We start from the raw sequence: 53,581 nt of genomic DNA on the forward strand, positions 1-53,581 counted from the left end.
CGGGTCGGCATGGGTGGTGGCTTTCGACGTTTCGAAGCACCCGCCCTGATCGATGGCAACATCGACAAGTACGGCACCGGGTTTCATCGTCGACAGCTGGGCGCGCGAGACAAGTTTTGGGGCCGCAGCGCCGGGGATCAGAACGGCACCGATGACCATATCGGCATCCTGGATCAGCTCGGCCGTGGCACCTGCCGTCGAATACTGGTTCTTGAAGGTGCCGCCAAAGACGTCGTCCAGATAGCGCAGCCGCGGCAAAGAGCGATCCAGAACGGTGACATCCGCGCCCATACCGGCGGCAATCTTCGCCGCATGGGTTCCTACGACGCCGCCGCCGATTACGACCACTTTGGCAGGGCCGACACCGGGTACGCCACCCATCAGCACACCGCGCCCGCCATTGGCCTTTTGCAGGGTCCACGACCCGACCTGAGGGGCCAGACGACCGGCGACTTCGGACATCGGTGCCAGCAGGGGCAGGCCGCCGTTCGCATCGGTCACAGTTTCATAGGCGATGGCAGTACAACCCGATTCCAGCAGGTCATGCGTCTGATCCGGGTCCGGAGCCAGGTGCAGATAGGTGAACAGCAGCTGCCCTTCGCGCAGCATCTTGCGTTCCACGGCCTGGGGTTCCTTGACCTTGACGATCATGTCGGCGGTGGCAAACACCTCTTCCGCAGTGTCGATGATACGTGCGCCAGCCGCGACATAGGCGTCGTTGTCAAATCCCGCGCCGATGCCTGCGCCGGATTCGATCAGGACTTCGTGACCACGTGCAACTGCTTCCTGAGCAGCATTGGGCGTCATCCCGACGCGGAATTCCTGAGGTTTGATTTCCTTGGGGCAACCGATTTTCATTGGGCTCTCCGTTCATAAGCTGCTTAAATTATGTGCATTTTGTCGCGCAATTTCTGTGAAAGAAAACGTGTCAATGCGTTTTTCTTTGGAAGAATTTCGCGCAATGTGTAAAAATATCGCAAAGGACTTGCGCAAATGAGCTTGGATACGACTGATCGAAAGATTCTGGCGGCACTGCAAAAAAACGGCAGGATGTCGAATTCGGAATTGTCTGAACAGGTCAACCTGTCTCCGTCGGCTTGCCACCGGCGTGTTCAGCGGCTGGAGGTTGAAGGCTACATTCGCAACTACGTGGCGCTGCTGGATGCGCGGAAGATGAACGTGCCGACAACGGTCTTTGTCGAGATCACGCTACAGGGTCAGGCCGAAGAGGTTCTGGATGCGTTTGAAAAGGCGGTAGCCCGGATACCGGATGTGCTGGAATGCCATCTGATGGCCGGTACGGCGGATTACATTCTGAAAGTTGTGGCGGAAAACACCGAAGATTTCGCCCGCATCCATCGGCAATACCTGTCGCGCCTGCCCGGGGTGGCGCAAATGCAAAGCTCGTTTGCCTTGCGTACCGTGTTCAAGACCACTGCCTTGCCCGTCTGATTGTCATAAAGACCCGGGATAGGTGAACAGAAAAAGGTGGGTCAGGTTGAACCCAAAATGCATCATCACAGGCACCCACAGGCGTCTGGTTGCATAGTATCCCAATCCGCAGGCCAGCCCGAGAATGGAAGCAAAAACCACCAGCGCCGTACCCCCGGCGACATGGGCCAGTCCGAACAGCAGGCTGGCTGCGATCACGCTGCAAGCGGCCCCGAAGCGTGAGGAGATGGCTGATTGCAGATAGCCACGAAAGAAGGCTTCTTCCGTCAGGCAGGTCAGAAACAGGTTGGACAGGGTAAATACCAGCCACCAGGGCGGGACCGAAAATTCCGGCTGCACCGCGCCAAAGGCAAGCCCCAACAGAAACAGCCCCGGCAAGAGCAGCAACCCTGCCAGCAAAGCCGTGCGTTTGATCTGCGTTTTGCCGCGCAGCATCCGGGGCCAGGCCAGAAGAACGGCAAAGAAGACCATCGGTTTGTCCAGGTTCAGATGCAGGGTGAAACTGGCGCTTCCCGCACCTGCCTGTACCTGATCCAGAATTTTCAAATTTTCGAATCCCGGCAGCAGATGGGCACCCATGACCAGGCACCACAGGATCAACAACAGGTGTCCGGCGACAGCAGGCCACCCTTTCAGATGGGGCAGCAACAAAGCTCCGACCAGACCAAAGGCCACCGCGGCGATCGCCATGGGTGACATCAATCCTGTCGCCGAGGCAATGCTAATGAACAAAGCCAGCAACGAAAAGCCGATGCCTGTCCGCCGGGTCAGCACCATCAATTGCGCTGATATCAGAACAAGCCAGGGCCAGATCGCTGGCATCACGGAAAGAAGGAATGTCACAATCGCCTCGTCTTTGTCATGCGCACCGTGATGCCGCACCAAAACGAGGCAATGCAAGCAGCCATGGCCAAGCGCCGTGCATTGCGTCAATTCAGACGCTTGTATCCCGCGGGCCAGATGTACAAATTCAGGGGAAAGACCGTATACCCGCGCTGGACCTGATTTGTAGGCGTGACAACAGCCGCAGGACTCGTGACCCTCGCATCAATTCATCTGGTGACATCAGACGGCAACACGGGCCCGATATGGTCCGAACCCGAAGACCGAGAAGGAGCTGACCTTGGACAACGAAAACACTGGCGCCCCCAAAGACTGGCTGGAAGCCGAGCTGGAGGACACGCTGGACGAAGATTTCGAGATAGAATTCAGTGAGCCGATGCTGTCGATGGAAGTCCGCAAAATCTATCGGGAACAGCATCCGGATATGTTGGATCGCAAGGTTTACTTCCGCAACCTGCTGCGCCTGCAAGCCGAACTGATCAAGGTTCAGGACTGGGTACAGCATACCGGAGCCAAGGTCTGTATCCTGTTTGAAGGCCGTGACAGTGCCGGTAAAGGGGGCGTGATCAAGCGGATCACCCAGCGTCTGAACCCGCGCGTCGCGCGCGTGGTGGCATTGCCGGCACCCAGCCGCCGTGAGCAAAGCCAGTGGTATTTCCAGCGCTACGTACCGCATCTGCCGGCGGCGGGTGAAATCGTTCTGTTCGACCGCTCCTGGTACAACCGGGCCGGCGTCGAGCGGGTGATGGGTTTTGCGTCCGAGGACCAGGTTGAACAATTCTTTCAGGACGTTCCGGAATTCGAACGGATGCTGGTGCGGTCAGGGATCATTCTGCTGAAATACTGGTTCTCGATCACGGATGAGGAACAGCAGTTGCGATTCCTCATGCGTATTCACGATCCGATGAAGCAATGGAAGCTGTCACCGATGGATCTGGAATCCCGCATCCGCTGGGAATCCTACACAAAGGCCAAAGAGGATATGCTTTTCCGAACCAATATTCCCGAGGCCCCGTGGTACATCGTCGAAGGCAATGACAAAAAACGCGAAAGGCTGAACTGTATCGAGCATCTTTTGACAAAAATCCCTTACGAGGACGTGCCTCAAGAAAAGGTCAATCTGCCCGATCGCAAGTACAACCCGGAATACGAACGCCGCGTTTTGCCGGATGAACTTTATGTACCAAAGATCTACTGAAGCAAAATCAGGCTCTGAGCCGGAATATGCGAGGCCGACACGGCCGGCCTCGCACAGGGTCAACTGATCAGGCTGCATCCATCATGCAGTCAAAGTGGAAGAAGTTGACCATTGTGATGTCACAGTCATCGACGTCGGCTGTTTCGGTACCCGCAGGCTCGGATTCCGTTTCCGGCGTGACGTCGACGGTCGGCATCATGTCGATATCATCGGTGTCCGCCACGTCCGTGTCGCCGTTCATATCGTCACCCCAGTTGAACTCGTCAAACTGCGCTTGCAGGTTTTCGAGGAAACTGGCGATTTCATCCAGGAAGGCCTGAACGTCAAAGCAGAACGTCTCGGCCTCACCGCCGTCAACCACGTCCACGTCCGGCGTTTCGGGCTCCGGTTCCTCGGTCTCGGTGACGTCGGTATCGGGTGTTTCGGGCTCCGGTTCTTCGGTTTCGGTGACGTCGGTGTCAGGTGTTTCGGGTTCCGGTTCTTCGGTTTCGGTGACGTCGGTGTCGGGTGTTTCGGGCTCCGGTTCCTCGGTCTCGGTGACGTCGGTGTCGGGTGTTTCGGGTTCCGGCTCTTCTGTCTCGGTGACGTCGGTGTCAGGTGTTTCAGGTTCCGGCTCTTCTGTCTCGGTGACGTCGGTGTCAGGTGTTTCAGGTTCCGGCTCTTCCGGAACGGCAACTTCGTCCGGCGTGGTTGGCGGAACGGGCGGTGTGTTCGTATTGCCGTTGTCCAGCATGACTGCCGCGTCGGTTGCGGCAAAGTTCTGGGTGACCATCACCGCATCAAAACCCTGCATATCGCCGGTTTCGATACCGATCCCGATATATTTGAAATCCGGGTTCAGAATATTGGCGCGGTGGCCCGGGCTGTTCATCAGGTTCTGGTGCAACTGAGCCACGTCATCGCTGATGCCGGGCTGCCCGCGTTCGGACTGCCATGCGATGTTTTCGCCGGTTCGCCAGTTGCCCTCAAGATCGAACCCGGCGTTTTGCATCCGCTGGGTCGCACTGGAACCGCCCGAACCGGTGTGGCTGAACGTGTCTGTGTCCAGCATCCAGGTGCTGTGATCTTCGGATGAATCGTTCAGCTGCGTCTCAAGCTGAAGCGGGTTGAGCCCGCGGGATGTGCGTTCCTGGTTGATCAGCTCCAGCATCTCGCGTTCAAATGTACTTGCAGTCGACATTTTTGCCTCCGTTTGTGTTTGTGTCCTTCCGGACGGGCTCACTTAGAGGTCGGGAAATCGATGGTGGTAGGGGGCGGTTCACTTCAGGCGAGTTTTGGCGGCGCGATGCTACCGGTGCGGGATTCGCTGCGCTGCAAAATGCCGGGCAAAATGTTGCTGGTGAGGAAATGGCGGCTTGCCGCACAGCCGGTGCCACGAGTCGGCGGATTGAAACCGATCCCCGAAACGACAAACCCCCGGGCGATGCCTCGGGGGTCGTCAAATAGTGTCATCCAAAGCTGGACGAGACCAAAGGTCTTAGAGCAAACCTTCGCGCTGTGCTTTCTTACGTGCCAGTTTACGGGCACGACGGATCGCTTCAGCCTTCTCGCGCGCTTTTTTCTCGGACGGTTTCTCGAAATGTTGCTTAAGCTTCATTTCACGAAACACGCCTTCGCGCTGCAGCTTTTTCTTCAGGGCACGAAGCGCCTGATCGACGTTGTTGTCGCGAACACTAACCTGCATGTGGTTGTCACCACCTTTCTAGATAGAGTTGCAAGGAAATTGCAGGAGTTGGCCGTATAGCAAAGCCGCTCTAACTTGTCTAGTACTGGGCCCGACAACCGGAGAACCGCCATGACGACCACATATGAAGATGCAAAACAGCGGCTTTTGGATGCGATGCTGATCCATGTTCCCTTCGATGGGTGGTCGGAATCCAGTTTCCGCGCCTCCATTTCCGACTGTGGTCTGGATGACGGTCTGGCACGCGCGATTTGTCCGCGCGGCGCGGTGGATCTGGCGCTGGCCTACCACGCGCGCGGGGATCAGGCGATGCTGGACCGCATCAGGTCCGAGGACCTGAGCGAACTGAAATTCCGCGACAGGATTGCAGCTGCGGTTCGGTTCCGGTTGCAGGCCGTCGAGGACAAAGAGCTGGTGCGCCGGGGCATGACGCTGTTTTCCCTGCCAACCCATGCGGCCGACGGTGCCAAGGCGGTTTGGCAGACCTGCGATCTGATCTGGGATGCGCTGGGCGACAGCTCGGATGATGTGAACTGGTACACGAAGCGAGCCACTTTGTCGGGGGTCTATTCTTCCACCCTGCTGTTCTGGCTGGGCGATGACAGCCCGGATCATCAGAACACGTGGGAGTTTCTGGATCGCCGGATCGCAAATGTCATGGAGTTTGAAAAACTCAAGGCGCAGTTGCGCGACAACCCGGTGTTGAAACCGTTCTTGGCGGTTCCGAACTGGCTGGCGGGTCAGGTGAAGGCTCCGGTAAAAATGCGGGCCGATCTTCCGGGAATGCTGAACCCCCGAAAGTAGCGCGTCTTGGTGCTGGGCCTTGGCCCTGATGCCTGCTAGGCATTGGGCAAAGGAGGTGCCTATGACCCAGATGATGCGCGCTGTTGAGATCACCGAACCGGGTGGTCCCGATGTTTTGCAACTGACCGAGCGACCGATTCCCGAACCGGGTGCGGGGCAGGTCGTTCTGAAAGTGGCCTATGCCGGTGTGAACCGTCCGGATGCGTTGCAGCGCGCGGGCGCTTACGATCCGCCGCCCGGCGCCAGCGACCTGCCGGGGCTTGAGGCTTCGGGCGAAGTGGTCTCGATCGGGGCCGGGGTCGAAGGACTGTCCGTCGGGGATCAGGTCTGCGCGTTGCTGCCGGGCGGCGGCTATGCCGAATATGTCGCCACCCCTGCTGCCCATTGCCTGCCGGTTCCTGCCGGCATGGGAATGAAAGAGGCAGCCTGCCTGCCCGAGACCTTTTTCACCGTCTGGTCCAACGTGTTTACGCGGGGCGGGCTGAAGGCCGGTGAACGATTTCTGGTCCATGGCGGCTCGAGCGGGATTGGCACGACGGCCATCCAGTTGGCCAATGCCTTTGGCGCCCGCGTTTTTGCCACCGCAGGGTCGGATGAAAAATGTCAGGCTTGCGTCAAGCTGGGTGCGGAAAGGGCGATCAACTACCGCGATGAGGATTTTGTGGCCGTCATGCGGGCCGAAGGTGGGGCAAACTTGATCCTCGACATGGTCGGAGGCGACTATATCCCGCGCAACGTCAAAGCTCTGGCCGAGGATGGGCGGCTGGTCCAGATCGCGTTTCTGCAAGGCCCGGTGGTCGAGCTGAACTTTGCGCTGATGATGGTCAAGCGCCTGACCCTGACCGGCAGCACCCTGCGCCCGCAAAGCGATCTGGCCAAGGCCCGGATTGCGCAGGACCTGCGCGAAGCTGTCTGGCCTCTGCTTGAGGCTGGCAAGGTTGCGCCTGTCATGGACAGCGAATTTGATCTGGCCGAGGCTGCGGCCGCCCATGCACGCATGGAAAGCTCGGGCCATATTGGCAAGATCGTCCTGAACGTGGCGGGCTGAACTCTGCGCGCGCGGGGCAGACCCGCGCGTTCACGCAACCGCGCGGCGGTACAGGTGCCATGTGGCATGGCCCAGAACCGGCATCACTATGATCAGGCCCAACAGCATCGGCAGGGCACCCACAAACAGAAGGGCCGCCACGATGAACCCCCAGGTCAAGATGACGCCGGGGTTGTGACGCAACACGCGAAACGACGTCACGACCGCCACCGGCAATCCGACTTGCCGGTCCAGAAGCAACGGAAAGCTGACGACGCTGATCGCCAGAGCGCAAAGAGCGAACACGAACCCAACGGCGAGTCCGACAACCATCATGGTCCAGCCTGCAACCGTAGTGACGGCCTGCTTGGCAAAAGTGCCAAGTGACGCGGGGGCTTCTGGCCCCATTGTATGCGTGTAAATGCTCTGCGCCACCATCAGCCAGATCAGCAGAAGCATCACCAGATAGAAGCCCAAAACCAGAATTGCGCCGAAAGCCGGAGAGCGGAATACACCGAACGCATCCAACCAATGCACCGTGCTGCCTTGTTCTCGTTTGCGGCTGATCTCATACAGCCCCACAGCTGCGACTGGACCGATCAAGGCAAAACCGGCGATCAGAGGCGCCAGAAGTGGCACCATGTTGACGTTCAGGGCAAAGCCGAACATCAAAAGTCCCGCGATCGGGTAGATCAGCACGATGAATATGGCATCCGCCCGTGTTTCGACAAAGTCGTGATACCCCGCCTTCAGGCAGGCGCGCAGATCTTGCATCGTCAATGTCTGCACCATCGGCAAATGCTTGGTATCTGCGCTTCCGAGTTTTGAAACGCTATCCGAGACATGATCACTGGCCGCCCCCAGATTCTGGGCTGCCCAACTGATCGGATTTCCGATTGTTTTAGCCATTTTCATCCCCTTTCCTGGCGAGATTTGCGCCGCGGAATGGATCCGGCATAAAGTTGTCCGTGGCCGGACCAGCCGACAACGCCTGATCGCAGTATAGCACAGTTTGGCGGAATCCTGATCAACACTCTGATATCGGACGATTGCTCCGCATCGCAGTCATGTTAGCTTGATGTCAGGCAAGAGGAGGTCAGGATGCAGACAACAGCGAAAACGGTGGTATTGCACGAATTCGGCGGGCCCGACGTTCTGCGGATCGAAGACAGGCCATTGGGCGACCCCGGACCGGGTGAAATACGTATCCGTCATCATGCCTGCGGTCTTAATTTCATCGATGTTTATCAACGCACTGGATTGTATCCCCTGGAACTCCCCCATGCGTTGGGGATGGAAGCGGCGGGTGTCGTCGAGGCCGTTGGGGAAGGGGTAACGCACCTGCAACCCGGTCAGCGGGCCGCGTATGCGGCAGCCCCACCCGGCGCGTATTGCGAGGCCCGCGTAATGCCTGCGGCACAGGTGTGCCCTTTGCCGGATGGCATCTCTTTCGACGCTGCTGCGGCAATGATGTTGAAGGGTTTGACAGTTGAATACCTGTTTCACCGAACCACTCCGCTGAAACGCGGGGATACGGTGCTGTTCCACGCAGCGGCGGGTGGGGTCGGACTGATCGCCTGCCAATGGGCGAAGTCAGAAGGGATTACTCTGATTGGCACGGCGGGAACCGACGAGAAATGCAGCCTCGCCCGGTTCAACGGGGCCGCGCATTGCATCAACTACCGCTCTGAGAATTTCGCCGAACGGGTGGCCGAGATCACCAAAGGCAAGGGTGTGGATGTGGTTATGGATTCCGTGGGGGCGGACACGTTCGAAGGATCGTTGAACTGCCTGAAACCCTTGGGAATGATGATTTCCTTCGGCAACGCCTCGGGGCCGGTGCCGCCATTCGATATTGGTGTTCTGGGCCAGAAAGGATCGCTCAAGATCACCCGCCCCACTTTGTTCACCCATATTGCGGACCACTCCGTCTGTCAGGCAATGGCGCGCCGCTTGTTCGGCAAGGTCGAGGGCAGAGAAGTCAAGATCCACATCGATCAGCGCTTTGCACTTGACCAGATCGCCGATGCACATCGCGCGTTAGAAGCGCGGCAGACGACCGGCAGCACAATTCTGGACCTGTGAACTGAGACCCGGCTTGAAAAGCCGGGTCCAATAAGCAGGTCAGAACCGGTAAGAGACACGAACCTGCAATGTGGTTGCGTCGACATCCACATTGTTTCCGTTGAAGTTATCGAATTCGTGGTACAGCAACTCTCCACCGACGCTCACGTTCGGTGCCACGATCTGTTCATAGCCTGCGCCGATGAACCACCCGTCATCACTGCCCAGGGTGTCGGTGCTCGCTTCGGCGTAGCCTGCCGTGCCGTACAGCAGACCTTGCGGGTTTACCTTGTAGCCGGCGCGCGCTTTCAGCCGCCAGACATCTTCGACAGTTGCGGCGCCGGACAGACCCACGTCAGTCCAGTCATAGTCAAATCCGCCGCCAACGACCCAGTCGCCCAGATCATAATCATAGCCCAGGATGATACCACCGATCACGCCATCGCCATCGACACCCGACAGGCTGGTGTCTACATCGGCATAACCCAGTTGCAGACCGCCATAAAACCCGGTCCAGTTGCCCGAGGATTGTGCCATTGCCGATCCCGCGACCACGGTTGCGACAGTAGTGATTAGAGCCAATTTCAAAGTCATCTCATTTCCTTTCGATTGTCACTCTGCTCCAGTGAAATTCGGTTCACTTATGCAGACAGTTACGATCCGCGAACGTCATCGGATCAGTGATACCTACGAACCCTTGCCCGAATTCTGCCTCTGAAACGTGAACAGACACGCCGGGGACCTTTGAAGTCGGGCACTTCTGATACTGATGAGATAGGTAGAGATGAGAGGTCTTCAAACGATATACGGCGGCGGAACATTCCGCCGCCGACACATCTGAAGATTTAGGCGGATTATTGCTTTTGCAATTCAGCAGGGGTTTTGTCCGCGATGTTTTCCCAGTTTGCGCTTGCGCTTTCGATAAAGCCCGGGATGTCGCCTTCCCAGCGTTCCTGGATGTCTTCCGACAAGTTCAGGTACAGTTTGTTGTCGACGATTTTCCAGTGGTTCGGGTCACCGTCGAATTTGAAGCCCATGGCTGTACCAAAAGCACAATAGCCGCCATAGGCAGGCAGGTAAGCTTCCGGGTTGGCTTCGAAGGCGGCTTTGTTCTCCTCGGACGAGAAACGGTACAGCGCATCGTCGTGCAGCGTGGTGATGCGGTAGTCACCCTTGGTCGCTTCACCGACGGTGAAATAGGCAACCGGGTCATAACCCTGCATGGCCAGACCGGTCGAGCTTGCGTTGATGTCCACTCCAGCGGCCAGAGCGGATGTTGCCAGTGCAACGGACAGAGCGACGCCACCGATCAGAGATTTAAACTTGTTCATTGTTCCACCTTTCGTGAAAGGAGCCTCGTCTGTGTGCCGATCGAAGGCTCCGGATTGTTGTCCTGTGTGGCCCGTAATTGACCGTCACGACAGCGATCTGGGAAGCAGACGGATCACGTTCAAAACAATGAATCGTGATTGTGCGTCAGAGAGGAACGTCTGTTCAAAAATGCAGGCCTGACATTACGCGTCCGGTTCAAAATCCAGAACAAACGCGATGACTTTGCACGCCGCCATTTCACAAGGCCTCAGCAGCGTGCCGCTGATGCGTGTCTGATACAGGTTCATGCTGATATAGTCGGTGCCGCCCAGTTCGTGCGCAACCAGCTTGTGGGATTTCCCCTTTGCCAAATGTTGGCGCACGACGACATAGCGCCGATCCCCCGATGTACCGGTAAAACTGCCTTCGGGCAGTGCGAAAAACGCGGAAACGAAAGCGTCCGGCGGTGTCACGACTTTCCGATTTTCGGTTCAGTTCCGGCCTTGATCCGTGCGACATTGGTGCTGTGACGCCAGTAGATCATAAGGGTCAGGATAATCCCAAGGATAAAGGAGTGTCCGTTTGTCAGAACCAGTACCCAGGTCGTTGAAAGCGCGGCCGCAGCCAGCGCGCCGACCGAAGATATCCGCCAGATCGCCGCCGCCACCAGCCAGCTGAGACAGCACGCAACTCCGACGCGCCAGTCCAGCGCCAGCCAGAGGCCCAGAAAGGTGGCCACGCCTTTTCCGCCCTTGAAACCCAGCCAGATGGGAAAGCAATGACCCAGAAAGGCAAAAAGGGCTGCGATCTGCGCGGCGTCTTCTCCTGCATAAGCACGGGCAATCAGAACCGCGACCGCGCCCTTGGCCGCGTCGAACAGCAAGGTCAGCGCCGCGGCGGCTTTGTTGCCGGTGCGCAGGACGTTGGTCGCGCCGATATTTCCGGACCCGATTTCGCGCAGATTTCCCAGCCCCATGACCTTTGCAAGCAGCAGGCCGAAGGGAATGGAGCCCAAGAGATATCCAACCACCGCCCACTGGAGCAGTTCGCTAGTCGAGTTGTCGATCGGGGGCATCAGGAACTCCGGAACACTTCTTTACCTGCAACATAGGTCGAAATGACCTTACCTTGCATCCGCTGGCCGTCAAATGGCGTGTTCTGAGATTTGGATTTTAAGGCAAAGCGATCAAGCACAAAAGGCACATCCGGGTCGAACAGAACCAGATCCGCCGGGGCGCCTTCCGACAATCGGCCGCTTTCCAGACCCAGCCGTTTGGCCGGGTTCAATGCCATCGCCCGGAACAGGGTCGGCAGGTCCAACTGGTCGGCATGATACAGGCGCAATGCCGCCGGCAAGAGCGTTTCCAGCGCCACCGCGCCCGAGGCGGCCTCTTCGAACGGCAGGCGTTTGCTTTCTTCGTCCTGCGGCGTGTGCATCGAACTGATCGTGTCGATCAGGCCGGTGCGCACCGCCTCGATCACCGCCTGCCGGTCATCCTCGGATCGCAGCGGCGGCTTGACCTTGAAGAAGGTGCGATAGTCGGCCACGTCCAGTTCGTTCAGCGTCAGGTGATGGATCGAGGTGCCGGCGGTTATGTCCAGCCCGTTGCGCTTGGCCCGTTCCAGCGCGGGCAGGGCGCGGGCGGTGGTGATCTGGTCGGCGTGATAGGCCGCGCCCGTCATTTCCAACAGCGCGATGTCACGGTCCAGTCCCATGCGCTCGGCCATGGGCGAGACCGCAGGCAAGCCGCGCAGGGCGGCGAATTTGCCGCTGGTGGCCGCGGCGCCATGGCTCAGGCCCGGATCCTGTGGGTGGGCAATCACCAGCGCTCCGCAGGATTTTGCATAGGTCAGGGCGCGGGAAAACACCTTGGTATTGGTGATGACGTGATCGCAATCGGTGAAGGCCACGGCGCCTGCGTCCTGCAAAAACCCGATTTCCGTCATCTCTCGCCCGTCGCGCCCTTTGGTCAGCGCGGCCATCGGCAGAACATTGACCGGCGCATCCGCCTGAGCACGCCGGGTCGCGAATTCCAGCGTTTCCGGCGTATCGACCGCGGGCAGTGTATCCGGGCGGGTGACAATGGTGGTGACACCACCGGCTGCGGCAGCGAGGCCTGCGGATTTGTAGCTTTCCTTGTGCCGTTCGCCCGGCTCACACACCTTGACGCCGATATCGACGATGCCGGGGGCGAGGCACTTGCCGCCGCAGTCGATGACCTGGGCGTCAGCAACGGGCACGTCCCCGTTGCCCTTGCCCTGAATGAGGCCGTCAGTAATGTGCAGCCAGCCGGGACTGTCCGTGCCGCTATCAGGGTCGATCAGGCGGGCATTGGTGAAGATCAAGGTGGTCATGGAATGGCCCTTTCAATCGCGGCTTTGGTGGCGGCCGGGTCTGACTGGTACTTGATCAGATGCTTGTCGCCGGTTTTGGTGACAACCTGGACGAAGCTGCCCATGATATTCACGGCGGTGATCTGGTTCAGCGGCATGCTGCGTCCGCCGGGACCGGTCAGTGCGGTGTCTGACAATTGCCAATTGGCGACCATCTCTTCCGAGGCCAGATACCAAGCGCGTATGCCAATGGCGGCAAGGCCAGCAGGCGCTCCGGTCCAGACGTAAGGATTGCCGATCAGCCACAAAACGATCATCGCACCGGCCATAGCAACAGCAGCCAGCCATGCATTTGTGCGGATATAGGCCCCTTTGTCCGGGGTGAAGATCACAGGATCAGCCATAAGATGCCTCCGATGACCAAAAGCGCGACCAGTGCCAGAATGGCCGATCCTACGCGGCGGGGGGTGTCACCCGCTGTGACGGTTTGCGGGGCGGAAAAGGGTTTGGCGCTTTCGGTTTCGATGATCCCCCCGATCCAGTTCGTGGCTTCTTCCGTGAACAGGCCGATCAGGCGCAGTCGCGGATCGGGGTTCAGCGTCGCCGGGTGTCCGTTGAAAGCCGCGCTGCGAAGGACCATGACCCAACCGTCGACAGAGGCCAGAGCGTTCCGGTCCAACTGATCCGCAGACACGCCGCAGCCCTCGGTCATGTAGCCGTACAGGCCGAGCTCTTCGAGGTCGGAGACCGGGAAAATATCGATTTGGCTGGGGTCCAGCCCGTCGACCCCAAGCACCTGATCGGCGGCACCCGGTTCGCGCAGGAATTTCGCCTCTTCCGGGCGCATGTCCAGCGTGAACAGGCGCAAAACGCCGCGTTCATGGGGGGCGACGGTCAGATCGCTCATGCGGCCTCGCGCAGGTTGCGGGCCAACAGATCCATCGCCGCCATGCGGACGGCGACACCCATTTCCACCTGTTCCTGAATGACGGATCGGTTGATATCATCGGCTAGCGTGCCGTCGATCTCGACCCCGCGGTTCATCGGGCCGGGATGCATCACGATCGCGTCTGGCTTGGCCTGCGCCAGCTTTGCGGCGTCCAGACCGTAGCGGTGGTAATATTCGCGTTCCGAGGGGATGAACCCGCCATCCATCCGCTCTTTCTGAAGGCGCAGCATCATGACGACGTCAACGTCCTTGAGGCCCTCGTTCATGTCGTCATAGATTTCGGCCCCGAACTCGGCGAACTGGCTGGGCACCAGCGTCGGCGGGCCAATCAGGCGGATGCGGTTTTCCATCTTGCCCAGCAGAATCAGGTTCGATCGGGCGACGCGGGAATGGGCGACATCGCCGCAAATGGCAATGTTCAGTCGGTGCAGGCGACCTTTGGCCCGACGGATGGTCAGGGCGTCCAGCAGGGCTTGCGTGGGGTGTTCATGTTTGCCGTCACCGGCGTTCAGAACGGCGCAATTGACCTTCTGCGCCAGCAGATCGACCGCGCCGGAATGCGGGTGCCGCACCACCAGAAGATCCGGGTGCATCGCGTTCAGCGTCATCGCGGTGTCGATCAGGGTTTCACCCTTTTTGATTGAGCTGGCCTGCATCGCCATGTTCATCACATCCGCACCCAGACGCTTGCCCGCCAGTTCGAAACTGGCCTGTGTGCGGGTCGAGTTTTCAAAGAACATGTTGATCTGGGTCAGCCCCGACAGCACGTCGGAATGCTTGGTCGACTGGCGGTTCATGTCGACATAGGTCTCGGCCAGATTCAGAATGTCGGTGATATCGGATTGCGACAGATGCTCGATGCCAAGAAGGTGACGATGGGCGAAACGCATGGGCGGGCTCCTGTCTGACAATCGCGCCGCTTATAGGAAGCCGGGCGGCGCAAGGCAACCTAAGGTTCCGTACCCTCAGGCAGTTTTTCGCAACCGCCGTCGGGCAGGCATTGCTCACCCGGTTTGCACCACTTGCCATAACCACAGTCGATGGCCTTGATCGGTACGCAGCCTTGATGCGCCGAGCATTTGAAACCGGGGCGGCATTGTGATCCGGTTTCCTCGCACAGGAACCACCCCGGACGAGAGCAGCCCCCGCCGGGCAGGCAGGCCGAACCGCGTGCGCAGGTTCTGCCATCAGCGCATGTGGTCGGTGGCGTCGTATCCAGTTCGGGTGCGCTTCGTTCACACTCGCCACGGCCATTGCAGAAACTGTCGCCGGGACAATCCAGCCGTGATGCGCATTTGTTCAGGCCAGCGGGCGCACATCTGAGTCCACCGGCAACGCAGCGTTCGAACGGACCGCAACTGCGCCCGCCGCCGCAATAGGTGCCGCCCAGTGGAATGCAATGGCCATCAAAACTGCATCTTTGCCCGCCTGAACAACATGTGCTGCCACATTTGAACTGACCCGCACGGCACTGCCCGTGTTTGTCATGAAATGTGGCCCATGCCGGATCATCGGTGACAACCAGCACTAATCCAATGATGAGGAATCGCAGAAATCTGAGCATCGCATGCCGATGGTCGGCGCGACAGAGCGACCGATCAAGCCCTATTCGCTTTCCCTCAGCCCTCAGGCGGGTAAGTTATCCCTATGGAATCGGGCTTGGACTATTATTCTGCGCAGGCGCTGCTGGAATGGCAGATCGAACTGGGTGTGACCGAGGCAATCGGTGATGCGCCGGTTGACCGGTACGCGTTGCCCGACACCACGGCCAAACCCAGGAAACCGGAAACGTCCGCCGCCGCCCCGGCAAAGCCAAGGGATGTGGACCCGGTAGAAATCGCTGGATCCGCAGCACGGGGCGCGGGATCGCTGGATCAGCTGCGCGCAGCGATGGACGCGTTCGAACATTGCGAGCTCAAGCGCGGTGCGCGGCAATTGGTCTTTGGCGACGGGACCCCCGGCGCGCGCGTGATGATCATCGGCGAGGCGCCGGGTCGCGATGAGGACCGCGAGGGCAAACCCTTTGTCGGCCGTGCGGGTCAGTTGCTGGACCGGATGCTGGCGGCAATTGATCTGGATCGTCGCGAAGACGTCTATATCACCAATGTGCTGCCATGGCGGCCCCCGCAGAACCGCGACCCCAAACCCGAAGAGATCGGGATGATGAAGCCGTTTCTGGAACGCCACGTGGCCCTGGCCAGACCCGAGGTTCTGGTTGTGATGGGGAATATCAGCTGTCAGGCGGTGCTGGGCAAACGCGGCATCACCCGCCTGCGCGGCAAATGGGATCAGGCAATGGATCTGCCGGTGATTCCGATGTTCCACCCGGCTTATCTGCTACGACAACCGCAGATGAAACGGCAGGCCTGGGCGGATCTGCTGGAACTGAAAGCGCGGCTGCGAGGTGCAACATGAAGGTTCTGGCATTCTCTGATCTGCACATGGCGCGCAACCGGGCAGCCGATCTTGTTTCCGCCAGCGCCGAGGCTGATCTTGTCATCGGTGCCGGTGATTATTGTAATTCGCGTCAGGGGCTGGACGAGGCGATGCAGATGCTGTCCGGCATTTCGACGCCGCTGGTCCTGATCCCTGGGAACGCGGAAAGTGCAGAAGAGCTGGGCAATGCGGCCCCGAACGGTGTCCATGTCCTGCATGGGTCTGGCATGACCATAGACGGCTTGCGCTTGTTTGGTCTTGGCTATGGCGTACCACCGACCCCGTTCGGAGACTGGTCCTGTGACCTGACAGAAGGTGAGGCGACCGAGATGCTCGACCGGTGTGAAACGGCGGATGTCCTGATCGTTCATTCTCCGCCCAAAGGGTATGGGGATCAGACATCGCAAGGCCTTTCGGTTGGATCGACTGCCATACGGGATGCGGTGGAACGCCTTCAGCCGGGATTTGCGTTCTTCGGTCATGTGCATGAAAGCTGGGGCTATCGCGGGTCCCTGGGGCGAACGCATTTGGCCAATCTGGGCCCGATGCCAAGTTGGTTCGAGGTGGATACGTGATCGATTTCCAGACCTTGCTGGTCTTTGTTCCAGCGGCACTGGCACTGAACCTGACGCCCGGTGCTGATATGATGTTCTGCTTTGGCCAAGGGCTGCGATCCGGGGCGTGGCCTTCGGTATCGGCAAGCGCCGGCGTGTCCGTGGGTTCGATGATTCACGTGCTGCTGGCAGGGCTTGGACTGGGCGCTGCGGTGTCGGCGCTGCCCTGGCTTTTTGAAGTGATCCGCTGGATGGGTGCCGCTTACCTGATGTATCTGGCTTGGGGTGCGGTCCGGCATGGCGCTTTGACTGGGGATACGCCTGTGCGGTCGACGCGCATGGCCTTTCGGGATGGGATGTTGGTCAACCTGACCAATCCCAAGGTCATTCTGTTCGTGCTGGCGTTCATACCGCAATTCGTCGACCCGACCGCGGGATCGGTTCTGGTGCAGTTCCTGATCTTCGGGCTGATCATCGCATTTGGCGGGTTCTTGGTGAACGGGCTGGTCGGGGTTTTTGCCGGCGGGGCAGGCAAGGTGCTGATCGGCAACCCGCGCGCCGCGCGTATTGTTGGTTGGATCACGGGGGGTATTTTTTCCGCCCTTGCGATCCGGCTTGTCATGATGGAAAGGGCCTGACGCAAGATGTCGCGCATTGACGAAACCAAGGAGTTCATCCCCGTCAGAATTGCCGTTCTGACCGTTTCGGACACCCGATCGATGGACGAAGATCGCTCGGGGCAGACATTGGTGGACCGGATCGAAAAAGCGGGCCATGTGGTTGCGAACCGCCAGATCATCCGGGATGAGCGCGACCAGATCGCCGATCAGTTGCGGGCATGGGTGGCTGATGAGCAGATCGATGTCGTGATCTCGACCGGTGGAACGGGTTTGACCGGGCGGGACGTGACGGTCGAAGCGCATCGGGACGTGTACGAAAAAGAGATCGACGCATTCGGTACTGTCTTTACCGTCATTTCGATGGAGAAAATCGGCACTTCGGCGGTGCAGTCCCGCGCAACCGGGGGGGTTGCGGGGGGAACATACCTTTTTGCATTGCCCGGCAGCCCGGGGGCCTGCAAGGATGCGTGGGATGGGATTTTGGAAAAACAGTTCGATTACCGGCATCGCCCCTGCAATTTTGTGGAAATAATGCCCAGATTGGACGAACATCTGCGACGGAAGTAGACTGGTCGTACGTTCAATTCCGTATAACCGCTTTGTGGCTTGGCATAATTCGTGATCCGGCTACATGTTGTGGACGGCAGCTTGGTGCAACCGGGGTAACTGTTTGATGCGATTTCTACGGCAGAGTCTTGTCGGTATCTTTCTGGCGTTCCTGACGCTTGCTCTGCTGTTTGTTGCCGCGCAGATCATCATGGGTGCCGTTCAGGACGTCCTGACGCGTGAGGACCAGGCGCCCGCGGCCCGCGAACGGGTCTTCGCGGTTGCCGTACGTCAGGCCGAGGCGGAAACCGTAATCCCATATCTAGAAGCATTCGGAGAGGTCCAGAGCCGGCGCAGGCTGGAATTGCGCGCGGCACTGGGTGGCCGCGTTGTCGCCTTGGCAGAGGATTTCGTGGATGGCGGAACGGTAACTGCCGGGGAAGTTCTGGTTGAACTGGATCCGGCGGATGCCCAATCCGCGCTGGATCGGGCCAAGTCCGATCTTTTGGACGCACAATTTGAAGAACGTGATGCCGAACGGTCTTTGCTGCTGGCGCAGGACGAATTGAAATCGGCCGAGGCGCAAGCCGAACTGCGGGAACGGGCGCTGCAACGGCAACGCGATCTGGAGTCCCGAGGGGTAGGCGCCGCCGCCAGCGTGGAAGAGGCGGAACTGGCGGCTGCTTCGGCACAACAGGCCGTTCTGGCGCGTCGTATCGCGCTTGCACAGGCTGAATCTCGCGTCGATCAGGCAACGACGTTGTTGGCGCGCGCGGTGATTGCCTTGGAGGCAGCGGAACGCGATCTTGACGATATGACCATTCGGGCCGGATTCAGCGGCACTCTGACCGATGTGACGCTTGTGGAAGGGCGGTTGGTGTCGGCGAATGAAAAACTGGCTGAACTGGTTGATCCAAACGCTCTTGAAGTGGCGTTCCGGGTGTCGACAGCACAATATGTACGTCTGTTGGACGAGAATGACAGGCTGATCAACGCACCGGTCACGGTTTCGCTTGAGGTGACGGGCACCGATCTGACCGCGACTGGTCATATCAGCCGCGACAGCGGTTCTGCGGGCGAGGGTCAGACCGGACGTTTGATCTATGCGCGTCTGCAAGAGGCGTCCGGTTTCAAGCCCGAAGATTTCGTCACCGTCTCGGTTCAGGAACAACCGCTTGCCAATGTGTTCCGCTTGCCGTCTTCGGCATTGGATGCATCGGGAACGGTTCTGGTGCTGGGTGCGGATGACCGTCTGGAAAGTTTGCCGGTGCAGCTTGTCCGCAGACAGGGTGACGAGGTTTTGCTGAGGGGCGACGGGTTGGAAGGGCGCGAGGTTGTGATCGGACGCACGCCGTTGCTTGGATCTGGCGTGCGGGTGCGCCCCTTGCGGCTTGAGGCCGGGGCAGACCCGGGCATGGTCGAACTGTCAGATGCGAAACGCGCTGAACTCGTGGCCCGGGTCGAGGCCAGCGAATTCATGCCTCAGGATGAGAAAACTCAGGTTCTCGGTCAGTTGCGCGAAGCGCGCGTCCCTTCATCTCTGGTGCGGCGCATTGAAACCAAGGCCGGGGGTTGAGCGTCATGATGCGCGAGATACCTGGCGCAGCGGGTGGCCTTCTCAGTTATTTCACACGGCACCGGACGGTCGCCAATTTGCTGCTGCTGGTGATGCTGGTTCTGGGTGCGGCAGCTATCCCGAACATGCGGGCGCAGTTCTTTCCGGATGTCATTCTGGAACGCGTTGATGTGACCGTCTCGTGGGAAGGTGCAGGCCCCGAGGACATGGATGCCGGTATCGTGCAGTTGTTGGAACCTGCGCTGCTGGCCGTTGAAGGGGTAACCAGTACCGAGGCCAGTTCCCACCCAGGTTGGACCCGCGTCAGACTGGAGTTTGAGCCGAACTGGGACATGTCCCGCGCGGTCGAAGACGTCCGGACCGCGATAGACGGTGTGACGGATCTGCCCGAAGGCTCGGAAGAACCTGAAATTCGACGCGGCGCTTGGCGGGATCGGGTAACGGATGTCGTTATCAGTGGCCCCACCGACACCAATCAACTGGCGAAGCTGACGGATGAGTTCATCAACCGTTTGTTTTCGGCAGGGGTTACGCGAACCGAAATCAGGGGCATTGCCGCGCCTCAGATCATTGTCGAGATCACAACGGCGCAATTGATCGCCAATGACATCACCATGGAAGAGATCGCGTCCGCGATTGCGGCCGAGGTCAGCACCGATCCCGCTGGTGAGGTTGAGGGCGCAGGTGCGCGTATCCGGGCCGGAACCGAAAAGAGGACCCCGGAGCAGATCGAAGACATCGCGCTGCGGACCTTTGCCAACGGGTCGAAGCTGAAGGTCGGTGATATTGCCAGGATTCGGGTCGAAGGTGTCACACGGTATCGCAGTTATTTCGTCGGCGACGATCCGGCCATGTCCATCCGGGTTGATCGGTCAAATCTGGGCGATGCGATAGACATCCAGCACACGGTCGAAGATGTTGCCCGTGAAATGCAGGCCAGCTTGCCCGAAGGTGTGAAGATTGAGCTGATCCGCACCCGCGCCCAGGCCATAACCGACCGATTGAACATCCTGGTCAACAACGGGTTGATGGGTCTTGGCCTTGTCGTCTGCCTGCTGTTCTTGTTCCTCAACGCGCGCATCGCCTTCTGGGTTGCGGCGGGTATCCCCGTGGCGATGTCGGCCGCAATCGCATTGATGTATCTGGGGGGCTTGTCGCTGAACATGGTCTCGCTGTTCGGCCTGATCATCACGCTGGGCATCGTGGTTGATGACGCCATCGTGGTGGGGGAACACGCGGATTTCCGCGCCCGGCGTTTGGGTGAGCCGCCTGTTGTGGCTGCGGAACGTGCGGCGCGGCGGATGGCCATGCCGGTTCTGGCTGCGACTGTCACGACGGTAATCGCGTTTTTCGGTCTGACCCTTGTGGGCGGACGTTTCGGAGAATTGATCCGCGACATTCCCTTTACGGTGATCGCCGTTTTGATCGCTTCGCTGGTCGAATGCTTTCTGATCCTTCCCAATCACATGGCACACGCCATCGCGCATTCGGCCAAGGAACACTGGTATGATCTGCCCAACCGGGTCGTCAATCGTGGTTTCCGTTGGGTTCGGGATCACCTGTTCCGTCCCTTGATCGCCTGGGTGATATGGGCGCGCTACGTCGTCGTGGCGCTGATGATCGCGGTATTAGCCAGCCAGGTGGCGCTGTTCATTCGCGGCGACGTCAATTGGCGTTTCTTCAATGCACCAGAGCGAAGTTCCGTGACCGGCGGCTTTATCATGCGCGAAGGTTCGACGCGATCGGATACGCTGGAAATGATGCGCCTTCTGCAACAGGCGGTCAATGACCTGGGCCAGATCTATGAAGAGCGTCATGGGCGCAATCCGATCGACTATGTCCTGGCCGAGGTTGGCGGCAATGCAGGCCGACAGCTGGCTGCTGCGGATGGCAAGGATGGCAGTTTGTTGGGGGGTATCTCGATCGAACTCATCGATGCCGATCTGCGCCCTTATTCGAGTTTCGAATTCGTCGGAGAGTTGCAGGAATTCGCGCCGCGCCATCCCAAGCTCGAAGTGATCAGCTTCCGGGGGTGGCGCTCTGGACCGGGTGGCGACGCCATCGACGTGCAGTTTTTTGGCTCGGACGTGAGCGTTCTCAAGGCGGCGTCCGAAGACTTGCAGGCCGAGCTGTCGAAATTTCCCGAAGTCTCGGCGCTGGAAGACAACCTGGCTTATGACAAGGAAGAGTTCATCCTGGACCTGACTGCACAGGGAGAGGCGCTGGGATTCCGGATTGAAACGCTTGGTCGCGCCCTGCGCAATCGCCTGAACGGTATCGAAGCGGCAACTTTCCCGGACGGGCCGCGCAGTGCCGAGATCCGTGTGGAACTGCCTGAAGGCGAACTGACGGCAGATTTCCTCGAGCGTACACTCATGCGGTCTCCTGACGGGGTTTACGTACCGCTGGCCGACATCGTTTCGGTCGAGCGTGAATCCGGTTTCTCGACGGTTCGGCGCGAAAACGGCCTGAGGGTTGTTTCGGTCTATGGCGACATCTCCGAGGATGATCCGGCCCGCGCGGCTGAAATCGAACGGGCGATGCAGGAAGAAATCCTGCCGAATATCGCTGCCGAACGGCAAGTCGAGTGGCGCATGTCGGGCCTGAGTGAACAGGAGAATGAATTCCTTGCCGAAGCCCGCACCGGTTTGATCCTGTGCCTGACAGGTATCTACCTTGTTCTGGCCTGGGTGTTCGCCAGCTGGACACGGCCAGTGGTTGTCATGGCAATCATACCCTTTGGCCTCGTTGGTGCGATCTGGGGCCACTACATCTGGGATGTGCCGCTCAGCATGTTCACGGTGGTCGGGTTGCTGGGCATGACGGGGATTATCATCAACGACTCGATCGTTCTGGTGACGACGATAGATGCGTATCAAAAAGACCGTGGTCTGGTTCCGTCCATTGTCGAAGGTACCGCAGACAGGTTGCGTCCCGTGATGCTGACCACTTTGACCACGGTTCTTGGACTTGCACCGTTGCTTTATGAAGGTTCGCAACAAGCGCAATTCCTCAAGCCGACCGTGATCACGCTGGTTTACGGGCTTGGGTTCGGGATGTTGCTGGTTCTGATTCTGGTGCCTGCCCTGCTGGCGATCCTCAATGACGTGGCGCGTCCGATGACAGCCATGCGCCGTGCCGCGCGGGCACCCGACCGGGTGGTTCGCGGGGCGCTGGCGGCAACCGGTGCCGCATTGGCTGTTTGGTTCGGCCTGACGATGATTTGGCCCGCGGTTTCAGGCGCGCCGCTTGGCGTGCTGCAAGGCCTCTATGCGGGTGGAGATGGCATTGCGGTGCTGCGAATGGGGTTGGGTGCATTCCTGGCCGGGGCGATTCTGATCGTGGTCCTGAGCGTGATCCTGTCAGGTTTGCTTTATGGGCGGCTGACAAGATCGGCCGATGCCTGATCCGCGCGGATCGCGTGTTCCAATAGGTCGATGACCCGCGCGCTCATCGGCAGGTCGCCCCGGCGTATCTGCTCGATGGCAAACCAGCGGGCATCCAGCGCGTCATCACCAGCCTGCGGTGTGCCGGACTGATAGCGGCAGGCAACGCCGACCAACAGGTAATGGGACAAAACCTGCCCCGCCTTGTCGTGACGCAGCAGATCCAGATTTCTCAGGTAATGAGACGGTTCCGCAATCACCGAGGTTTCTTCCCGCAACTCACGCTGCGCCGCCTGCAGAACGGTTTCACCCCACTCTACGTGGCCGCCGGGGAACCCCCACAGCCCCTTGTCCGGCTGTTTGCTGCGCTGAACCAGAAGAACCTTGTCCTGATGCAGAACAACCGCCAATGCACCGATCTTGGGGGATTGGCTCATGCATTCAGCCCGCGCTACAGCCCAGAATATCCACCGCGTGGTCAGACCCCAGAACGGTGATCCGGATCTCGGACCGGTCCAGCGCAAAAGGTGCACCTGATGCGTGTATGATTTCTGCTTCGGCCACCAATGTATCCCCCTGCCTTAGAGATACGGGTTGCGAGGCCCAAAGCGAAGGATTGCCGGGTTCGATCACGGCGACTTCTCGACCGCCCGCGGATGGCATCGTCATCCGCGCCTCGATCCGCATCCCATCTTTCGTGGGCGTCAGGTTGCAGGTGGTCTTGGTGACACGGGCTTCGCGCGCGGAATAGGGCCTTTGCGCCATCGCTGCGGCAATCGCCGGGTTGCGATCAGCTTCGGCGTCCAGCGTGTGGTCGAAATCCAGGCGTTCCGGTATGCAAACGTCTTTGCAGACCCCCAGATCCATCTTGCCTTTCAGACGGACCGGTTTTGCCGGGTTGCGCGGAGTGACCTTGATGGGCAGGACCAGCTGATTTTCATAGCCAATCGATTGCAGGCCATTCTGATCAAAGATTTCGGGCGAGGGCCAGATGATTTCCACCTGGCCGACATTTCTGGATCGCTTCCAGTCGAACTCGGGCGGGATGCCGGAATCTCCTGGCGCGCGCCAGTAGGTTTTCCAGCCATCCTTGAGCGTCAGTTTCAACGCGGACATATAGGTGCCGTTGGCCGTCCGACCACCATCCAGAACATCCAGCCGAACCACGTTGTCCAAATCTTGCGCGGCAACTGGAACGGACAGGCTCAGACACGCGAGCGCGGCGACGGCGGTGGGTTTGATCGGCATCTTCATACCCCATAAATGCGCGTCGATGGCGCGGATTCCAAGTCACGATCCGGTCACCGCGCTGAAATCTGTCGAAATACGGGTTGGTCTCTTGCAAACTGGGGTGCGGCAGGGCCATTGTTGACGTGAACGGACAAAGAGATGAAGGCCCATGGACCTGACCGGAAAACTGTTGATTGCGATGCCCGGAATGGGCGATCCGCGATTCGACCATTCGGTGGTGTATATGTGCAGCCATGGCGACGATGGCGCCATGGGATTGATCGTGAACAAGCCTTCGGATCTGCGAATCAAGACGTTGCTGGGGCAACTGAACATCGCCTGCAGTATCCCGGTGATCGGAGAGCGCCTTGTGCATTTCGGTGGCCCGGTCGAGATGTCGCGCGGATTTGTCCTGCACAGCGCCGATTACGAGGCCAATCTGCATTCGATGCATATTTCCGCGGATTTCAGCATGACGGCGACGCTGGATGTGCTTGAAGATCTGGCCTCTGGCAGCGGACCACTGAATTCGATGCTGACGCTGGGCTATTCCGGCTGGGGGCCAGGTCAGCTTGAGGACGAAATCGCGATGAACGGCTGGCTGACCACCGAAGCGACGACGAAACTTGTCTTCGACGTGCCTGATGACGACAAATGGGAAGCTGCCTTGGCGACGCTCGGGGTGGACCCTCTGACGTTGTCCGCCAGCGCAGGCCGGGCCTGATCAGCTGTCGCGTGGCGCAGCGGCGCGGCGCAGCCTGTCGTTGATTGCAGCCCCCAATCCGGTGTTCGGGATCGGAGATACGGCAATGGGTCGCCCGGTCTCGTTCAACCTGTGAAGGGCTGCAAAGAGGTTCGCGGCCGCCTCGGTCAGACGTCCTTCGACAGACAGGTTCAGGTCGCAATCCACCGCTCCAAAGCCCAGCAGAACCTCATCCCCGTGACGCGCAGTGGCGTTCAGGCGGACCGGGGCGTCGGGCGCATAATGCGACTGCAACTGTCCCGGAGCGGTCAGCAGATCGCCGGATTGGTGCAGGTGCAGGTGCAGGTTCAGCACGCTTTCGATCCGGTCCAACGCAACGCCGCCCGGACGCAGCAATGTGAGCTCTCCGGCCAGACCGACAATGGTGGATTCCAGCCCCACCGCACAGGGGCCGTCGTCCAGAACAGCCGCGATCCTTCCGCCAAGACCGGACCACACATGAGCCGCCGTCGTGGGGCTGATCTGACCCGAGGGATTAGCCGAAGGGGCCGCGACCGGTCCGTCAAAGTCGGCCAGCAGCGCACGCGCCGTCGGATGCGCAGGCACCCGCACGGCCAGAGTGTCCAGCCCGGCGGTCACCAGCGAGGAAACCCCGTGCCCTTCGCGCAACGGCAGAACCAGGGTCAGAGGACCGGGCCAGAAGGCCTGTGCCAGCTGCTCGGCCAGATCCGACCATTGCACAAAGCGCTGGGCCGCTTCGACCGAGGCGACATGGGCGATCAGCGGGTTGAAGCTGGGCCGTCCCTTGGCCTCGTAAATCGATGCGACGGCCTGTCCGTTGCGGGCATCGCCGCCAAGGCCATAGACCGTTTCGGTCGGAAAAGCGACCAGAAGACCCTGGCGCAAAAAATCGGCAGCCTGCGCGATGCCGCCGGGATCTGCCGTCAATTCCTGTGTGCCGGATGAGATCATATCTGATGACGCCGCGTTTTGGTTGCCTGGAACTTGAGGTAAGGTACGTAATCGGTTCAGGCCCACACGCTTACCGGCGCTTGCATTTGATTCCAAGCCCGCCGATGTATTCTGATCCGTTAGACCCCGAGAGAAATCATGCCATATCGCGCCCCAATCTCAGATTATCAATTTCTGCTGGACCATGTCGTCGGGTTCGACCAGGTCGCCGCCACCGAGATTTTCGAAGATGCCAGCGCCGATGTCGTCACGGCCATCCTGACCGAAGCGGCCAAGATGAGCGAAGAGGTTCTGGCCCCGTTGCAGCGTGCCGGTGATCTGGAACCGGCTCGGCTTGAGAATGGCGTGCTGCGCAGCTCTCCGGGTTATGCCGATGGCTGGAAGGCGATTGCTGAAGGCGGGTGGATCGGGATCAGCGCTGATCCCCAATTCGGCGGAATGGGCCTGCCGATGGCTGTCACCACTGCCGTGAACGAGATGATGAGCGCCGCTTGCCTTTCGCTGCAACTTGCTCCGCTGATGGCGCAGGGCCAGATCGAGGCGTTGGAACACCACGCCAGCGACGAATTGAAGTCGCTGTATCTGCCCAAAATGATTTCGGGTGAGTGGTCTGCGACCATGAACCTGACCGAAGCTCAGGCCGGATCGGATGTGGGTGCGCTGACCTCGAAGGCCGAGCCAAATGGTGATGGCACATACTCGGTGACCGGGCAGAAGATCTTCATCTCTTGGGGCGACAACGACTTTGCTGAAAATGTCTGCCATCTGGTTCTGGCCCGTCTGCCGGATGGTGTGCCGGGCACCAAGGGCATTTCCTTGTTTCTGGTGCCGAAATACATCCCCGATGCGGATGGCAATTCCGGCCTGGCCAACGACCTTAAGGTTGTTTCCGTCGAACACAAGATGGGCCTGCATGGCTCACCCACCTGCGTGATGCAATATGACGGCGCCAAAGGATGGCTTGTCGGTAAGGAACATGGCGGTATGGCGGCCATGTTCACCATGATGAACAACGCCCGCCTGGGCGTGGGTGGCCAGGGTGTGGGCGTTGCGGAAGGCGCCTATCAGCACGCTTTGGCCTATGCGCTGGAACGCAAGCAGGGCAGGACGCCTTCTGGTACGATAATCGATCATGCGGATGTGCGTCGCATGATCATGGATATGCGCGCCGATATCTTTGCCGCTCGGGCTATTCTTCTGGCCAATGCGACCGCGATTGACATGGCGAAAGCCACCGGCGACGCCGATTGGGCCGCGCGGGCCGCGTTGTTGACGCCAATCGGCAAGAACTTTGGGGCCCGGACCGGGATACGCGTGGCCGAAACCGGCGTACAGGTGCATGGCGGAATGGGCTTTGTCGAAGAAACAGGCGCGGCGCAATATTCCCGCGATGTTCGCGTGACCGCGATTTACGAGGGAACCGACGGCATTCAGGCCATGGACCTTGTTGCGCGCAAAATGATGGACGGGGGCGAGGCGGCGTCGAACCTTCTGGACGAGATCGAAGAACAGGCCGAGCGCGCGCGCGCGACGATGCCCGATCTGGCCGGTCCAGTGTGGGAAGCAACAGAAACCCTGCGCGAGGCAACCGAATGGTTGGTGGCACAGGACGACATGAACGACCGATTTGCAGGCGCAACGTCCTATCTTCAGGCGTTTGCCCGGGTTCTTGGCGGGCATTATCACCTGTCCGCGGCACTGGCCGATCCGGAAGGACCGCGGGCCAAACTGGCGCGCTACTACATCAACGCCTTGTTGCCCGAGCATTCCGGGCTTCTGACGCGGGTGCAAAGCGGTGCGGGTGACCTCTTTTCGCTCAGCCCGGATGAGTTGGCGGCGTGATGGACGGGGATCGCGTATCGGGGATCAGATATCCGTGGGCTGAACCGCCCGCGCCGGGCGAAGCCGTCGAAGTTGCCGAGGGTGTACTGTGGATGCGCCTGCCTCTTCCGATGGCGCTGGATCACGTCAATATCTACGCGCTGGACGATGGCGAAGGTTGGACGGTGATTGACACCGGGCTGTCGTCAAACAAGACGCGGCGTATCTGGGAAACCCTGATGGGCGGGCCTTTGAAAGGCAAACCGATCACCCGTGTTGTGGTGACGCATCATCATCCAGACCATGTCGGCAATGCCGGGTGGTTTCAGTCGGAACACGGGGCTGAGTTGGTCACAAGCCGTACCTCATGGCTGTTCGCGCGGATGCTGACGCTGGATGTGCAAGAGACATGGCCGCAGGAAACGCTTGATTTCTATCGCAGCGCCGGCATGGCACCCGAGGTTCTAAATGCGCGGATGAAGGATCGTCCGTTCAACTTTGCCGACACGGTTTACCCCATGCCGCTGGGCTTTGCCCGGATCAAGCAGGGCGACGTGATCCGAATGGGAGGGCGCGACTGGGATGTGCATATGGGCAATGGTCACGCGCCGGAACACGCCACCTTCTGGAGCCGTGACGACAATCTAGTGTTGAGCGGCGATCAGATTCTCAGCTCGATCAGTCCCAATCTGGGCGTCTATGCCACGGAACCGATGGCCGATCCGGTTTCAGCGTGGCTGGAAGCCTGCGAGCGGTTGCAGACGCTTGCCCGGCCCGATCATCTGGTTCTGGGCGGGCACAAGCTGCCGTTTTCGGGCCTGCCGCTGAGGATGAAACAGCTGATCGACAACCACCACGGCGCGTTGGGCCGCCTGTTGAAACATCTGGATCAACCCAGAGCGGCCGCAGATTGTTTTCTGCCCCTGTTCAAACGCACGATCCGCGAAGGCGAATATGGGCTTGCGCTGGTTGAGGCGGTTGCGCATGTGAATCATCTCTACCACATTGGTGCGGTAACCCGGACGCAACGCGCTGACGGGGCATGGCTGTACCAGCGCAAAGGGTAGAAGAATGCAGGACCAGATCGAAACCTCGGCCGAGGCTGCCGAAGCCGCCGCTTTGCCGCGGTGTCACGAGGTGCACGCGGATCCCAATGCCGAATCCGGAGCCAAGGACCTGCCCGAGGGGTTGAAGAAGCCAGTTGCCAACAAAAGCCCGGCGCAATGGGCTTACGAGCGTCTGATCATGTATATCCAGAACTTTGAAAAGACTCTGGACGGCGATCACGAAGTCGCGATGGGCTTTACCGGCGGCGATGCCGGCGTCATGCGGATCGAAGGGATGGGGTATTTCGACCCCGACATGATCACCTTTTACGGATCCGACGGAACCGGGGCCCGCACGCAATTGGTGCAGCATGTCAGCCAGTTGAACGTGATGCTGCGCGCCCTGCCCAAATCGGTCGAGGACAAACCCGCCAACCGCATCGGTTTCCGTCTGGCGGCGGATCTGGAAGACAGCTGACTTGCAATTCACGCTTGCGCGCCTTTGAATGACTGCATCAGTCCGGAGGCGCCCACGTGACAAGATTTTTTCAAGCAGTAACACATGCCTATGCAGGTGCCTGGGAACGGCGCCGGGTCTATGTGCCAATTTATGTCGCTGTGCGCTTGCTGCTGGTGGCGCTGATCGCGCCGGGTGTGGCTGTGGCTGTCAATCTGGCGGTCTCTCTGTCAAATCAGACCGCTCTGACCGATCAGGACATTGCGATGTTCCTGCTGTCTCCGGCAGGGTTCATTGCGGGTGTTGCGGTACTCAGTCTGTTTTTGCTGGCTGAGGTTATTGTGTTCGCGGTCATGGCCGGGTCCTTGCGTATGGGAGAAAATGACCCTTGGCGCGCAGGCAGTGCGGCACTGGCACTGAACCTGTCCCGCTTTCCGGCGCTGTTCGGATTTGCCGTTCGGTTCATCCTGCGCGTCCTGCTGCTTGCCCTGCCGTTTGTGGCCGTCGCGGGGTTGATCGCATGGTGGACGCTGACGGAATATGACATCAACTATTACCTGACATTCCACCCTCCGGCCTTTCAGGTGGCCGTGGTACTGATCGGGCTTGTCGTTCTTGCGTTGGCATGGGTGTTGATCCGCCGTCTGTCGGGATGGGCGCTGGCGTTGCATCTGGTCCTGTTCGAGGGGGCCTCACCACGCGGAGCATTTGCGAAAAGCGAACAAAAGATGGAAGGCAAGCGCGGGCGTTTGAAGATTGAGCTTGCCCTTTGGCTGGGACTGCGGCTTGTGATTGCAGCTTTGATTGCGGCGGTGGCCAGTCTGTTGTTTGCAGTTGTGCCCTTGCAGGAAGGCGGCAGCCTCAGACTGGCGTTGATCCTCAGCCTGATCATTGCGGGGCTTTGGTCCCTGGCGGGGTTGGTTCTGGCGGCGACGGCGCTGGGCGCATTGGCGGTCTTGCTGGACGGCTTCTTTGAAGCTGAGACCAAGGACGTTCCCCATCCCGAACCCCGAAGGATTCGCGTGCCGGTTCTTGTCACTGTCGCGACGGCCTTGGCCGCATTGGGCGTGGGCTTCTGGCTTGGGCAAAGCTTGCTGGAACGCGTGCAGGCGCCGGATCAAGCCGAGGTCATCGGCCATCGGGGCGCTGCGGCCTTGCGACCTGAAAACACAATGGCCTCGGTCCTGAAAGCGATCGAGGATGGAGCGGACTGGGTTGAGATAGACGTTCAGGAAACGGCGGATGATGTAGTTGTCGTGGCCCATGACAGCGATTTCATGAAGTTGGCCGGCGTCAACCTGAAGGTCTGGGATGCGACGATGCAGGATGTTGCTGATATCGACATCGGAAGCTGGTTCGGACCGGAATACGCCGCAGAGCGGACCCCGACCCTGCGAGAGGTTCTGGAAGCGGCCAAGGGCAAGTCGAAGGTTCTTATCGAGCTGAAATATTATGGTCACGACGTCGATCTGGAAAATCGGGTGATCGGCCTTGTCGAAGAGCTAGGGATGCAGAAAGACGTTGCCACCATGTCGCTGAAATACCCGGCCGTGCAAAAGATGGAAAAGTTGCGGCCCGACTGGCGCTCTGGTGTGCTGGCGGCCACGGCCATTGGGGATCTGTCGGGGCTGGAAGGTGAATTTGTCGCCGTCAATGCAGGCATGGTTACACCTGGGCTGATCCGCAAAGTGCAGGACGCTGGTAAGGATATCTATGTCTGGACGGTGAATGATCCGTTGCAGATGTCCAGGATGGCATCGATGGGTGTGGATGGTTTGATTACCGACCGCCCGGCCATGGCCAATGAGGTTTTGCGCGTCCGCGCTGAAATGGGGCCGGGCGAGCGGCTGTTGCTGTGGCTGGCAACCACCTTTGGATTGCAGGTCGATACAGAGGCAATGCGCGATGAAAGTCCTTAACATGGCGCTGTTTCTGTCTCTGCTGCCACTGTCGGCATGGGCACAGGATCTGATGCGCGGATTTGAGATGCCGGGCCACCGTGCCCTGATCGAGCAAAGCAAGGACGCCGAACTGACGCCGTTTGAAACCGATGGCTGTTCAGGCGGGTTGTCAGCCAGTTGGCGCTGGGTGGCAAAGCAATTCCCACAGGTTGGCGCGCTATATCAAGAGCACCCGCCGTGGGAGTACTGCTGCGTCATCCACGACCGGGCATATCACAATGCTGGCGGTGCAGAGACAGCCAACGAAAGCTATGAGGCACGTCTGGCAGCGGATGACGCCTTGCACGCCTGTGTGGTGCAGCACGGAGACAACCATGCCGAGGACTATGCCGACCAGTACGACATGTCGCCTGAACAGATTCGCAGCGTGCACGCGATCACTGCGGATGCAATGTACGGGGCGGTGCGATTCGGTGGCGGGCCGTGCAGCGGCCTGCCCTGGCGGTGGGGGTTCGGGTATCCCGGTTGTTCGGTTCTCAAGTAACAGCGTCCTGCGCGCGAATGACGTGGTGACAGGCGTTCTGTTTTCTATTATCCAACAGATCAAACACGCGAATTGGGAATCTGAGACTCATGGCTGAACACAAGCACGGCGAAATGGACATCACGGTCCAAACCAAGACATTCAACGGTTTCATCAAAGCCACCACGTGGTGTGTGGTCGCCATTGCCTTCCTTTGCCTGTTCTTGGCGGTTTTCGCCTCCTAATTGTTTCGGGGGCTGACTTGCTCAGGATATTGATTGCTTGCTTGCTGGCGGCGACAGTGGCGGGCTGCGCCAATTCGAACCGACCACAGGCGGATCGGAACGAAATCGTGTCCCGGTCCTACCGTGATCCGGGGCCAGCGACCCTGACGCTGTACACAATGATCAACACACGCACCGGATCGGGCGCGCATACGTCGCTGATGATCTCGGGCAGCGAGCGGGTGATCTTTGACCCTGCCGGTTCGTTCCGGGCGGATGTGGTTCCGGTGAAGGATGATGTGCTTTACGGCATTACCCCGGCGGTCGAACGAGCTTATCGCAGCTCGCACGCGCGTGAGACGCATTATGCCCGCATACAGACCATTCAGGTGAGCCCGCAACAGGCTGAAATCGCCTTGCAACTGGCAAAGCAATCCGGTCCGGTCGCTGGCGCGTTCTGCACCAACTCGACTGCCCAACTGTTGAAGCAGGTACCGGGGTTCGAGCAGATTGATGTGACGTTCTATCCGGTGAACCTGTCGGAACAGTTCGCGCAGATTCCGGGCGTCGTGACTGAAGAATATCGGGAAAATGACGATGCGGATCTGCAAAAAGGTTTGGCGGCAAACAATGCGCGTCTCAACCAGCTCGACGCTGTCTCAACTCAGTAGATAAAGCAGACCATAGAGCGTGGCGGCCCCGGAAAAGATGGCCGCTATCACGTTTTTGCTGATCACTCCCACCGCCAGGGCAACGGCTGCCGCCGACATTCGTGGCAGATCAGGTTGCCCTTCGGTGGCAGAGGGCCAAACGACCAGCGGTGCGATCAATGCAGGAAGGATGGCCACTGCTGTATATCGCAGGTGACGCAGCAGCCAAGGCGGCATCGGGCGATCACCCACAAAACCGATAAAGACAAAGCGCAGCGCATAGCTGCCGATGGCAAGCCCGATGATAATGGCCCAGATGGTGACGGAATTGGGCTGAGTCATAACTGCGTCTTTCTACGTTCGAGGATCAGTTCCGCCTGTGCTCCGGCAATCATTCCAGCGCATCCGGCGATCAACAGGCCCAGATTGAACGGGATTACGACGGTCAGCAAAGATACCGCAATGGCCACAAGGGCCGCGACCACATGTGCAAAGGTCCGCATCATCGGCCCTATCATGGCCAGAAAGGTGATCGGCAGGGCAAAATCCAGTGCCCAGCTTTCCGGTATTTGCGCACCCAGCACTGCGCCCAGATAAGTGCCCAGAATCCAGAGCGGTGTGATCGGCGTGACAGAGCCCACGAAATAAGCCATCCGTTGCGGCACTGACAGGTCGGGCTCTTTCTCGAACCGCACGATCGAGCAGGCATAAGATTGATCCACGGTCAGGTATGCCGCAAAGGCACGCTGCCACATGGGCGCGGAACCCAGGTAAGGTGTCAGTGATGCGGAATACATCGCCATACGCAGATTCACAGCCAGCGCCGAGACTATGATGATCACGGTCGGGGTGTTGTCCTGCAACAATTGCAACGCCGCGAATTGCGCGGCACCTGCAAAAACGGTCGATGTAAAGGCCATCGTCTGGACAAGCGTCAACCCGGCTTCGGTCGCAAAAACACCGAACAGCAGGCCAAAGGGCACGGCGACGAAGACAAACGGCGTCCCATCCCGAAAACCTTTCCAGAAGTATGACTTGGATGTGGCAGAGGCCATGGCTAAATCCTATGGTGATTCATGCAGCAGTAACTGTCTTGGGAAGGGGTTGCAATTGGCCACGGAATTCGATCTGTCGGACTATCTTATCGCCCCTGATCCGGCTGCGATGCGCCTGACCCGAGCGGTCGAGGGTGTGGATCAGAACGGTGAAATCAGCCAGATATCTGTGGTCGAGGAACGCCCGCTTACGATCTTTCTCAATTCGCAGGAAATCGTGACGGCGATGACGATTGGCGATTATCCCGAATATCTTGCGCTGGGCTTTCTGCGCAATCAGGGGATGCTGCTGTCGGATGATGAAATCACGCGCGTGGAATATGACGACGACCTTGAAACCGTGATCGTCCGAACCGCGCGCGAAACATCTTATGAAGACAAACTGAAGAAAAAGACCCGCACCAGTGGGTGTGCCGTGGGTACTGTGTTTGGCGACATGATGGAGGGCCTGGAAGACGTACAACTGCCACAGGTTCAGGTGCGAACTTCCTGGCTGTATGATCTAGCCTCGAAGATCAACCGCACTCCGTCGCTGTACCTCGAAGCCGGAGCGATTCACGGCACGGTCCTGTGCCGTGAAAACCGCCCGCTGGTCTATATGGAGGACGTGGGCCGCCACAACGCCGTCGACAAGATCGCAGGTTGGATGTTGTCCGAAGGCGAGGGTGCGGTGGACAAGATCCTTTACACTACAGGTCGCCTGACATCCGAGATGGTGATCAAAACGGCTATGATGGGTATTCCTGTATTAGCGTCTCGTTCGGGTTTCACCGCTTGGGGCGTCGAGATCGCGCGCGAGGTTGGGCTGACTTTGATTGGTCGGATGCGCGGACAGCGCTTTGTCTGCCTGTCGGGCGAGGACCGCCTGTTGCGCGACGTGGATCCGTCAACCGTTGCGGTCGAAGACAAGAAGCATCGTCGGAAGAGTGCGGGATGAGCGCGATGTATTTCTTTCTCTTGATCCCACCGTTTGTGATTTCTATCGGGTTGCTTTGGCTGATGCTCCGCGCCCATCGTCGCTATGAACTCTGTAAAAAAACGCTGGTCGATGGCATGGGAGTGCTTGATGAAGACACGCTCAGTGTTTTGGGCTGGAAAAGCCGCAGGTTCGTAAGTGGCTGGGAAACCCTTGCCGTATGGATGCCTGGATGGCAGTCCGTTGGGCTAGACTACCAACTGCAACAGCAAGACCTTCAGCGCGTGGCGATACAAGGGTTGCCAAAAGCAATTGCCCACATTCCAACAGTAGAACTATCAGCGCGGATGTATCGCTTGGTGTTCTGGTGCTTTGTAGCTCCTGGAACGTTCATAGTTCTAACTTTTGGATCGGTGCACATTGCGCAATGGCTTGACGCTTCTTTGTCAATTTCACCAAGAGTTTCTTATTTGGTTCTTTTGGTTGTCTTTCTCGTTTCTGTTCTTTTGCCTATGACCAAGCTCAAAAGATGGCCTGACATCGAGGACCAATCATGACCAAACCCCTCGGCATTATCCTCGCAGGTGGACAGGCGACCCGGATGGGCGGCGGTGACAAGGGCCTGTTGCAGATCAATGGGCAAAGCTTGCTCTCACATGTGATTGACCGTTTGTCCCCACAGGTCAGTGGGCTGGCTCTGAACGCCAACGGCGACCCCGAGCGGTTTTCGGACCTGAACCTGCCTGTGCTTCCTGACACAATCGAAGGGTTTGCGGGGCCTTTGGCCGGGGTTTTGGCCGGGCTCGACTGGGCGGCAGAGCGAGGCGCGGACAGCATTGTGACCGCCGCTGCAGACACGCCATTCTTCCCGCGCGATTTAGTGGTGCGGTTGCAAGATGCGGCAGCGGGGCAGGTGCACCCTCTGGTTCTGGCCACAACCCCGCGCACCGGGGACGAGGCGCTGAAATCCGGCGGTGGCAAGCGGGTTAACCGGCATCCGACCTTTGGCCTCTGGCCGGTAGCGCTGCGCGACGATCTGCGGGTGGCGCTGACGGACGGGCTGCGCAAGGTGGTGCTGTGGACCGATAAACATGATGGGCGCGAGGCTTTGTTCGACGCCGACCCGTTTGACCCGTTCTTCAACGTCAACACGCCGGAAGATCTGGTTCACGCCCGAACATTGTTGGAGCAGGCATGAGGGTCTTTGGCGTCACCGGCTGGAAGAATGCTGGCAAAACCGGACTGATGGAACGGCTGGTGGCCGAGATCACAGGCCGTGGCTTTACGGTGTCGACTGTCAAACATGCGCATCACAGTGTCGATGTGGATCAACCCGGCACCGACAGTCACCGCCACCGCATGGCAGGGGCCAGTGAAGTTCTGCTTGCCTCAGGTCAGCGCATTGCCATGATGCAAGAGCTGCGCGGCACGCCAGAGCCCCCTTTGGCCGATCTGTTGGCCCGGCTTTCACCGGTTGATCTGGTGCTGATTGAAGGTTTCAAGCGCGAAGACCATCCCAAGATCGAAGCTTTCCGCGCTGAGGCGGGCCATGCGCTGATGGCCCCAAAGAACACGACCATTCGGGCCGTGGCCAGCGACACTCCGCTGGATTTGGACCGCCCGGTCTATGATCTGGACGATACTGCCGGGATTGTTGACTTCATCCTGAAAGAGGTTGGTTTGTGAGCCTGTTCCAGACCTTTGCAATGGTGGATTGGTCTGGCGGAAACGACACCGGGCCGACCCCGCGCAAGGATGCGATCTGGGCCTGCATTGCACGAAACGGAAAAGCGTTTGACCCCGAATACCTGCGCAACAGGCGGATAGCCGAGCAGAGGTTGGATGCTCTGATCCGGGCCGAGCTTAAGGCCGGTCGCCGTCTGCTTCTTGGGTTCGATTTTCCTTTTGGATATCCTTGCGGCTTCGCACGGGCGATGACCGGAACGGACGATCCGCTGGTGTTGTGGGATTGGTTCGACCAACAAGTCGAGGATTCTCCGAAGGCCAACAACCGCTTTGATCTGGCGGGTCGGATCAACCTTCAGTTTGGCGGCCGTGGTCCGTTCTGGATGAATGGATTGCGCCGAGATATTAACGGCCTGCCGCGTACCAAATCGGACTATTCCAACCCGTTCCCGAACCGTCGTGTCGTTGAGACTTTGGCAAAAGGAAGCTTCACCTGCTGGCAGATGGCAGGGGCAGGCGCGGTTGGTGGCCAAGTCATGATGGGGCTGCCGATTCTGAACCGGCTTCGCCACCGGTTTGCCGGGCAAATCTCGGTCTGGCCGTTCGAGCCGCTGGATAAACCTGTTGCCTTCGTGGAAATCTGGCCGTCTTTGATCCTTGGCGCTGCACCGGATGGGCGGATCAAGGATGCCTGGCAGGTTGAACAGGTCGCCTTGACTCTGTCGCGTTTGACAGAGCAGGAGTTGGATGCGCAATTGAACGTCTCAGCGGCAGAGGAAGGTTGGATATTGGGTGTACCTCAGGACAAGCCGAACATAGCCCCGCCCCCGTTGCGGAACGATTGCTTCGCGTTGCCCGCCGGGGTCAACTGGACACCGGTGGATGAGGCGCTGGCCTGTTTGCGTGACAGGCTGCACCCGATTACCGCGTCTGAGACGATGGCGCTGACCCTGGCATGCGGGCGCGTTCTGACCGGGGATGTGGTCGCCCGACGCTCGAATCCGCCGCAACCGAATTCGGCCGTGGATGGGTACGGGTTTGCCGGTCCCGCCCCTGATGGCCCACAGATCATGCCATTGGTTGACGGGCGCGCGGCGGCAGGGATCCCGTTCGACGGTGACGTGCCTGAAGGCCGGGCCTTGCGCGTGCTGACGGGGGCGGCGCTGCCCGCCGGTGTCGACACGGTCATTCTGGAAGAGGATGTCACGGTCAAGGACGGCCACATAGCCTTCCACGGCCCGCTGAAAAAAGGCGCCAACACACGGCGCGCGGGAGAAGATGTGGCCGCAGGCGATATCGCCCTTCCTGCCGGGCGCAGGCTGACCCCTGCCGATCTTGCGCTGCTGTCTGCCGTGGGGATTGCCGAAGTCAACGTGCGCAAACCGCTTCGCGTGGCCGTGGTCTCTACGGGCGATGAATTGGTCGAAGCCGGAGAGAACGCTGGTCCGGGTCAGATTTTCGACGCCAATCGCCCGATGCTGCTGTCCTTGATCGATCGTATGGGGTTCGTACCCGTGGATATGGGGCGTGTTTCGGATGATCGGGACGCCTTGCGGGATCGATTGGATCAGGCCGCAGAGCAGGCGGATGTGATTTTGACCAGTGGCGGCGCGTCAGCGGGTGACGAAGACCATGTTTCGGCCCTTTTGCGTCAGGCCGGAGCGATGCAGCACTGGCGCATTGCGTTGAAACCCGGGCGGCCGCTGGCTTTGGGTTTGTGGTCTGGCGTGCCGGTGTTTGGCCTGCCCGGAAATCCGGTTGCCGCCATGGTCTGTACGTTGATCTTCGCGCGTCCGGCCTTGGGGCTGATGTCCGGCGAAGGCTGGGCTGAACCGCAAGGTTTCGAAGTGCCTGCCGCCTTTGAAAAGCGCAAGAAGCCCGGTCGCCGGGAATATCTGCGCGCCCGAATGCGGGACGGGCGGGCCGAGGTCTTCCACTCGGAAGGATCAGGCCGGATCAGTGGCCTCAGCTGGGCTGAAGGGTTGGTTGAAATCGAGGACGGTGCGCGCCATGTCAAACCGGGCGATATGGTCCGGTTCCTTCCTTATGGAAGTTTCGGGTTGTGACGGTCACGATTTCCAGAGGGTTCGCCGATCAGGAACGCGCGCAAGCGGCGGTACTGTTCTGGCAGGCATTTGCGGCAAAGCTGGGCAAAGTCATGGGGCCGGACGAAAAAGGACTGGCTTTCTTTGAAATCGCATTGAACCCGGATTTCGCGCTGGTTGCACGGGATGAAGCGGGCCGGATGCTGGGGCTGGCAGGTTTCAAGACACGCGACGGCTCTTTTGCGGGGGGCAATATGTCTGATCTGGCTCGGGTCTATGGCTGGTTCGGGGCGACCTGGCGCGCCTTGGTTCTGAGCGTGCTGGAGCGCGAACTGAAACCGGGCGTGTTCCAGATGGATGGTATTTTTGTCGCTGCCGAGGCGCGCGGCAAAGGAGTGGGCACGGCATTGCTGAATGCCATCAAGTCCGAGGCCCGCAACCGAGACATCTCAGAGGTTCAGCTTGATGTCATCGACACGAACCCCCGCGCCCGCAACCTTTACGAGCGCGAGGGATTCCAGCCCCGGGGTCAAGAAAAAACCGGACCGCTGAAGTATCTGTTCAATTTCAGCAGCGTGACCAAAATGTCGTGGATTGTCGGGGCGGATTAATCAAACGTGCCCGCCACGCGACCCAGCAACATGAATGCGCGGGCCGTTCGGGTTTCACCCAGTTCACTCAGTTCCGCATCGCTTGCCGTGGGTTCGAACTCGGCCATCATCTTGTCAAACCGGCGCAGGAAATGGTGCGCGGCGTCGCGGAAAATCGGATCCTGTTTCATCCGGGCTGCCGTCAGCGCAAGTGAGGATCTGTCGCGTACCCCCCCCAGCGCCGCCACGGCGCGCCCGCGTGTGCCCTGGGCGAACTGGCGCCAGATTTCTGGCCGGGCCTTGTCGGGCCGCAGGTCATCCATGTAGATGCCTTCCTGGCTGAGCAGCGTCAGAACATCCTGCGAAGCTTGCACAAGCTGTGCCGTCTTGCGGTCCTTCAATGCAACACGCAGCGCATTGAACCCCTCGGTGTCATCCTGCGTTTCGGGGAAGTTCAGGGCGCGGATGAAAACCTCGGTACTCAGCGGCGGTGTGATCTCTTCCGCAAGTGTGCCCAGCTCCAACGAGGTCTGGTCGCCCTGAGCGGAACTCTGCGCGGCCGTTGCAGAGCGCGCTGTGCGTTTGGTCGAGAACGTTGCCAAGGCGTCTTCGGTTTTCCGTGTGGCCGCAGCGATTTCATCCAGCTTTTTTGTCACCGCAGGTTCATAGGTGCTGGAGGCGCGCTGCTGCTGCGCCACATAGGCCTGCCGGATCGCGTCGATTGCCGTTTGCAACCGCGCACTTTCCTCTCGCATCACACGGCTGGCGCGCATCGCGGTGGCCGCAACCCAGATCATCGCCACGGGCATGAACACGGCCAGAAAGGCGACGACAAAGCCGCCGTTCTGCCCCTGACCGGGCAGCACGAGAAAGACGACCGACACCACCAGCCAGATCAGGCTGAGTACCAGTGCGGCAATCTCGATTTCGGTGACAGCCGGAGTCTTCGGGCGATCATAGATGCCCAGCGACGTCGGCTTTTCGGTTTCCGGGTCAGGTTTTGGCCCCGACATTACATGCGCTCCGGTCAGGCGTATTCGATACTCAGGATTTCGTAAGAGCGCACGCCTCCGGGGGTGCGCACTTCGACACTGTCCCCTTCATCTTTGCCGATCAGGGCGCGGGCGATGGGGGATTTGATGTTCAGCAGGCCGTTTTCGATATTGGCCTCGTATTCACCAACGATCTGCCAGGTCTTTTCTTCATCAGTATCTTCGTCGACCAATGTGACTTTTGCGCCAAACTTGACCGCACCCGACAATTTTGCCGGATCGATGACATCGGCCAGCGACAGAATACCTTCCAGTTCCTTGATGCGACCTTCGATGAAGCCCTGTTTTTCGCGGGCTGAATGATATTCGGCGTTTTCCTTCAGGTCCCCCAGCTCGCGCGCCGAGGCGATGGCTTCGATGATCGCCGGGCGTTCAACGGATTTGAGGTTCTTCAGCTCAGCCTCGAGCGCGGCATTGCCCGCAGGCGTCATCGGGATCTTTTCCATACTCTCTACGTCCACGCATAAATTGAGTCGCCCCGCCGCACAGGAGCGTCGGGGCGAATGTTAGATTGGCAGTTACCTGACCCAAATGCCACGTGAATTGCAAGAGGTGACAGCGTCAGCAGCGGTCAATTCGCGACTTCGCGCCGTTTTGATTTGGGGTGGGGCCTGTGCCGATGATCCGGATGCCGCGACCTGCGCCAACGCTGCGATGGGGTGCAAAGCCAAATCATCTCAATCATATTGCACCACTTCGAACTCGATCCCGTTGTCATCGCGAAAATAGAACCGGCGCCCTGGTTCGTAATCGGCATGGTTGTGGGGCTCGAATCCTGCCTTGCGAACCTTGTCTTCGGTGGCATCGATGTCTTCGACCAGAACACCCACGTGGTTCAGCCCGCCGATCACATCATAGCTGCTTTCATCCGACTGTTTCGGATCATCAGGTTTGTAAAGCGCCAGATACGTGTGGGCCGAGCCGACATGCACAGTGTATCCGCCGGCAATTGCGGGGCCTTCCCAACGGGTCTTCCAGCCAAAGACCTTTTGCATCCAATCGGCCGAGGCTTTCGGGTCGCGGACAGTGAAGTTGGTGTGTTCAAGCGTCGCCATCATGGGATCTCCTGTGTTTTTTGGCTTGTCCCGACTCAGCGTAATTTCTAAACCTAACTTTAGGTCAAGGAATTTTTTATGAGGGTTTGATGGCGGTATCAGAGGGGCTGGCGATTGGCGCATTAGCCCGGCGCACAGGTCTGGCCGTGTCGGCCATCCGGTATTACGAAGCGCAGGGTCTGATTTCGCCCTGGCGCAACGCGGGCGGACAGCGACGCTATCAGCGGGCCGATATTCGGCGACTGAGCTTTGTCATGATTGCGCAGCAGTTCGGCCTGACCCTGCCTGAAATCCGTCAGGTGCTGTCGGGCCTGCCAGGAAACCGCACGCCGACGCCCCAGGACTGGAAGGCAATCAGTGTACAGCTGAGGGCCCATCTGGATCAGCGAATCGACACCCTGATGCGGTTGCGCGACAATCTGGATGGCTGCATCGGATGCGGGTGTCTGAGCCTGCCGAAATGTGCGCTCTACAACCCCGATGACCGGGCAAAATCGCATGGTAGCGGTCCCAGGTACCTGATGGGGGATGCACCAGAGGGGTGATGTGTCGAATAGCGCCCTTGTTACGCCGTGTTTCGATTGACCAATGTCTTTCCGACCATGTAATCAGCCGTGAAACAAAATTGCGCAGATCATGCGGTGACAGCGCCAATTCGGAAAGTTAGCTAGGGAGCCCGCGATGGCCGAGATTGAACGCGAAGCGATGGAATACGATGTGGTGATCGTGGGTGCAGGACCTGCGGGCCTGTCGGCGGCCATCCGTCTGAAACAGCTGGATGCCGACCTGAACGTTGTCGTTCTGGAAAAGGGTTCCGAGGTTGGCGCGCATATCCTGTCGGGCGCGGTTCTTGATCCCTGTGGTCTGGACGCGCTGATCCCGGATTGGAAGGAAAAAGGCGCGCCGCTGAATGTGCCCGTGAAGGACGACAAGTTCTACATGCTGGGTGAAGCAGGCCAGGTCCGCATCCCGAACTTCCCGATGCCGCCGCTGATGCACAACCACGGCAACTACATCGTTTCGATGGGCAATGTGTGCCGCTGGATGGCGGAACAGGCCGAAGAACTGGGTGTCGAGATCTTTCCGGGCATGGCGTGCTCGGAAATGGTCTATGGCGACAATGGCGAAGTCAAAGGCGTGGTAGCAGGCGTTTTTGGTCTGGAGGCAGACGGTTCCTACGGCCCCAACACCGAACCGGGGATGGAGCTGCACGGCAAATATGTCTTCCTGTCAGAAGGTGTGCGCGGGTCGCTGTCCAAGGAAGTGATCGCCAAATACGACCTGTCTGCGGGCAAAGAGCCGCAGAAATACGGTGTCGGCATGAAAGAGATCTGGGAGATCGACCCTGCCAAGCACAAGGAAGGCAGCGTGACGCACACGATGGGCTGGCCTTTGGGCAGCAACGCAGGCGGCGGATCCTTCATCTATCATCTTGAAAATAATCAGGTCTATGTCGGCTTCGTGGTGCACCTTAATTACAAGAACCCGCATCTGTACCCCTATATGGAGTTCCAGCGTTTCAAGCACCATCCGATGGTGGCCGATCTGCTGAAAGGCGGCAAGCGGGTCGCTTACGGCGCCCGTGCGATTACGGAAGGCGGCTATCAGTCGATGCCGAAACTGGTCGCGCCGGGCGTGGCGCTGTTGGGCTGTTCGGCGGGCATGGTCAACGTGCCGCGCATCAAAGGCAACCACAACGCGATGCTGTCGGGCAAAGCTGCGGCCGAGGCTGCTTTCGAAGCGATCAAGGCCGAACGTTCGGGCGATGAGCTGACGGCTTACGAGACCGAAGTTCGCAATGGTGCGATTGGTTCCGACCTGAAAAAGGTTCGCAATGTCAAGCCGATGTGGTCGAAATGGGGTCTGACCGCCAGCCTGATGTTGGGTGGTCTGGACATGTGGACCAACACGTTTGGCTTTTCGCTGTTCGGCACGTTGGGCCATGGCAAGAACGACGCGGAATCGACCGAGGATGCCAGCAAGCACCAGCCAATCGATTATCCAAAGCCGGATGGAACGCTGTCCTTCGATCGTCTGACGAATGTCTCGTTCGCAGCGACAAACCACGAGGAAAGCCAGCCCTGCCACCTGCGTCTGGCCGATCCCGAGATCCCCGTGAAGGTCAACCTGCCTAAATACGATGAGCCGGCACAGCGGTATTGCCCGGCAGGTGTGTATGAAGTGGTCGAGGATGAGAACGGCCCGCGATTCGTCATCAACTTCCAGAACTGCGTTCACTGCAAAACCTGCGACATCAAGGATCCCAGCCAGAACATCACCTGGACCACACCGCAGGGCGGCGACGGTCCAAACTATCCGAACATGTAAGCAAAAAACGGGCAATGGCTGCGCTGTGAAGGCTCTGCCATTGCCTCTTGCCTGCCGAAGCCCTAGCTTACCCCTCAGTCAACGATAGCAAGGCAGGATTTCGGTGTTTTCCCTGGTTCGTCGCGCGGCTTTGTCCGTGCTGTTCATGTCGTCGGTCGCAGTTCCGGCCTATTCGGAAACGGGCGCCGGGTCTTATCTGGCCGGGCGGCAGGCGATTTACGAAAACGACTATTCTGCCGCTGAAAGATACTACGCTCAGGCTCTCAGGTTTGATCCCCAAAATGCGCTGTTGCAGGAAAGCGTTGTCGTTGCACGCATCGCCTTGGGGGAAGTGGCGCGCGCGCTGCCGATCGCCCAGCAGATCGAGGAAGCAAACCTGCCCAGCCAGGCTGCGCGTATGGTAATTTCGGCCAATCTGATCACCGATGGGAAATTTGACGACCTGCTGGCCCGTGACCCTGAAACACAGGGTGTTGGTCCCCTTGTTGACGGCCTGATGATCGCCTGGGCCCATCTGGGGCAGGGTGAGATGACCAAGGCGATGGAACAGTTCGATTCTGTCGCGACACAGGATGGTCTCAGGGAGTTCGCGCTTTACCACAAGGCGATGGCATTGGCGTCTATCGGTGATTTCGAAGGCGCCGAGGCGATACTTGCCGACAATGATGGAACGGTTGCCCGGTTCTCTCGTCGTGCTGCTTTGGCCCGCACCGAGATTCTTTCGCAGCTGGATCGCAACGAAGACGCCGTTCAGTTTCTGGACGATGTGTTTGTGGCGGGCAGTGACCCGACCATCGAGTCGTATTTGAGCCAGTTGGCGGCGGGTGAAACATTGCCGTTCACCCATGTCCGATCCGCTCAGGACGGCATGGCCGAGATTTTTTTCACCGTCGGTGCCGCATTGAACAGCGAAGCATCAGCCGATTACGTTCTGCTGTACGCACGCCTGGCCAGTTTCCTGCGCCCCGATCATGTGGATGCCATTTTGCTGAGCGCGGATCTGCTGGACAACTTGCAGCAATATGATCTGGCGGTTGAGGCATACCGCCAAGTCCCGGCGGACAGCAACGATCACCATGCGGCCGAATTGGGCCGCGCCGAAGTTCTGGACCGTTCGGGAAAAACCGATGCGGCCGTCGAGGTGTTGCAGAACCTGGCTGCGCAGGATCCTGATTTTCCGGGTGTGCATGTCGCTTTGGCAGATTTGCAGCGCCGACAGGAAAACTATGCCGCTGCCGTGGCCTCTTATGACACTGCGATCGCGCTGACGGATAGCGCGGCGGGTGGGAATTGGTTCCTGCATTACGCACGTGGCATCAGTCATGAAAGGCTGAAGCACTGGGATCAGGCCGAAGCTGATTTCCGCCGGGCGCTGGAACTAAACCCGGATCAACCTCAGGTTCTGAATTACCTAGGGTATTCTCTGGTTGAGCGCAAAGAAAAGCTGGATGAAGCATTGGATATGATCGAGCGCGCAGTAGCTGCGCGTCCGGACAGTGGCTATATTGTGGACAGTCTGGGCTGGGTACTGTTCCGTCTGGGGCGTTACGACGAGGCCGTCGAACACATGGAACGTGCGGTTGAGCTGATGCCGGTGGATCCGGTGGTCAACGATCATCTGGGTGACGTCTATTGGGCTGTCGGGCGCGCGCGCGAGGCCGAGTTCCAGTGGAGCCGCGCCTTGTCCTTCATCGACCCGGAAGACACCGACGGCGAAGCCGATCCGGATCGAATCCGGCGCAAGATCGAAGTCGGGCTGGATGCCGTTCTGGCCGAAGAAGGTTCGGAGCCATTGAAAGTCGCCAATGGAAATTAAGGCGTTTGCGCCCGCCAAGATCAACCTGACCCTTCATGTGACTGGCCGTCGAGACGACGGCTATCACCTGTTGGATTCGCTGGTTGTATTCGCCGATCTGGGTGATCGGCTGACATTCACCCCCGGCCCCGAATTGTCCATGGACGTGCGCGGCGAGTTTGCCGGCGGAGTCCCCACGGACAGCCGAAATCTGGTCTGGAAGGCGGCAGAAGCTGTCGGTTGGACCGGTCGTATTCAACTGACCAAGTCCTTGCCCCATGGGGCGGGCATTGGCGGAGGGTCGTCTGATGCCGCGGCCACGCTTGGGGCCCTGGCAGATCAGGGCCACGACCTTCCGCGGGGCCTGCCGTTGTCATTGGGGGCGGATGTCCCCGTCTGCCTGGAAGGTCGGGCGATCAGAATGCAGGGCATTGGCGATCGTTTGACGGCGGTGAACCTTCCGCACCTGCCCGCCCTTTTAGTCAACCCAAATGTCCAGGTGCCCACCGGTGCCGTTTTCAACGCGCTGGCGTCCAGAGACAACCCGCTAATGCCTGAAAGCATGCCTGAGTTTGACAATGCTGATGAGTGCGCCCAGTGGCTGCGCAATCAACGCAACGATCTGCAGGTGCCCGCCATGAACATCGCACCTGAGATCGAGCAGGTGTTGGACGAGTTGCAGATGACCAATCGCGCGCTCATGGTGCGCATGTCAGGGTCAGGATCAACCTGTTTTGCGTTGTATCCGACGATGAAAGACGCGCATTTTGCGGCCTATGAGATCGGCGCAGCCCATCCTGATTGGTGGTGCCGCGCCACGCAGCTCAGTTGAGACGTGAAACCACGTAATCGGCCAATTCGCGCAGCAGACTGCGAATATCGTGGTCAGGCAATACATCCAAAGCGGCTTTGGCCTTGTTTGCCCAACCCAAAGCGTCTTGCCGGGTTTCTTCCAGCGTGGCGTATTTGTTCATCAGACCCAGCGCCTGAACCAGATCCCCGTCCTGTTGGCGGCCCTTTTCGATCGTACGTTCCCAGAAGGCGCGTTCTTCCGGCGTGGATTGCGCCACGGCTTTGATGACGGGCAGGGTCAGTTTCCGTTCACGGAAGTCATCGCCAACATTCTTCCCGGTCGCCTTGCTGTCGCCCTGATAATCCAGCAGGTCATCGGCAATCTGGAACGCGATGCCCAGTGAATCGCCATAGTCGAAAAGCGCTTTGACCTGCGCTTCCGAGGCACCTGCGATCACGCCGCCCACTTCGGTCGCGGCTGAAAACAATGCCGCCGTCTTGCCGCGCACGACCTGAAGGTAAACGCTTTCATCCGTACTCAGATCGGTTGCGGCCGTCATTTGCAGCACTTCGCCTTCGGCAATGGTTGCAGAGGCATTGGCCAGAATATCCAGAACGCGCAGCGAGCCCGTTTCCACCATCAGCTGGAAACTGCGTGAAAACAGGTAATCGCCAACCAGAACACTGGATTTGTTGTCCCAAAGCAGATTGGCGGTCGGGCGGCCCCGTCGCTGTGCGCTTTCATCCACGACGTCGTCATGCAGCAGGGTGGCGGTGTGAATGAACTCGACCGTCGCGGCAAGGCGCACGTGATGGTCGCCGGAATAGCCAAACAGGCGTGCTGCGGCCAGTGTCAGCATCGGGCGCAGGCGTTTTCCACCTGCTTCGACCAGATGCCGCGTCACTTCCGGGATGCGTGGCGCATGGTCCGATGCCATCCGCGTGCGGATCAGCCCGTTCACGGCCTCCATCTCGCCCGCCAGAATTTCAGCGAGACGCTCATGCGGTTTTGAGATCATGTCGACGGTCATCACACTCCTGATACAAGGCTCGACTTTCGCCTCGCCTTGCCCTTACATCCATCCCCATGAAAGAACTGTTGCGCAGTACCGATCCGACAATCCTGGCCTTTGCATCCGCTCTCCTTGAGGGCGAGGATATAGACTGCTTTCAGATGGACGTAAATATGAGCATCCTCGAAGGTGGTATCGGGATTTTCCCTCGTCGGCTGATGGTTCGGTCCGAAGACCTGACCCGGGCCGAGCGTGTGATGCGCGACAACGAGATCCCGCTGGGCCGATGATGCGCTTCGACGACAATGAATTGACGTGCAACGATTTCCTTGGTGGCCGGGTGCGATTGCTGCAACCTGCGTCAGGTTACCGCGCCGGGGTAGACCCTGTTCTGCTTGCCGCATCGGTCCCTGCAAAGGCCGGGCAATCCGTGCTTGAACTGGGATGTGGCGCGGGGGCTGCCATTTTATGCCTGTCCGCGCGGGTGGCGGGGCTGCAAATGGTTGGGATCGAATTGCAACCGGCCTATGCGGATTTGGCCCGCCGCAATTCGGAAATCAACGGCTGTGATCTGGACGTGATCGAGGCTGACCTGAACGCTTTGCCTGATGAGCTCCGACAGCGGCACTTTGATCACGTAATCGCGAACCCGCCCTATTACCGTTCTGGGGCGCATAGCCCCGCCAGCGACACAGGGCGAAGCATTGCACTGGGCGAAAATACGCCTCTGATCGACTGGATCACCGTTGCGGCCAAACGCCTTGCCCCTCGGGGGTTCCTGCACGTGATCCAGAAAGCCGACCGTCTTCCCGATATGCTGACGGCTTGTGAGGGGAAACTGGGTTCAATCGAGGTGCTGCCGCTCAGCGCGCGGGTGGGCCGCGAGACCGAACTGGTCATCCTGAGCGCCCGCAAAGGGGGACGCGCGGCATTTCGCCTCCATGCGCCGTTGATTCTGCACGCCGGTGAGCGCCACGAAAAAGACGGTGAAAGCTATACCGAGGCGGTCTCAGCCGTGCTTCGACAGGCCGCTCCGTTGCCTCGGAACTTGTGCCATCGGCAATGACCAGCCGAATTTGTCGGATTTGTTACAGATTCTGTGCGTCTGCAGCGTGACAGGGTGGAAACGATGTGGTCAAATTCTTACGTGACATACAGACACATAAACAAGGAGGATCGCAATGAGCGTGAGCGCACATCTGACGGAACTGAAGAAAAAGCACGAATCTCTCGGTCTAGAAGTGGAACAAGCCCAACGCTCGCCAGGTATCGATGATCTCCATATTGCTCAGTTGAAAAAGCAGAAGCTCAAGCTGAAAGAAGAGATCGAACGCCTGTCCGCTTAAGTTTTCAGGCTGGCGCGGGCCGCTATCAAGGCCCCGCCGGTGATCAGAAAGGCCGCGATCGCAAGCCCCCAGGACGGGGTCGCGATCCCGGCCACCACCAAAGCAAGGGTCGACAGTAACGGGGCCGCATAGGATGAGGTTCCGAGGATTTGGATGTCGCCTTGCTTGACGCCAATGTCCCAGACGTAGAACGCCAGCCCGACGGGCCCAAGGCCGAGTGCCAGCACCGACGCCCAGCCCAGTGCCGTATCGGGCAGTACAGTGTCTTCCACCGCCAGATGAAGCAGTCCCGAAGCCGATGCAGCCGCAAGGCAGAAAATTGCGACGGAACTGGTCGGCGTGCCCTCCAGTTTGCGTGATAGAACGGAATAGCCCGACCATGTCAGTGCGCACAGCAAGGCCAATGCGTATCCGGGCAGGTATTGGGCCTGAAAGCCCGCGCCGCCACCCCCGGCAATGATTACAGCGGCCCCTGCGAATCCAAGGCATGCCCCGATCAGGTGGCCGATACGCAGATGCTCACCCGGAAGCAGGCCCGACAGAAGCACAATGAGCAGAGGCCAGAGATAAGCGATCAGCCCGGCCTCGGCAGCCGGCGCCATGCGCAGGGCCGAAAAATACAGCGCGTGATAGCCAAATAGGCCCAATGCGCCAAACAGGTAGGTCGTCCAGGGAACTTGCTTTAGATCGCTCAAACCACCTGTCGCCGTTGCCCAGACAAGCCCAAGCGCACCACCAATCGAAAAGCAGATCGTGTTCAGCAGCAGGGGCGGCGTGGGCGCCGACCCGACAGTGAACAACGCCAGCAAGGCCCATAGCAAGACAGCCACGAAACCGATAGCCGTTGCGCGCATTTTGGTCATGGGCGGGAAACCTCTTCAATCGGTACAATTTTGAACTCATCCGATATATGCGCGGTTTTTTCAATCTCGGTCAGGAACCAATCGCGAAACGCCGCGATCTGAGGTTTCTTTTCAGCCCCCGGCAGGCACAGAAACCGGAACCGGCCTTGTGTTTCCAGGGCCACCTTGAACGGTGCAATCAGGCGGCCTTCGGTCAGGTCCTTGAGAATCATGGCGCGTCGCCCCAGTGCCACGCCGACACCGGCAACAGCGGCATCAATCGCGTGATCGGCATTGGAAAAATGCGCGCCATGGGTCGGAGTAAAATCCACCCCCACGGCACGGAACCAAGCGGGCCAATCGCAAGGCGGGGTCAGAAAGCTGATCGAATCGTCATGGATCAGCGGGGCGTCGCGCAGGCTGTCTGGCGTGGTGAATTGTTCTGCAAGTTCCGGTGTCATGACCGGGGTCAGCCATTCCTTTCTGACGGGAACGGAATACAGCCCGTCATCGGCCGAATTCCCGAAACGGATGGCGACGTCCACGTCGTCCCGCTCCAGATCCATGTTGCGCAGCGTGGCCGAGAATTTCAGATCGATCTCGGGATGCGCCCGAGCAAATTCGTAAAGCCGCGGCGCTAACCACTTGGCGGTCAAAGCTGGGCCCGCGGTGACGGTCAGGCTTGTGTCATCTTCCTGTCTGCGCACTGCACGCCATGCGGCTTGCAAGGTGGCAAACCCTTCTGCCGCACCAGGCGCAAGGGCACGGCCCGCCTCGGTCAGTTCTACGGCGCGGTTCAGACGACGAAACAGCGGCCGCCCAAGGTGTTCTTCAAGCGACTTGATCTGAAAGGACAGGGCGGCTGGCGTCACATGCAGCTCTTCCGCCGCCTTCGAAAAAGACATGTGCCGGGCTGCGGCGTCAAAAGCACGCAACGCGGTCAGCGGAGGCAGATAGTCACTCATAGTGAAGGAAAACTTAACTGATGTCTCAAGAAAGCTCGTTTGTCGTGTTTGTTTTTAGCCTCTATATTCACATCAGGTCAAATAAAACTGATTTGAAAAGGAGGCTGTCATGATCGAGATGACAACAAATCCCGCCGCCCAGATGGCGATCCTGCGTGCCCACCAAGAGCGCAGCAGGGTGATCTGGCAGTTTTGGGGATGGATATTCGGTTCCCGCTGATCGCAGCGCGCGCGTTCTTACGGGATCAGAAAGGGCCGGCCCAAAGGGACCGGCCCGTTTTTAGTTCACAACTCTGGATCAGACGAAGAACTGCGCACCGTTGGCCGAGATCGTCGAACCGTTGATGAACTGCGAATCGTCCGATGCCAGGAAGACCACGCAGCGCGCGATTTCCTCTGGCTCACCCAGGCGGCCGGCCGGGATTTGGCCAATGATGGACTCGCGCACCTTCTCGGGCACAGCCATGACCATTTCGGTTGCGATATAGCCGGGGCAGATCGCGTTGGCAGTGATCCCCGCCCGCGCGCCTTCCTGCGCCAGGGATTTTACGATGCCCAGGTCACCTGCCTTGGTCGCTGCATAGTTCACCTGAGCGAACTGGCCTTTCTGACCGTTGATCGAGCTGATGACGATGACACGACCGAACTTGCGCTCTCGCATGCCGGGCCAGACAGGGTGCACCGTGTTGAACACGCCGGTCAGGTTGGTGTCGATCACGTCTTTCCACTGATCAGGTGTCATTTTGTGGAATGGTGCATCGCGGGTGATGCCGGCGTTGGCGACGACCACATCGATGGGGCCAACCTCGGCCTCAACCTTTTCAATACCTGCTTTGGATTCGTCATAATCGGCGACGTTCCACTTGTAGGTCTTGATCCCGGTTTCGTCAGTGAAATTTGCGGCGGCTTCGTCATTTCCCGCATAGGTTGCCGCAACGTTGTATCCTTCGGCTTTGAGCGCCTTGGAAATTGCTGCGCCAATGCCGCGGGAACCGCCGGTAACGAGTGCTGTTCGTGCCATTTATGACTCCTTCAATTATAGTCGTCTTAGTAATGCTGTTACTCTGAGAGATGGTTGTGCGCAATATTGTTTCGTCTTGAATCTTGGATTCCGGGCGGCAATATCGTCGCATCCAACGGTTGGAACCTCAATGTAACAAAAAAAGGCGCCCACCGGGCGCCTAATTCTATTTGATTGCCAACGCGCTTAGTCGCGCTCCACACAAAGGGCAACGCCCATGCCGCCGCCGATGCACAAGGTCGCCAGACCCTTTTTCGCATCGCGACGCTTCATTTCGAATAGCAGGGTGTTCAAAACACGGCACCCCGAAGCACCGATCGGATGGCCGATGGCAATGGCGCCGCCGTTTACGTTCACGATCGACGGATCCCAGCCCATATCCTTGTTAACGGCGCAGGCCTGTGCGGCAAAGGCTTCGTTGGCTTCGACCAGGTCCAGATCGTCTACCGACCAGCCTGCTTTTTCCAGTGCCTTGCGCGATGCATAGATCGGGCCGACGCCCATGATCGACGGGTCCAAACCGGCGGTCGCATAGGACGCGATGCGCGCCAGAGGTTCGATTCCCCGCTTTTCAGCGTTTTCGGCTGACATCAGCAACGTCGCGGCCGCACCGTCGTTCAATCCCGAGGCGTTGGCAGCTGTGACCGAACCGTCCTTGGTGAAGGCTGGACGCAGTTTGGCCATGGCTTCCATGGTTGCGCCATGGCGGATGTATTCGTCCTTGTCCATCACGATGTCGCCCTTGCGGGTCTTGATGGTGAAGGGCACGATTTCGTCTGCGAACTTGCCGGCCTTTTGTGCTGCTTCGGCCTTGTTCTGCGAAGCAACGGCGAATTCATCCTGCATCTCGCGGCTGATCTGCCATTTCTCTGCAACATTCTCGGCAGTCTGACCCATGTGATAGCCGTTGAAAGCATCCCACAAGCCATCGCGGATCATTGTGTCGATATACTTCATGTCGCCCATCTTGTGACCGGCGCGCAGCGCGGCGGCGTGGGGCGACAGCGTCATGTTTTCCTGACCACCAGCAGCGACGATTTCCGCGTCTCCCAGCTGAATATGCTGGGCGCCCAAAGCAACGGCGCGCAGGCCCGAGCCACAAACCTGGTTGATTCCCCAGGCCGCGCTTTCCTGCGGCAGACCGGCGTTGATGTGGGCCTGACGTGCGGGGTTCTGCCCCTGGGCGGCTGTCAGAACCTGCCCCATGATGGTTTCGCTGACTTCGCCTTTTTCCACTCCGGCGCGCTCGACAACTGCTTCCAGAACGGCAGCGCCCAGATCATGGGCAGGTGTGTTCGCAAACGAACCACTGAAGCTGCCAACACCTGTTCGTGCGGCGGATGCGATTACTACGTTGGTCATATGATCAGTCCTTTACCGTCATGGGACAGCGGAATTTCTGACGGCGCAGGTCGAAAGATGTCCTCTCGAAACAAGAGCGCCCCGTGATCCCCCGCTCAAGTACTCTTGCAATAGCGTAACGCTGCACATGCAGCAACGGGCAGCTTGTCTCAGTGTCGGAAATGGTAGGAAAATGTCGATGAACAGGCAATCAACTGCCTGTTTTTGATCTGTTTTCCTGCTTCCAGGGTTCCGCAACACTGGGTGCGCCATACAAGAATCCTTGCAGGCAATCCACGCCACTTGCCACCAAGAAAGCGGCATCCTCCTGCGTTTCAACCGATTCGGCCGTGACCAGAATTTCGAATTCACGGGCCACCGCGATCAGGGCCCGCACCAAAGTCTGGTTGTCGGGATCGTTGCTGATGCCCCGCACGAACTGGCCATCGATTTTGGCTGCGTCGAACAGAAACTCGCGAAAATGGCGAAAGCTGAAATTGCTGGCGCCAAAGTCATCCAGCGCAAAAGCGATGCCGCGATCCTGCAAGCGGTCCATGAAGTCGACAACCAGCTCAGGCACCTGCATGGCCGAGCTTTCGGAGATTTCGAGGATCAAGCGTTCGCCCAATTCGGCATCTCGTTTCAGGAATCTGTCCAGTATTCTGGACCAGTTGGAATAACCGATCGAGCGCGCAGACATGTTGATCGACAGGCGTATTTCCGGGTTCCTCGCCAATGTGCGCAACCCAAGCTCCAACGCGACGCAGTCCAGATCGCGGCCGATAGGAGTGTTTTCGACCTGAGGCATGAATTCTCGCGCCGGGATGACGCGGCCGGTTTCGTCCAGAACCCGAATGAACCCTTCGTAAAACGCGACTCGGTACGGGGCGTGCGCCTGTATCACCGGCTGAAAAGCCAGTTTGCACTGCTTATGCTTCACTGCATCGGTTGCCATCTGCACAACCGAACGATCCCGCGTCGAAACGGCCGTATTCAACGGACTTTCCGACCCCTCAGGCAGATGTGCCAGTTTTTTATTTCCCATAAGCGCGGATTCCCATGTGTCCGGGACAGGTGTCCGGTCACAGTCTCGGGGCAAAGAGATGAATCTGCGGTTAAGGGTTCGGAAAAATTTCCGTCTCGCGGGCTCAGCGGGTGGATTGCCACGCGCGTGTCAAAGAAGCTGCCGCGCCAAGTATCGCGCCCATCGCACCTAGCGCCATCATTGCAAAACCCAATGCGATCAGGGCTGCAACGGCGCCCCCAAGGGCTGCGAGCATGGCCATCAACAGGCCGAACAGGCCGAAAAAGGTTGAAATGGTTGTCAAACGATTCATACAGACCCTCGCTCACTCACACACGGCGACTGTCGTCTGATATGGCGCTCAATGGCCGAGATTCAAGGCACAATCAGGGTGCAGCCGGCTG

Annotated in this window: 62 protein-coding genes (1 of these 62 running past the window's edge); 32 read left to right on the forward strand and 30 right to left on the reverse strand. The window is 59.1% G+C overall.

Annotation, left to right across the window (positions count from 1 at the left end):
* A protein-coding gene (gene ald, locus ACR0I0_RS13535; protein ID WP_152456755.1) for an alanine dehydrogenase crosses the window boundary here: on the reverse strand, positions 1-858 show its 5' portion. Its footprint begins 261 nt before the window's first position; 858 of the gene's 1,119 nt are visible here — the first part of the coding sequence; the start codon lies at positions 856-858; the stop codon falls past the left edge of the window.
* A 135-nt stretch (positions 859-993) separates the two neighbouring features.
* Here ald and ACR0I0_RS13540 point away from each other — a divergent pair, with 135 nt between their 5' ends.
* Positions 994-1,452, forward strand: coding sequence for an Lrp/AsnC family transcriptional regulator (locus tag ACR0I0_RS13540; protein ID WP_152456756.1), 459 nt, complete (start codon positions 994-996; stop codon positions 1,450-1,452).
* Between the two features lie 3 nt (positions 1,453-1,455).
* Here ACR0I0_RS13540 and ACR0I0_RS13545 read toward each other — a convergent pair whose 3' ends face one another.
* A complete protein-coding gene (locus tag ACR0I0_RS13545) occupies positions 1,456-2,295 on the reverse strand; it encodes a CPBP family intramembrane glutamic endopeptidase (protein WP_480485853.1) in 840 nt (279 codons plus the stop codon).
* A 280-nt stretch (positions 2,296-2,575) separates the two neighbouring features.
* Between ACR0I0_RS13545 and ppk2 the strand changes: the two genes are divergently transcribed.
* On the forward strand, positions 2,576-3,493 hold the full coding sequence (ppk2, locus tag ACR0I0_RS13550; RefSeq protein WP_371419726.1) for a polyphosphate kinase 2: 918 nt from the start codon (positions 2,576-2,578) through the stop codon (positions 3,491-3,493).
* A 67-nt stretch (positions 3,494-3,560) separates the two neighbouring features.
* Here the strand turns inward: ppk2 and ACR0I0_RS13555 are convergent, their stop codons facing one another.
* The 3 genes from ACR0I0_RS13555 to rpsU form a co-directional block, all read right to left on the reverse strand.
* On the reverse strand, positions 3,561-4,673 hold the full coding sequence (locus tag ACR0I0_RS13555) for a CAP domain-containing protein (RefSeq protein ID WP_480485849.1): 1,113 nt from the start codon (positions 4,671-4,673) through the stop codon (positions 3,561-3,563).
* An 83-nt stretch (positions 4,674-4,756) separates the two neighbouring features.
* A complete protein-coding gene (locus ACR0I0_RS13560) occupies positions 4,757-4,945 on the reverse strand; it encodes a hypothetical protein (RefSeq protein WP_480491829.1) in 189 nt (62 codons plus the stop codon).
* 25 nt (positions 4,946-4,970) lie between these two features.
* Complete coding sequence (gene rpsU / locus ACR0I0_RS13565) at positions 4,971-5,177, reverse strand: 30S ribosomal protein S21 (RefSeq protein WP_005614280.1); 207 nt, start codon at positions 5,175-5,177, stop codon at positions 4,971-4,973.
* Positions 5,178-5,288: 111 nt separating this feature from the next.
* On the opposite strand from rpsU, the gene ACR0I0_RS13570 reads away from it, so the two are divergent.
* Together ACR0I0_RS13570 and ACR0I0_RS13575 are read left to right on the forward strand one after the other, a co-directional pair.
* The gene (locus ACR0I0_RS13570) at positions 5,289-5,981 is read left to right on the forward strand and encodes a COQ9 family protein (protein WP_171635060.1); all 693 of its coding nucleotides are present in this window, start codon (positions 5,289-5,291) and stop codon (positions 5,979-5,981) included.
* Between the two features lie 61 nt (positions 5,982-6,042).
* Complete coding sequence (locus ACR0I0_RS13575; RefSeq protein ID WP_480491831.1) at positions 6,043-7,029, forward strand: NAD(P)H-quinone oxidoreductase; 987 nt, start codon at positions 6,043-6,045, stop codon at positions 7,027-7,029.
* Between the two features lie 30 nt (positions 7,030-7,059).
* Here the strand turns inward: ACR0I0_RS13575 and ACR0I0_RS13580 are convergent, their stop codons facing one another.
* Positions 7,060-7,917: a DUF2189 domain-containing protein gene (locus tag ACR0I0_RS13580; protein ID WP_171635055.1), complete on the reverse strand. Its 858-nt coding sequence runs from the start codon at positions 7,915-7,917 to the stop codon at positions 7,060-7,062.
* Between the two features lie 192 nt (positions 7,918-8,109).
* On the opposite strand from ACR0I0_RS13580, the gene ACR0I0_RS13585 reads away from it, so the two are divergent.
* Entirely contained in the window at positions 8,110-9,093 is a 984-nt protein-coding gene (locus ACR0I0_RS13585) for a quinone oxidoreductase family protein (RefSeq protein ID WP_480491833.1), read from the forward strand.
* A 39-nt stretch (positions 9,094-9,132) separates the two neighbouring features.
* Here the strand turns inward: ACR0I0_RS13585 and ACR0I0_RS13590 are convergent, their stop codons facing one another.
* From ACR0I0_RS13590 to ACR0I0_RS13630, 9 genes are all read right to left on the reverse strand, one after another.
* Entirely contained in the window at positions 9,133-9,666 is a 534-nt protein-coding gene (locus ACR0I0_RS13590) for an outer membrane protein (RefSeq protein ID WP_171635050.1), read from the reverse strand.
* 260 nt (positions 9,667-9,926) lie between these two features.
* Entirely contained in the window at positions 9,927-10,403 is a 477-nt protein-coding gene (locus tag ACR0I0_RS13595) for a YHS domain-containing (seleno)protein (RefSeq protein WP_171635047.1), read from the reverse strand.
* A 183-nt stretch (positions 10,404-10,586) separates the two neighbouring features.
* Positions 10,587-10,856, reverse strand: a complete 270-nt coding sequence (locus tag ACR0I0_RS13600) for a hypothetical protein (RefSeq protein ID WP_171635045.1) — start codon at positions 10,854-10,856, stop codon at positions 10,587-10,589.
* Positions 10,853-11,458 carry a glycerol-3-phosphate 1-O-acyltransferase PlsY gene (gene plsY / locus ACR0I0_RS13605; RefSeq protein WP_171635042.1) on the reverse strand — a complete coding sequence of 202 codons (606 nt, stop codon included), beginning with the start codon at positions 11,456-11,458 and terminating at the stop codon, positions 10,853-10,855. The genes ACR0I0_RS13600 and plsY overlap by 4 nt, the downstream gene beginning before the upstream one ends.
* The gene (gene pyrC, locus ACR0I0_RS13610) at positions 11,458-12,738 is read right to left on the reverse strand and encodes a dihydroorotase (protein ID WP_480485842.1); all 1,281 of its coding nucleotides are present in this window, start codon (positions 12,736-12,738) and stop codon (positions 11,458-11,460) included. Before pyrC ends, plsY begins: the two co-directional genes overlap by 1 nt.
* Positions 12,735-13,121 (reverse strand): hypothetical protein, encoded by a 387-nt coding sequence (locus tag ACR0I0_RS13615; protein ID WP_171635036.1) that lies wholly within the window; start codon positions 13,119-13,121, stop codon positions 12,735-12,737. The genes pyrC and ACR0I0_RS13615 overlap by 4 nt, the downstream gene beginning before the upstream one ends.
* Complete coding sequence (locus ACR0I0_RS13620) at positions 13,106-13,624, reverse strand: hypothetical protein (protein WP_171635033.1); 519 nt, start codon at positions 13,622-13,624, stop codon at positions 13,106-13,108. Before ACR0I0_RS13620 ends, ACR0I0_RS13615 begins: the two co-directional genes overlap by 16 nt.
* Positions 13,621-14,556 (reverse strand): aspartate carbamoyltransferase catalytic subunit, encoded by a 936-nt coding sequence (locus ACR0I0_RS13625; protein WP_171724300.1) that lies wholly within the window; start codon positions 14,554-14,556, stop codon positions 13,621-13,623. Before ACR0I0_RS13625 ends, ACR0I0_RS13620 begins: the two co-directional genes overlap by 4 nt.
* A gap of 409 nt (positions 14,557-14,965) precedes the next feature.
* The gene (locus ACR0I0_RS13630; protein WP_171635031.1) at positions 14,966-15,154 is read right to left on the reverse strand and encodes a hypothetical protein; all 189 of its coding nucleotides are present in this window, start codon (positions 15,152-15,154) and stop codon (positions 14,966-14,968) included.
* Positions 15,155-15,313: 159 nt separating this feature from the next.
* Here ACR0I0_RS13630 and ACR0I0_RS13635 point away from each other — a divergent pair, with 159 nt between their 5' ends.
* The 6 genes from ACR0I0_RS13635 (at position 15,314) to ACR0I0_RS13660 (ending at position 22,805) form a co-directional block, all read left to right on the forward strand.
* Positions 15,314-16,081 carry a uracil-DNA glycosylase gene (locus ACR0I0_RS13635; protein ID WP_480491836.1) on the forward strand — a complete coding sequence of 256 codons (768 nt, stop codon included), beginning with the start codon at positions 15,314-15,316 and terminating at the stop codon, positions 16,079-16,081.
* Positions 16,078-16,677, forward strand: a complete 600-nt coding sequence (locus ACR0I0_RS13640; protein ID WP_209834718.1) for a metallophosphoesterase family protein — start codon at positions 16,078-16,080, stop codon at positions 16,675-16,677. The genes ACR0I0_RS13635 and ACR0I0_RS13640 overlap by 4 nt, the downstream gene beginning before the upstream one ends.
* Positions 16,674-17,294 carry a LysE family translocator gene (locus ACR0I0_RS13645; protein ID WP_480491838.1) on the forward strand — a complete coding sequence of 207 codons (621 nt, stop codon included), beginning with the start codon at positions 16,674-16,676 and terminating at the stop codon, positions 17,292-17,294. Before ACR0I0_RS13640 ends, ACR0I0_RS13645 begins: the two co-directional genes overlap by 4 nt.
* Positions 17,295-17,300: 6 nt before the next feature.
* Entirely contained in the window at positions 17,301-17,843 is a 543-nt protein-coding gene (gene moaB, locus ACR0I0_RS13650) for a molybdenum cofactor biosynthesis protein B (RefSeq protein ID WP_480491840.1), read from the forward strand.
* Between the two features lie 106 nt (positions 17,844-17,949).
* Positions 17,950-19,398 (forward strand): efflux RND transporter periplasmic adaptor subunit, encoded by a 1,449-nt coding sequence (locus ACR0I0_RS13655; protein ID WP_480491842.1) that lies wholly within the window; start codon positions 17,950-17,952, stop codon positions 19,396-19,398.
* Positions 19,399-19,403: 5 nt separating this feature from the next.
* A complete protein-coding gene (locus ACR0I0_RS13660) occupies positions 19,404-22,805 on the forward strand; it encodes an efflux RND transporter permease subunit (RefSeq protein WP_480491844.1) in 3,402 nt (1,133 codons plus the stop codon).
* Here the strand turns inward: ACR0I0_RS13660 and ACR0I0_RS13665 are convergent.
* Together ACR0I0_RS13665 and ACR0I0_RS13670 are read right to left on the reverse strand one after the other, a co-directional pair.
* Entirely contained in the window at positions 22,772-23,221 is a 450-nt protein-coding gene (locus ACR0I0_RS13665) for an NUDIX hydrolase (protein WP_209834712.1), read from the reverse strand. The genes ACR0I0_RS13660 and ACR0I0_RS13665 overlap by 34 nt on opposite strands.
* A gap of 4 nt (positions 23,222-23,225) precedes the next feature.
* Positions 23,226-24,038: a protein-disulfide reductase DsbD domain-containing protein gene (locus ACR0I0_RS13670; RefSeq protein ID WP_371732240.1), complete on the reverse strand. Its 813-nt coding sequence runs from the start codon at positions 24,036-24,038 to the stop codon at positions 23,226-23,228.
* 145 nt (positions 24,039-24,183) lie between these two features.
* Between ACR0I0_RS13670 and ACR0I0_RS13675 the strand changes: the two genes are divergently transcribed.
* Entirely contained in the window at positions 24,184-24,738 is a 555-nt protein-coding gene (locus tag ACR0I0_RS13675) for a YqgE/AlgH family protein (protein ID WP_480491846.1), read from the forward strand.
* On the opposite strand, the gene ACR0I0_RS13680 is transcribed toward ACR0I0_RS13675, so the two are convergent.
* Complete coding sequence (locus ACR0I0_RS13680; RefSeq protein WP_171635008.1) at positions 24,739-25,689, reverse strand: L-threonylcarbamoyladenylate synthase; 951 nt, start codon at positions 25,687-25,689, stop codon at positions 24,739-24,741.
* Positions 25,690-25,827: 138 nt separating this feature from the next.
* Here ACR0I0_RS13680 and ACR0I0_RS13685 point away from each other — a divergent pair, with 138 nt between their 5' ends.
* The 7 genes from ACR0I0_RS13685 to ACR0I0_RS13715 all read left to right on the forward strand — a co-directional run bounded on the left by ACR0I0_RS13685 (position 25,828) and on the right by ACR0I0_RS13715 (position 32,332).
* On the forward strand, positions 25,828-27,531 hold the full coding sequence (locus ACR0I0_RS13685) for an acyl-CoA dehydrogenase (protein WP_480491848.1): 1,704 nt from the start codon (positions 25,828-25,830) through the stop codon (positions 27,529-27,531).
* Positions 27,531-28,577 (forward strand): MBL fold metallo-hydrolase, encoded by a 1,047-nt coding sequence (locus ACR0I0_RS13690; protein ID WP_209834702.1) that lies wholly within the window; start codon positions 27,531-27,533, stop codon positions 28,575-28,577. The genes ACR0I0_RS13685 and ACR0I0_RS13690 overlap by 1 nt, the downstream gene beginning before the upstream one ends.
* Before the next feature lie 4 nt (positions 28,578-28,581).
* Entirely contained in the window at positions 28,582-29,034 is a 453-nt protein-coding gene (locus tag ACR0I0_RS13695) for a DUF6173 family protein (RefSeq protein WP_170346311.1), read from the forward strand.
* A 56-nt stretch (positions 29,035-29,090) separates the two neighbouring features.
* Positions 29,091-30,932 (forward strand): glycerophosphodiester phosphodiesterase, encoded by a 1,842-nt coding sequence (locus ACR0I0_RS13700; protein WP_480491851.1) that lies wholly within the window; start codon positions 29,091-29,093, stop codon positions 30,930-30,932.
* Positions 30,919-31,458 carry a hypothetical protein gene (locus ACR0I0_RS13705; protein WP_480491853.1) on the forward strand — a complete coding sequence of 180 codons (540 nt, stop codon included), beginning with the start codon at positions 30,919-30,921 and terminating at the stop codon, positions 31,456-31,458. Before ACR0I0_RS13700 ends, ACR0I0_RS13705 begins: the two co-directional genes overlap by 14 nt.
* Positions 31,459-31,547: 89 nt before the next feature.
* The gene (locus ACR0I0_RS13710) at positions 31,548-31,682 is read left to right on the forward strand and encodes an aa3-type cytochrome c oxidase subunit IV (RefSeq protein WP_050604020.1); all 135 of its coding nucleotides are present in this window, start codon (positions 31,548-31,550) and stop codon (positions 31,680-31,682) included.
* A gap of 17 nt (positions 31,683-31,699) precedes the next feature.
* Positions 31,700-32,332 (forward strand): hypothetical protein, encoded by a 633-nt coding sequence (locus tag ACR0I0_RS13715; protein WP_480491855.1) that lies wholly within the window; start codon positions 31,700-31,702, stop codon positions 32,330-32,332.
* On the opposite strand, the gene ACR0I0_RS13720 is transcribed toward ACR0I0_RS13715, so the two are convergent.
* Together ACR0I0_RS13720 and ACR0I0_RS13725 are read right to left on the reverse strand one after the other, a co-directional pair.
* Entirely contained in the window at positions 32,321-32,653 is a 333-nt protein-coding gene (locus ACR0I0_RS13720) for an AzlD domain-containing protein (RefSeq protein ID WP_480491857.1), read from the reverse strand. The genes ACR0I0_RS13715 and ACR0I0_RS13720 overlap by 12 nt on opposite strands.
* Positions 32,650-33,366, reverse strand: a complete 717-nt coding sequence (locus ACR0I0_RS13725) for an AzlC family ABC transporter permease (RefSeq protein WP_210093352.1) — start codon at positions 33,364-33,366, stop codon at positions 32,650-32,652. Before ACR0I0_RS13725 ends, ACR0I0_RS13720 begins: the two co-directional genes overlap by 4 nt.
* Positions 33,367-33,415: 49 nt before the next feature.
* Here ACR0I0_RS13725 and ACR0I0_RS13730 point away from each other — a divergent pair, with 49 nt between their 5' ends.
* The 6 genes from ACR0I0_RS13730 to ACR0I0_RS13755 are packed head-to-tail and all read left to right on the forward strand — an operon-like array spanning position 33,416 to position 38,624.
* Positions 33,416-34,303, forward strand: a complete 888-nt coding sequence (locus tag ACR0I0_RS13730; RefSeq protein ID WP_480491946.1) for a formate dehydrogenase accessory sulfurtransferase FdhD — start codon at positions 33,416-33,418, stop codon at positions 34,301-34,303.
* On the forward strand, positions 34,300-34,839 hold the full coding sequence (locus ACR0I0_RS13735) for a hypothetical protein (RefSeq protein ID WP_480491859.1): 540 nt from the start codon (positions 34,300-34,302) through the stop codon (positions 34,837-34,839). Before ACR0I0_RS13730 ends, ACR0I0_RS13735 begins: the two co-directional genes overlap by 4 nt.
* Positions 34,836-35,480 (forward strand): molybdenum cofactor guanylyltransferase MobA, encoded by a 645-nt coding sequence (mobA, locus tag ACR0I0_RS13740; RefSeq protein WP_480491861.1) that lies wholly within the window; start codon positions 34,836-34,838, stop codon positions 35,478-35,480. Before ACR0I0_RS13735 ends, mobA begins: the two co-directional genes overlap by 4 nt.
* Positions 35,477-35,968: a molybdopterin-guanine dinucleotide biosynthesis protein B gene (mobB, locus tag ACR0I0_RS13745; RefSeq protein ID WP_480491862.1), complete on the forward strand. Its 492-nt coding sequence runs from the start codon at positions 35,477-35,479 to the stop codon at positions 35,966-35,968. The genes mobA and mobB overlap by 4 nt, the downstream gene beginning before the upstream one ends.
* Positions 35,969-35,988: 20 nt before the next feature.
* Complete coding sequence (locus ACR0I0_RS13750; protein ID WP_480491948.1) at positions 35,989-38,034, forward strand: molybdopterin-binding protein; 2,046 nt, start codon at positions 35,989-35,991, stop codon at positions 38,032-38,034.
* Positions 38,031-38,624, forward strand: coding sequence for a GNAT family N-acetyltransferase (locus tag ACR0I0_RS13755; protein WP_371807761.1), 594 nt, complete (start codon positions 38,031-38,033; stop codon positions 38,622-38,624). Before ACR0I0_RS13750 ends, ACR0I0_RS13755 begins: the two co-directional genes overlap by 4 nt.
* On the opposite strand, the gene ACR0I0_RS13760 is transcribed toward ACR0I0_RS13755, so the two are convergent.
* The 3 genes from ACR0I0_RS13760 to ACR0I0_RS13770 all read right to left on the reverse strand — a co-directional run bounded on the left by ACR0I0_RS13760 (position 38,621) and on the right by ACR0I0_RS13770 (position 40,713).
* On the reverse strand, positions 38,621-39,616 hold the full coding sequence (locus ACR0I0_RS13760; RefSeq protein WP_480491864.1) for a hypothetical protein: 996 nt from the start codon (positions 39,614-39,616) through the stop codon (positions 38,621-38,623). The genes ACR0I0_RS13755 and ACR0I0_RS13760 overlap by 4 nt on opposite strands.
* Positions 39,617-39,630: 14 nt before the next feature.
* A complete protein-coding gene (gene greA, locus ACR0I0_RS13765; RefSeq protein WP_170346321.1) occupies positions 39,631-40,101 on the reverse strand; it encodes a transcription elongation factor GreA in 471 nt (156 codons plus the stop codon).
* A gap of 231 nt (positions 40,102-40,332) precedes the next feature.
* The gene (locus tag ACR0I0_RS13770) at positions 40,333-40,713 is read right to left on the reverse strand and encodes a VOC family protein (protein ID WP_171206067.1); all 381 of its coding nucleotides are present in this window, start codon (positions 40,711-40,713) and stop codon (positions 40,333-40,335) included.
* Positions 40,714-40,799: 86 nt separating this feature from the next.
* Between ACR0I0_RS13770 and soxR the strand changes: the two genes are divergently transcribed.
* The 4 genes from soxR (at position 40,800) to ACR0I0_RS13790 (ending at position 45,665) form a co-directional block, all read left to right on the forward strand.
* Positions 40,800-41,255 (forward strand): redox-sensitive transcriptional activator SoxR, encoded by a 456-nt coding sequence (gene soxR / locus ACR0I0_RS13775; RefSeq protein WP_171724285.1) that lies wholly within the window; start codon positions 40,800-40,802, stop codon positions 41,253-41,255.
* Positions 41,256-41,391: 136 nt separating this feature from the next.
* Entirely contained in the window at positions 41,392-43,038 is a 1,647-nt protein-coding gene (locus ACR0I0_RS13780; protein WP_171634982.1) for an electron transfer flavoprotein-ubiquinone oxidoreductase, read from the forward strand.
* A gap of 145 nt (positions 43,039-43,183) precedes the next feature.
* A complete protein-coding gene (locus ACR0I0_RS13785; RefSeq protein ID WP_171724352.1) occupies positions 43,184-44,854 on the forward strand; it encodes a tetratricopeptide repeat protein in 1,671 nt (556 codons plus the stop codon).
* Positions 44,844-45,665, forward strand: a complete 822-nt coding sequence (locus ACR0I0_RS13790) for a 4-(cytidine 5'-diphospho)-2-C-methyl-D-erythritol kinase (RefSeq protein WP_480491867.1) — start codon at positions 44,844-44,846, stop codon at positions 45,663-45,665. Before ACR0I0_RS13785 ends, ACR0I0_RS13790 begins: the two co-directional genes overlap by 11 nt.
* On the opposite strand, the gene ACR0I0_RS13795 is transcribed toward ACR0I0_RS13790, so the two are convergent.
* Positions 45,658-46,656, reverse strand: coding sequence for a polyprenyl synthetase family protein (locus tag ACR0I0_RS13795; protein ID WP_480491869.1), 999 nt, complete (start codon positions 46,654-46,656; stop codon positions 45,658-45,660). The two genes, ACR0I0_RS13790 and ACR0I0_RS13795, sit on opposite strands and share 8 nt — an antisense overlap.
* Before the next feature lie 56 nt (positions 46,657-46,712).
* On the opposite strand from ACR0I0_RS13795, the gene ACR0I0_RS13800 reads away from it, so the two are divergent.
* The 3 genes from ACR0I0_RS13800 to ACR0I0_RS13810 all read left to right on the forward strand — a co-directional run bounded on the left by ACR0I0_RS13800 (position 46,713) and on the right by ACR0I0_RS13810 (position 47,984).
* Positions 46,713-46,928, forward strand: coding sequence for a putative signal transducing protein (locus ACR0I0_RS13800; protein ID WP_152456800.1), 216 nt, complete (start codon positions 46,713-46,715; stop codon positions 46,926-46,928).
* A complete protein-coding gene (locus ACR0I0_RS13805; protein WP_210093345.1) occupies positions 46,925-47,704 on the forward strand; it encodes a tRNA1(Val) (adenine(37)-N6)-methyltransferase in 780 nt (259 codons plus the stop codon). Before ACR0I0_RS13800 ends, ACR0I0_RS13805 begins: the two co-directional genes overlap by 4 nt.
* Positions 47,705-47,819: 115 nt before the next feature.
* Positions 47,820-47,984 (forward strand): YdcH family protein, encoded by a 165-nt coding sequence (locus ACR0I0_RS13810; protein WP_083445267.1) that lies wholly within the window; start codon positions 47,820-47,822, stop codon positions 47,982-47,984.
* On the opposite strand, the gene yddG is transcribed toward ACR0I0_RS13810, so the two are convergent.
* The 6 genes from yddG to ACR0I0_RS13840 all read right to left on the reverse strand — a co-directional run bounded on the left by yddG (position 47,981) and on the right by ACR0I0_RS13840 (position 53,490).
* Positions 47,981-48,847 carry an aromatic amino acid exporter YddG gene (gene yddG, locus ACR0I0_RS13815; RefSeq protein ID WP_171119723.1) on the reverse strand — a complete coding sequence of 289 codons (867 nt, stop codon included), beginning with the start codon at positions 48,845-48,847 and terminating at the stop codon, positions 47,981-47,983. The genes ACR0I0_RS13810 and yddG overlap by 4 nt on opposite strands.
* Positions 48,844-49,791 (reverse strand): transcriptional regulator GcvA, encoded by a 948-nt coding sequence (locus tag ACR0I0_RS13820; RefSeq protein ID WP_480491871.1) that lies wholly within the window; start codon positions 49,789-49,791, stop codon positions 48,844-48,846. The genes yddG and ACR0I0_RS13820 overlap by 4 nt, the downstream gene beginning before the upstream one ends.
* A gap of 298 nt (positions 49,792-50,089) precedes the next feature.
* On the reverse strand, positions 50,090-50,812 hold the full coding sequence (gene phbB, locus ACR0I0_RS13825; RefSeq protein ID WP_171724280.1) for an acetoacetyl-CoA reductase: 723 nt from the start codon (positions 50,810-50,812) through the stop codon (positions 50,090-50,092).
* 186 nt (positions 50,813-50,998) lie between these two features.
* Positions 50,999-52,174 carry an acetyl-CoA C-acetyltransferase gene (locus ACR0I0_RS13830; RefSeq protein WP_170346332.1) on the reverse strand — a complete coding sequence of 392 codons (1,176 nt, stop codon included), beginning with the start codon at positions 52,172-52,174 and terminating at the stop codon, positions 50,999-51,001.
* Between the two features lie 190 nt (positions 52,175-52,364).
* Complete coding sequence (locus ACR0I0_RS13835; RefSeq protein ID WP_480491873.1) at positions 52,365-53,198, reverse strand: EAL domain-containing protein; 834 nt, start codon at positions 53,196-53,198, stop codon at positions 52,365-52,367.
* A 103-nt stretch (positions 53,199-53,301) separates the two neighbouring features.
* Positions 53,302-53,490 (reverse strand): hypothetical protein, encoded by a 189-nt coding sequence (locus ACR0I0_RS13840; RefSeq protein WP_171634969.1) that lies wholly within the window; start codon positions 53,488-53,490, stop codon positions 53,302-53,304.
* Between the last annotated feature and the right edge of the window lie 91 nt (positions 53,491-53,581).

Source organism: Ruegeria sp. AG6, assembly GCF_056541565.1.

Excerpts from the sequence above, each read along its gene's own strand:
- ACR0I0_RS13540 (WP_152456756.1), top strand. The coding sequence starts at position 994 with ATGAGCTTGGATACGACTGATCGAAAGATTCTGGCGGCACTGCAAAAA.
- ACR0I0_RS13555 (WP_480485849.1), bottom strand. The coding sequence starts at position 4,673 with ATGTCGACTGCAAGTACATTTGAACGCGAGATGCTGGAGCTGATCAAC.
- ACR0I0_RS13560 (WP_480491829.1), bottom strand. The coding sequence starts at position 4,945 with ATGACACTATTTGACGACCCCCGAGGCATCGCCCGGGGGTTTGTCGTT.
- rpsU (WP_005614280.1), bottom strand. The coding sequence starts at position 5,177 with ATGCAGGTTAGTGTTCGCGACAACAACGTCGATCAGGCGCTTCGTGCC.
- ACR0I0_RS13570 (WP_171635060.1), top strand. The coding sequence starts at position 5,289 with ATGACGACCACATATGAAGATGCAAAACAGCGGCTTTTGGATGCGATG.
- ACR0I0_RS13575 (WP_480491831.1), top strand. The coding sequence starts at position 6,043 with ATGACCCAGATGATGCGCGCTGTTGAGATCACCGAACCGGGTGGTCCC.
- ACR0I0_RS13580 (WP_171635055.1), bottom strand. The coding sequence starts at position 7,917 with ATGGCTAAAACAATCGGAAATCCGATCAGTTGGGCAGCCCAGAATCTG.
- ACR0I0_RS13585 (WP_480491833.1), top strand. The coding sequence starts at position 8,110 with ATGCAGACAACAGCGAAAACGGTGGTATTGCACGAATTCGGCGGGCCC.
- ACR0I0_RS13590 (WP_171635050.1), bottom strand. The coding sequence starts at position 9,666 with ATGACTTTGAAATTGGCTCTAATCACTACTGTCGCAACCGTGGTCGCG.
- ACR0I0_RS13595 (WP_171635047.1), bottom strand. The coding sequence starts at position 10,403 with ATGAACAAGTTTAAATCTCTGATCGGTGGCGTCGCTCTGTCCGTTGCA.
- plsY (WP_171635042.1), bottom strand. The coding sequence starts at position 11,458 with ATGCCCCCGATCGACAACTCGACTAGCGAACTGCTCCAGTGGGCGGTG.
- pyrC (WP_480485842.1), bottom strand. The coding sequence starts at position 12,738 with ATGACCACCTTGATCTTCACCAATGCCCGCCTGATCGACCCTGATAGC.
- ACR0I0_RS13615 (WP_171635036.1), bottom strand. The coding sequence starts at position 13,121 with ATGGCTGATCCTGTGATCTTCACCCCGGACAAAGGGGCCTATATCCGC.
- ACR0I0_RS13620 (WP_171635033.1), bottom strand. The coding sequence starts at position 13,624 with ATGAGCGATCTGACCGTCGCCCCCCATGAACGCGGCGTTTTGCGCCTG.
- ACR0I0_RS13625 (WP_171724300.1), bottom strand. The coding sequence starts at position 14,556 with ATGCGTTTCGCCCATCGTCACCTTCTTGGCATCGAGCATCTGTCGCAA.
- ACR0I0_RS13630 (WP_171635031.1), bottom strand. The coding sequence starts at position 15,154 with ATGACAAACACGGGCAGTGCCGTGCGGGTCAGTTCAAATGTGGCAGCA.
- ACR0I0_RS13635 (WP_480491836.1), top strand. The coding sequence starts at position 15,314 with ATGGAATCGGGCTTGGACTATTATTCTGCGCAGGCGCTGCTGGAATGG.
- ACR0I0_RS13640 (WP_209834718.1), top strand. The coding sequence starts at position 16,078 with ATGAAGGTTCTGGCATTCTCTGATCTGCACATGGCGCGCAACCGGGCA.
- moaB (WP_480491840.1), top strand. The coding sequence starts at position 17,301 with ATGTCGCGCATTGACGAAACCAAGGAGTTCATCCCCGTCAGAATTGCC.
- ACR0I0_RS13655 (WP_480491842.1), top strand. The coding sequence starts at position 17,950 with ATGCGATTTCTACGGCAGAGTCTTGTCGGTATCTTTCTGGCGTTCCTG.
- ACR0I0_RS13660 (WP_480491844.1), top strand. The coding sequence starts at position 19,404 with ATGATGCGCGAGATACCTGGCGCAGCGGGTGGCCTTCTCAGTTATTTC.
- ACR0I0_RS13665 (WP_209834712.1), bottom strand. The coding sequence starts at position 23,221 with ATGAGCCAATCCCCCAAGATCGGTGCATTGGCGGTTGTTCTGCATCAG.
- ACR0I0_RS13670 (WP_371732240.1), bottom strand. The coding sequence starts at position 24,038 with ATGAAGATGCCGATCAAACCCACCGCCGTCGCCGCGCTCGCGTGTCTG.
- ACR0I0_RS13675 (WP_480491846.1), top strand. The coding sequence starts at position 24,184 with ATGGACCTGACCGGAAAACTGTTGATTGCGATGCCCGGAATGGGCGAT.
- ACR0I0_RS13680 (WP_171635008.1), bottom strand. The coding sequence starts at position 25,689 with ATGATCTCATCCGGCACACAGGAATTGACGGCAGATCCCGGCGGCATC.
- ACR0I0_RS13685 (WP_480491848.1), top strand. The coding sequence starts at position 25,828 with ATGCCATATCGCGCCCCAATCTCAGATTATCAATTTCTGCTGGACCAT.
- ACR0I0_RS13690 (WP_209834702.1), top strand. The coding sequence starts at position 27,531 with ATGGACGGGGATCGCGTATCGGGGATCAGATATCCGTGGGCTGAACCG.
- ACR0I0_RS13695 (WP_170346311.1), top strand. The coding sequence starts at position 28,582 with ATGCAGGACCAGATCGAAACCTCGGCCGAGGCTGCCGAAGCCGCCGCT.
- ACR0I0_RS13705 (WP_480491853.1), top strand. The coding sequence starts at position 30,919 with ATGAAAGTCCTTAACATGGCGCTGTTTCTGTCTCTGCTGCCACTGTCG.
- ACR0I0_RS13710 (WP_050604020.1), top strand. The coding sequence starts at position 31,548 with ATGGCTGAACACAAGCACGGCGAAATGGACATCACGGTCCAAACCAAG.
- ACR0I0_RS13720 (WP_480491857.1), bottom strand. The coding sequence starts at position 32,653 with ATGACTCAGCCCAATTCCGTCACCATCTGGGCCATTATCATCGGGCTT.
- ACR0I0_RS13725 (WP_210093352.1), bottom strand. The coding sequence starts at position 33,366 with ATGGCCTCTGCCACATCCAAGTCATACTTCTGGAAAGGTTTTCGGGAT.
- ACR0I0_RS13735 (WP_480491859.1), top strand. The coding sequence starts at position 34,300 with ATGAGCGCGATGTATTTCTTTCTCTTGATCCCACCGTTTGTGATTTCT.
- mobA (WP_480491861.1), top strand. The coding sequence starts at position 34,836 with ATGACCAAACCCCTCGGCATTATCCTCGCAGGTGGACAGGCGACCCGG.
- mobB (WP_480491862.1), top strand. The coding sequence starts at position 35,477 with ATGAGGGTCTTTGGCGTCACCGGCTGGAAGAATGCTGGCAAAACCGGA.
- ACR0I0_RS13750 (WP_480491948.1), top strand. The coding sequence starts at position 35,989 with ATGGTGGATTGGTCTGGCGGAAACGACACCGGGCCGACCCCGCGCAAG.
- ACR0I0_RS13760 (WP_480491864.1), bottom strand. The coding sequence starts at position 39,616 with ATGTCGGGGCCAAAACCTGACCCGGAAACCGAAAAGCCGACGTCGCTG.
- greA (WP_170346321.1), bottom strand. The coding sequence starts at position 40,101 with ATGGAAAAGATCCCGATGACGCCTGCGGGCAATGCCGCGCTCGAGGCT.
- ACR0I0_RS13770 (WP_171206067.1), bottom strand. The coding sequence starts at position 40,713 with ATGATGGCGACGCTTGAACACACCAACTTCACTGTCCGCGACCCGAAA.
- soxR (WP_171724285.1), top strand. The coding sequence starts at position 40,800 with ATGGCGGTATCAGAGGGGCTGGCGATTGGCGCATTAGCCCGGCGCACA.
- ACR0I0_RS13780 (WP_171634982.1), top strand. The coding sequence starts at position 41,392 with ATGGCCGAGATTGAACGCGAAGCGATGGAATACGATGTGGTGATCGTG.
- ACR0I0_RS13785 (WP_171724352.1), top strand. The coding sequence starts at position 43,184 with ATGTCGTCGGTCGCAGTTCCGGCCTATTCGGAAACGGGCGCCGGGTCT.
- ACR0I0_RS13790 (WP_480491867.1), top strand. The coding sequence starts at position 44,844 with ATGGAAATTAAGGCGTTTGCGCCCGCCAAGATCAACCTGACCCTTCAT.
- ACR0I0_RS13795 (WP_480491869.1), bottom strand. The coding sequence starts at position 46,656 with ATGACCGTCGACATGATCTCAAAACCGCATGAGCGTCTCGCTGAAATT.
- ACR0I0_RS13800 (WP_152456800.1), top strand. The coding sequence starts at position 46,713 with ATGAAAGAACTGTTGCGCAGTACCGATCCGACAATCCTGGCCTTTGCA.
- ACR0I0_RS13805 (WP_210093345.1), top strand. The coding sequence starts at position 46,925 with ATGATGCGCTTCGACGACAATGAATTGACGTGCAACGATTTCCTTGGT.
- ACR0I0_RS13810 (WP_083445267.1), top strand. The coding sequence starts at position 47,820 with ATGAGCGTGAGCGCACATCTGACGGAACTGAAGAAAAAGCACGAATCT.
- yddG (WP_171119723.1), bottom strand. The coding sequence starts at position 48,847 with ATGACCAAAATGCGCGCAACGGCTATCGGTTTCGTGGCTGTCTTGCTA.
- ACR0I0_RS13820 (WP_480491871.1), bottom strand. The coding sequence starts at position 49,791 with ATGAGTGACTATCTGCCTCCGCTGACCGCGTTGCGTGCTTTTGACGCC.
- phbB (WP_171724280.1), bottom strand. The coding sequence starts at position 50,812 with ATGGCACGAACAGCACTCGTTACCGGCGGTTCCCGCGGCATTGGCGCA.
- ACR0I0_RS13830 (WP_170346332.1), bottom strand. The coding sequence starts at position 52,174 with ATGACCAACGTAGTAATCGCATCCGCCGCACGAACAGGTGTTGGCAGC.
- ACR0I0_RS13835 (WP_480491873.1), bottom strand. The coding sequence starts at position 53,198 with ATGGGAAATAAAAAACTGGCACATCTGCCTGAGGGGTCGGAAAGTCCG.
- ACR0I0_RS13840 (WP_171634969.1), bottom strand. The coding sequence starts at position 53,490 with ATGAATCGTTTGACAACCATTTCAACCTTTTTCGGCCTGTTCGGCCTG.